This window comes from Rhizobacter sp. P5_A1, from assembly GCF_056400745.1.
The window spans coordinates 112,312-166,986 of sequence record NZ_JBFUKR010000002.1 but is presented as its reverse complement, the minus strand read 5'-3'; the positions used below and the strand labels follow the sequence as shown (position 1 = coordinate 166,986).

The window sequence follows — 54,675 nt, the reverse complement described above, 5'->3', positions numbered from 1 at the left end:
CACCGTCTGCACCGAGCCCTTGCCGAAGGTCTGCGCGCCCATGATGACCGCGCGCTTCTGGTCCTGCAGCGCGCCGGCGACGATCTCGCTGGCCGAGGCCGAGCCTTCGTTGACGAGCACGATCAGCGGCACCTTCTTCAGCGCCTCGGGCAGGCGGCGCAGCGGGTCGCTGCCGCCGCGGCGCAGGTAGTCGCTCGGCGAGGCCTTGAAGGTCTGCTTGGAGTCGGAAATCTGGCCGTTCGTCGAGACGACGACCGCGTCGGCCGGCAGGAACGCCGCCGAGATCGCGACTGCGCCTTCGAGCAGGCCGCCCGGGTCGTTGCGCAGGTCGAGCACCAGACCCTTCAGGTTCGGCTCCTGCTTGTAGATTTCTTCGAGCTTCTTCACGAAGTCTTCGACCGTGCGGTCCTGGAACTGGCTCACACGCAGCCAGGCATAACCGGGTTCGACGATCTTCGAGCGCACGCTCTGGGTGCGGATCTCCTCGCGCACGATCGTCACCGGGAAGCTGCGGCTCTCGAGCTTGCGGAACACGGTCAGCACGACCTTGGTGTTCGGATCGCCCCGCATCTTCTTGACGGCCTGGTCGACCGTCAGGCCCTTGACCATCGTGTCGTCGATCTTCGTGATCAGGTCGCCGCTCTTGAGGCCGGCACGGAAGGCCGGCGAGCCTTCGATCGGGCTCACGACCTTCACGAGGCCGTCCTCCATGCCCATCTCGATGCCGATGCCGACGAAGCGGCCGGTGGTCGCCTCGCGGAATTCCTTGAAGGACTTCTTGTCGAAATACTGAGAGTGCGGGTCGAGGCCGGAAACCATGCCGCCGATCGCATCGCCGATCAGCTTCTTCTCGTCGACCGGCTCGACGTAGTCGGTCTTGATCATGCCGAAGACCGCCGCCATCTGTTGCAGCTCTTCGAGGGGCAATTGCGCGACGCCGTTGCGCGCCGTGGCCTGCAATTGCATCGTCGTCAATGCACCGGCGACTGCGCCGACGGCCAACCAGCCCGCGACCTTGAGTTTGGCGCCCATCAGCGACCCCTTGTAATGCCCGCTAGCAGCGTGAATTTGGTCCAAAACAAACCTCGATCAGTATATTCCTGCGACCCGGCCTTCGAGCCGCGGCTGCCGGGAAAGTTGCACGCGCCGGTCGGGCATGCGCCTGCCTGCAGGTGCTGCCTCAGGCCCGACGCGCAAGCGGGCTGGATGTAAAGAATTGCTCGGACGGGGGGCGACACGCCCGCGGCGAGTCAGTTCGTCGCGGGCGGCTTGGCCGGCGGGAAAAGTTCGTCGAACAGGTCGCCCGGCACGGTCTGTGGATCCTCGCTGACATCGGCGCCGTGCAGCAGTTCGAACGACGAGACGATCCAGCCACCGGACGACGAGGCCTCCGGCAGGTCGGCGCGCGGCGCGGGCGATGCCCGCGGATCGACGAACTCGCCCAGCGGCGCGGCTTCGGTGATGCGCCAGACCAGCTTCTTTGCGGCGGGCGGCGGCGTGCGCTGGCTCATGGCATCTCTCCCGTACGATTCGACCAGAAGGCGCTCGAGTGCGAGTCTCAGGCGGTCGATGCTAGGCGCGGCGTGGCGCCTTGCAAAGGCCACACTTAGGGGGAGCACGCAGCGAGTCGGGTTTGGTCCCGCCGACAGGACTTGGAGACCCTGAAGGCGCTCCTAACTCGTTGATTCACAAGGCCGTGGGGAACGCGATGCTTGCGAAGGCTGTTGCAGCAGCGCATGGCAGGCACCGACATCTTGGTCACCAGGAATGGGGGTCGGCTCGCTAAAGATCCACCTGCGCATCGCGATAAAGTTCCTTACCGCCGAGGCATCAACGCCGACCGCTTCGATCGCATTCAGCAACTCCTGTGACGAGCATGCGAAATGGCATGTCCAGAAGCGCAGTTCGTAGTCCTCTGTCAGTTCTATGCGAGACCGATCAACGGGCTCTGGAATGAGTGAAGCGAATGTCATGAGTGGGTCTTCTTTGATGACTTGGGTGACGTGACGGCGGAGGTTAGGGCTCCGTAGGATCCCGGATGAGCGGACGAGCCCGCGAGGATGTGTCGGATGACAAGCCGTTCGCCAGCACCTGTAACAGACGAGTCATCCCTCCTGCAAAAGCCCCCTCGCCTTCGTCGAACCGGGACGGCGCGCGATAGAGCCGCGGGCGATTGCGCGGCGCTACCGGCTCAGTTCAGCCGACCGAGTTGGTCCGCCAGAAGGAGACCAGCGGCAAGCTCGGGCGGCAGCCGTTGGCAGCGCGGCAAGTCCCACAGAGTCCCAGCGAGGTCGAGGACGTCGTCGGCGGAAAGAAGCGGGTCGCGTTCGCAGATGCTCGCGCGACACCGTTCAATCCACTCGACCTGTCCGCCGCAGGAACGAAGTGACACAGACGGTCGGACTGCGGACTCGATGCCGGTCGAAGTCATATGTTCTCTCGCCCGTGGTTCAATTCTGAAACGTCGCCGAAGGCAACGCCTCAACCTCCCGACTTGGCTCGCTTGCCAGGGTTCTTCTTGTGTGTTGTCTTCCCGCGTTCCTTGCGGGGTCACGTCCGGGGGCAAGCGAGATCCGACGGCGATTGCCGCACCGTGCTGTACCCAGCAGCACTGCCGATGGCGTCCATTTTCTTGAGCGCACCGACGACGACACCGGCCGAACGCTTGCTCGTCGTGCTCGCGGCGGGTCAGGCCCGGACGACGATTTCGTTCCGCACCGATTTCACGCCGTTGACCTTTCGTGCGATGGTTTCGGCGGCGCTCTTCTCGAGCGCGTTCTTGGCGAAGCCGGACAACATCACCGTGCCGTTGAGCGTCTCGACCCGGATGCTGGACGCGTCGACGTCCTTGTTCTCGACGAAGCGGCTCTTGATCTGCGTCGTGATGGTGGCGTCGTCGACATAGGCGCCGACGGTTTCCTGTCCGCGGGTCACCGCACAGCCGGACGTCCCGATCAGAAGGACGGCGGCAAGGGCGGCAGCGAAGGTAGTGGTGCGAATGTTCATGGTGAATCTCCAGTCGAAAGTTGAATGCCTGGTTGGCTTGCTCGGGTGGTGATGAACCCCATCACCGAGGGAAGACTCGGGTTCAGCGCGACGGCGCGGACGCCGCAGGCTCGGGGGTTACGAGCTCCTTGACCACACCGCCCGCGGCGGCCGAGCCAGACACCGTGCCTTCGCCGAGCGCCATGCGCCGACAGGAATCCTGGTCCTCCGGACGAACCGCATCGCAGCGCTGCGTGGCGTTGCGGCGCAGGGCGCGTGCATTCTCTGCGTTGCCGAGGCGCGAGCGGCGGGCTTCGGCCAGCGCCGCGCCGGCTTCCTTCAGGCAGGCGCTGCGCTCCTGTTGCGACGTGCCGGCCAGGCAGGCGCTGCGTTCCTTCGCGTAGGTGGCCTGGGCATTGGCCAGCTCGGTCGTCGATGCCAGGGGCGTCTCGGCGGCCAGGGCGGGCGCCAGCAGCAACGCCGCGGCCATGCCGGTCATCCACTCGCGCATCGACGTGGGGATCTTGACTTTCAGTAGTCCGCAAAAGCTCGGCATCGCGTCTCTCCTTCGTTATGCCTGCATGTTGCGTGCGTCCCAATCGCTCGTCTGTTCGCTGTCGCACTCAGCGAGTGCGATCTTCGCGATTTCGTTTCCACCGCCGAGCAGTTCGCCGATGGGCTTCAGGTCCTCGACCCGGTCGCACACCGCCTTGATCGCCATCAGCATCGGCGCGCCGAGCAACAGCCCCCAGATGCCCCACAGCCAGCCCCACGCGAGCACGCCGATGAACACCACCACGGCACTCAGCCGGCTGGTGCGGCCGGTGAGCCAGGGCGCGACGAGATAGCCGGACACGATGTGCAGCCCGATCGAGACGCTCGCCACCAGCAGCGCTTTCTCGATCGTGCCGAACTGGGTCAGCGCGACGACGGCCGACACGCTGCACAGCGCGATCGACCCGATGTACGGGACCAGGTTGAGCACCGCCGCAGCCACACCCCAAACCGCGAAGTGCTTCATTCCGATCATCCAGAACGCGCCTGCCGTGGCCGCCCCCACGGCGGCGCTGGTCAGGAGCTGCATGACAAGGTAGCGCTGGATCTGCTGACTGATCTCGTTGAGCGCCTGCACAGTGATCTTGCGTCGGCCGAAGGTCGGCCCGGCAATGCGCACGAGCTTCCGGCGGAAAGCGTCGCCCGAGGCCAGCAGGAAGTACGTGATGACGCAGACGACGATGCACTGCGCCAGCATCTCCGCCAGACGCAGGCCGCCGACGAACACGTAGTCCTTGATGTTGAAGGGTGCCTTCTCGATCTGCACCCGTGCGACGCCCTTGCCGACCGCGCTTCGAGTGGCGTCGGCGGCCGCCGCCTGCTCCAGTTGTGTGGCTGCCTCCTGCATCCTGTCGAAGTTGTTGTCGGGCCGGTTGCGCGGACTGTGCAGCGACTGCTTCAGCTTGCGCGCCACATCGGGCAGCGACTCGATCAGGCTGTCGGCGTCGTCGCGCAGCGCGTAGGCGCCCCAGCCGACTGCCGACAGGATGGCGATCAACAGCAGTGCGGCTGCCGCGGGGCGCGGCAGCCGCCATCGGCTCATCAGGTCGACCACCGGTGTCAGCGCGTAGCTGAACATCGCGCCCATCATCAGCGGGATGAACACGGCGCTGGCCCAGTGCAGGGCGAACAGACACAGCAGCGCCGCGATCACGGCCAGCGATGCGCTGCGAACGTTCACCGGCATGTGCAGCAGCACGCGGCCCTCGGCCGGCTCGTCGGCATGCGGCATGGCGATGTTCCTTGGGTTGTGACTCGTGCCGCCGGTGCGGCTGCGCATCTCTGTCTCGCTCAGGATGCAGCGCATGCCCGCCGGCGTCTGTGCGCCCACGCACGGAGTCTTTCGCGCGCCGTGTTGGCGATCGCACAGACGACCTGGCCGCGGCGGCGCAAAGTGGCGTCACACCCGCAGCCCCTCGCCGGGGTTCCGTACGAATACCGGCGGCGTCGTGACGACGCGCCGCTACGGGGCAGCGGCCTGCAACGCGGGCGACAGCAGCCGGTCGAGCTCGGTGCGGACCACCGCATAGCACTCGCAGGCGCATGCCTGCAAGCCGCGCGGGTCGAGGACCGAAATGTGCCCACGCCGGTAGCGGATGTAGCCCAGGTCCTGCAGCTTGCCCGCCGCCTGGGTGATGCTTTCGCGCCGCACACCGAGCAGGCCGGCGAGCAGCTCCTGGGTCATCACGAGCTCGCCCGTCGGAACGCGATCGGCAGCCGCGAGCAGCCACCGGCTCAGCTGCTGATCGACGGAATGGTGGCGATAGCACGCCGCCGCCTGGGCCAATTGCGTGATCTGCGCCTGCGTGTAGCGCAGCAGCGCGCGGTGCAGCGGGCCGCCGCGGTCGAACTCGCGCATCAGCGATCGGCGCTCGAGCCGATAGCCGTGACCGCCCGAAGTGACCACCGCCGAGCCGGGCGTGCCGCCGCCGCCCATGAACATCGGCACGCCGATCATCCCTTCGTGGCCGACCGCCGAGGTCTCGGCCGACGCGCCGGACTCCGTCACGTAGTGCAACGACACGACCGAGGTCGTTGGAAAGTAGGCGTGCCGCAACGGCTCGCCGGCTTCGTAGAGCATCTCGCCCAGCAGCATCGGAACCAGCTCCAGGTCCATCGAGAGCGTGTCGAAGGCCGCCGCAGGCAGCGCAGCGAGGAGTTGGTTCTTCATCGGTCGGCGGTCATCTCCACCCCGACGCCGCGATAGCCCAGGAATCGGCACGCCTGATCGAACAGCGGCTGGCCGCTGACGCGAAACTGCCGCTGCAGGCCATCGTCGTCGCGACGGTGCAGAACAAAGTCGATGAACGGCTTGCGTGACGCGATCGTGGCCTGGAGCGCCGCCCGCTCGGCTTCGTCCCAGCCGCTCGAAGGCGCGCCCGCACGGTCGGCGCCCGACGACGCAACATGGAGGCCGAGTATCTCCAGCACAGGGCCTGACACCTTCGTGAACTCGCCGCGTTCGTCCTGTTCCCAGTGCCAGTCGGAGGCCAGCTCGGTGAGGCTTCGATAGCGTGCCTCGCTTTCGCGCAGCTCGGCAGTGCGCTCGGCCACCGCCTGTTCCAGGTCCTTGCTGTAGGCCTCGAGCCTGCGGTAGAGCAGGCGCACTTCCAGCATGTTGTGAATGCGCGTCTTGACCTCGATGAGGTCGAACGGCTTGCTGATGAAGTCCTTGGCACCGGCCTGCAGAGCGCGCAGCTTGTGGGCCGGTTGGGCCGTCAGCACGATGACCGGCAGATAGCTCTCGGTCTGGTTCGTCTTCAGGCCTTCCATCACGCCGAAGCCGTCCAGCAAGGGCATCTGCAGGTCGAGCAGGATCAGGTCGTAACCATTGCGCAGATGCAGCGCACACACCTGTGTCGGGTCCATCGTCGAGCTGACGTTGCCGTAGCCCGCCTCGGCGAGCAAGCGGCTCAGCAGGCGCACGTTGGCCGGCTGATCGTCGACGATCAGGATCCGGGCCGCCAGGATGTCGCATTCGAGTGTCATTGGCTCGTCTTTCCGAACGCCAGAGCGAGGTCAAGCGTCTGCATGAACTCGCCGACCTTGATCGGCTTCGTCAGGTAGCGGAAGAATCCGGCTTCCAGACCCTTCTCGATGTCCCTGGGCATCGCGTTCGCGCTGAGCGCAATCACCGGGATGTGCGCGGTGGCTGGGTCGCTGGCGAGAATCTCGAGCGCCGCGAGGCCGCTGATGCCGGGCAGGTTGATGTCCATCAGGATGACGTCCGGCATCGCGGCGCGTGCCAGCTCGACGCCACGCCGGCCGTCCTTCGCGCTCAGCAGGTGGATGTCGGGCCGGCGCGCCAGCAGCCGCGCCACCAGCGTCAGATTTGCCGGGTTGTCTTCGACGCACAGCACCGTGCGCCGCTGCGTGCCGGCAGCAAGGACGGTCGCTGCCGCCGCGGTGTCCGGAGCGGCCGCGGGAGCGGCATCCGTGTTGGCGGCTGCGTGCAGATCAATCCAGAACACGCTGCCCACGCCGACGCTGCTTTCGGCCCCGATCTCGCCGCCCATCAGCCCGACCAGGCGCTTGCTCACGACCAGGCCGATGCCGGTGCCTTCCTGCACGCCGGCTTCCTGGCCGAGGCGATTGAAGGGTTGGAACAGTTGAGCCAGCTTGTCGGCCGACAGCCCTTCGCCGGTATCCTGAAAACTGATGCGGATGCGCTTGTCCGGCCGCGTGCTGCAGTGGACCTCGACGGTGCCGCCGACCCGGTTGTACTTGATCGCGTTCGACAGCAGATTCACGAAGATCTGCTTGACCCGCGTGCGATCGGCCTGCACGTACAAAGGCGCATCCGAATCGGCGAAGTTGACCCGAATGCCGCTCTTGCGCGCCTGCGGTTCGATCATTGCCTGGCAATCGTCCAGCACTTCGGCCAGCGCCATCGGTTCGCACGAGATCGACAGCCTGCCCGACTCGATCAACGCGAGATCGAGAACTTCGTTGATCAACTCGAGCAGGTACCAGCCGGCCTGAAGAATCTGGTCGATGCTGTCCTTCTGCTCCGCCGTGGGCGGCGGCGAGCCGGAATCCATCAACTGCGCGAACCCGAGGATCGCGTTGAGTGGCGAGCGCAGCTCGTGGCTCATGCTGGACAGGAAATCCGATTTGGCCAGGTTCGCGCTCTCGGCCGCGACCTTCGCGCTTTGCAGCTCGAGGTTGGTTTCGTGCAGCGCGCGGTCGAGGCGTTGCTGCTCGGCCTCGACTTGCTTGCGCGCGGTGTTGTCGGTACCGATCAGCAGGTAGCCGATGATCGCGTTCCGCGCGTCACGCAGCGCCGTCACCGACACGACCGCGGGCAAGCGGCTGCCGTCGCGGCGCAGATAGGTCAGCTCGTAGATATCTTCGATCCCGCGCGACGCCTTGAAGACCAGGGCTTCGAAACCCGGCGCGATGGCGGTCGCGAACTCGGCACTGAGGGCCTGGGCGCGCAGGATGAGTTCCTGCGGATCGGAAAGATCGGCCGGCGTGATCGTGTTCAACACGTCCGCGGCGGCATAGCCGAGCATGCGTTCGGCGCCGATGTTGAAGAGCTGGATGACGCCCTTGTCGTCGGTGGCGATGCTCGAGAAGTTGGCGCTGTTGAGAATCGCCGTCTGCAGCGCGCCGGTCTTCAGCAGCGCGGCCTGGCGCGGCAGTTCCACGGTGCGTTCGGGCTCGTCGGTGACCGGAGGAGTGAAGGCTGGAGCGATGGCACGTCTACCGGTTGGGGCACGGCGGGGGCGGTGCGGTGACGGACAGTGCGCGCTCGCGGCCGCCGCGTCTGTGCGCTGCCCCACACAAGCCCGTCGGGGGCGTCAGGACGTGTGCCAGCTCGCTTCGGTGTCGACGAATTCCTGCTTGGCGGGTGACGCCTTCCGGTGCGCACGGGACGTGGCAGGACCCCCGGCTCGGCGTTGCAGAACGCCGAGGAGCCAGACCGTCAGGCCCGCAAGGCTCACAGGCGCCCGAGCAACAGCAGCACGACGAGGATCACGACGATCAACCCCAACGCACCGCTGGGGGCGTAGCCCCAGCTCCGGCTGTGCGGCCAGGTCGGAATCGCCCCCAACAGCATCAGGATCAACAGGATTAGCAGGATGGTGCCCAGACTCATGACGATCTCCTTGTAGACGAGCTGCGCAGACTAGATGGGCCGTGAGAACGAGTCGGTGCGTTGGCGAACACATCGATCGAGTTCGTGCGTCAGCGTGGCGTGCAGCTGGTCCAGTGCCGCCACGCACTCCAGCACGCTGGCCTGGACGCGGCCCGCTTCATCGTCCCGCCGGGCCCGAGATGCCGCGACGGGGCACTCGCCGACCGTCTGCCGCAGCCTGGCCTTGACGGCGCCCAGCAGGATGTCCCAGTCCTCGATTGCGACGTCCGACGACGGGTCCGGCCGCGACGCGCGTGCCAACGGTACGACGTCTGCTTCGACACAGGGCTCGCGGTCCCGGGACCGACCCTGCGGCGCGAGGGCTGCGGAGGTCTGCTCCGACGGTGCGGTGGGCATCGGCGTCGGGGTCGGCAGGGGGCAGAGCAGCATCATGTCGGAACCCTCGCTAGACAGGTGGATGGACCGCGCCGACGATCGGCGTGCGCGTCGCAGCGGCATGTGACGGGCGCGGATCACACGCCAGCGTGGACTGTTTATAGCAATGCTTGAGTGCCCGGTCTGTGCGTCGGCGAACGGAGCAGGTGGTCACTGCGATGGTGACGCCGCCGCGGTCCTTCGCATCGAGTCTGTACGGCGGCGCACATAATGTGGCATTGGGCCTGGTGCGCCCCCATAACGCGACACTCGGGCCACACTGTCGATGCGTGTGGTCCTTGATGTTGGGCCCTCCGGAGATCACCGACAACCATGGTCGCCGACGCGAGAATGAACCATTTGCTCGCGGCGCTGCCGGACGCTGAATGGCAGCGCTGGTCACCGCAGCTGGAGCCGATCGAGATGCCGCTGGGCCAGGTGCTGTATGAATCCGGCAGTACGCTCAGCCACGTGTACTTTCCGACCACCGCGATCGTCTCGCTGCTGTACGTGATGGAAGACGGTGCCTCGGCCGAGATCGCGGTCGTCGGCAACGAGGGCCTGGTCGGTATCTCCTTGTTCATGGGCGGCGAATCGACCCCCAGTCGCGCGGTCGTGCAAAGCGCCGGCCGGGGCTTTCGCCTGAAGTCGCGGGTGATCAAGGAAGAATTCAACCGCGCGCCGGTGCTGCACCTGCTGCTGCGCTACACGCAGGCGCTGATCACGCAGATGGCACAGACGGCGGTGTGCAACCGCCACCATTCGCTCGACCAGCAGCTGTGCCGCTGGCTGCTGCTCAGCCTGGACCGGCTGCAGGGCCTCGAGCTGGTGATGACGCAGGAGCTGATCGCCAACATGCTCGGCGTGCGCCGCGAGGGCGTGACCGAAGGTGCGCTGAGGCTGCAGGGGGCCGGGCTGATTCGCTATGCGCGCGGCCGCATCACGGTGCTGGACCGCGCGGGCCTGGAGCAGCGGACATGCGAGTGCTACGCGGTCGTGAAGAAGGAGTACGACCGGCTGCTGCCGCCACTCGACCTCACCCGCTGACCAAGATCGCCTGCGTCGGGCGCGATGCGTCGTGAAGATGATCTTCGTCCGCCACCCCGCGGCTATCGCCGTGCAGCGAGCGGAGTGGGGCCGCTCAACCGGGGGGTATGTGTGCCAACGTACAGAGCTGACGCCACGTTGTCGCGATAGTGAAGCGGCGATTGCATTCGAGGGGTTCCGACTTCCGGCCCGCCGAACATCGCAACCTGTCCGGAGTGATGCATGCAGAATTTTCTTTTCACCGTCGACTACACCCGCACTGACTGGATCAAGCGGTTTGCCTACCGCTTGATGCTGTGCCGAAACGAGTTCGACACCCCCTCGGCTCTGCTGGTCGCCGACACCCAGTTCGATGGCCTGCGCGGCAGCGAGCCCGAGATCGCCGCCGAACGCTTTGTCGATCGATCGAATCAGTCACCCGCGCTCTCGCGCCTCCACTATCGAGACGAACCCAGTGTCGCGCGACGCTCCGGCGGAGTCCCGGCTCCGCAGCTCAGCAGGACTCGTGTGAACGCTACAGCAGTCGAGTGACGGCGATCGGGATCAGCCGCCGGCGCAGATGTGCCTTCGGACAAGTACCCGGTTCGCGGACACGATGGCCCGCCATAGGGAGACCCAATGCTCGCCCAGGACACCTGCGATGCGACTGCACCCGGCGACACGGCCACGATCAGATTCGACGGGTCGACTGACGATCTGGAAGCATGGGAAGACTTCGCAGTGCAGGTCCGTGTGATCGACCACATGGTGCGACAGGGGCTTCTCACTATCGGCTTCCGGCACGTCGAGACTCAGACCGGCAGACGATACGTGGACATGGTGACGTTCACGCGGCTTCCCTCAGCTTCATCTTCTCCGGCGGCAGCGCCATAGCGCCCCCTCAAGGTCGATGTCCTCCCAGTGCGCCACCTTTTGGGAGAAGGTCGTTGGTCCCGCCGACAGGAATCGAACCTGTATTTGCCGCTTAGGAGGCGGCCGTTCTGTCCATTGAACTACGGCGAGCGGGCCGCGCGAATTCTCGCATCAGTGCGCCGCGTGGCTCGGGGCGCCCGGCGGGCCGGGCATGCCGCCTATTTCCAGCGCCAGGTCCAGATCAGGTCGAGTGAATTGTCTTCGCCCGACTGCGCGCGCAGCGTGAAGCGGCGGGCGATGCGGTAGATCAGCTGGAAGCTGCCGGTGGTCGCGTTCAGGCCGCGCTCGTAACCGACGTACCAGCGCTTGGACAGCTGCTTGCCGAGCGCGATCACGGTTTCGCGCACCTCGCCGTCGGTCTGGCGCACCGAGATCTCGTCGAGCCCCAGCGCCTTCGTGATCTGGTCGGTCGGGCCACCGCCTTCGCCGGCCAGCAGCGCGAGCGCAGCGCGCTGCAGCAGCGCGGTCTCGGCGCGGCCCAGGCCGTCGCTGGCGCGGCCCATCACGAGCCAGCTGAGCTTGTCGATCTCCGACATTTCGGGTTCCGAGAACAGCCGCACCCGCGGGTTCGCCGGCGTGCCGCTGATGATCACGCCGACGCGGGTGTCGATGTTCGGGCGCGTCGCCTCGATGTCCAGGCGCGGGTTCTCGACCGCGCCGTTGAACGTGACCTGGCCGCGGTCGATGCTGAGCTTCTGGCCGTAGGCCGCGTAGGTGCCGTCGGTGGCGCGCACGCTGCCGTTGACTGCGAGCCGGCCGCCCGGCGAGGTGATGTGCAGTTCCCCGCGCAGCCCGGCGTCGAGGCCGCGGCCGCGCACGCGCAGCTTCTCGCCGAGGTCGACCCGCAGGTCGAGCGCCACGTCGCGCGGCGGTGCAACCGGCGACAAGGTCGGCGCGCCGCTCGTCGAGGCGGCCGCCGAAGCCGCGGCGGCGGGCGAGGGCACGTCTTTCGCGCGCACGACGACGACATCGCTCGACAGCGTCGGCGCATCGCTGCGCGTGAAATCGATCAGGCCTTCGTCGACCGCGAACTTGCCGTCGAACGCCAGCGACCGCTTGTCGAGCCGAAGCTGCCCGCTGCCGCTGGCGACGATGCGCCGGTCGACGCGGCCGAGCAGCTGGAACTTGTCGGCCGTCAGCTGCAGCACGGCCTTCGGCGCCTCGCCGAGGCTCGCATCGCCGGCGAGCTTGAGGGTGCCGGCGCCGGCCTTCGCGGTGAAGCGCTCGATGCGTGCGCTGCTGCCCTGCAGATGGATCGCGACATCGCCGTCGCTGACGTTGACGCCCTGCAGGAAGTTGCGCACCGACAACCTGGTGCCCTCGATCTCGCCGGTGTATTCGGGCGCGCCGAAGCGCCCGCCGAAGCTCGCGCTGGTGTGCAGCGCGCCGCCCAGGCGCCAGCCCGGCGGCACCCAGTTGCCCCAGGTGCCGAGCTCGTCGACGCGCAGTTCGAGCACGCCCTGCAGCGCGGCGTCGGCGCTCGGCCAGGTCGCCTGCGGCGCGGTGCGCACGACTTCGGCGCCGGCGACGACGCCGAGCGTCTTGCCGGCCAGGCCCTGCGTGAAGCTCCAGGTGCCGTTGTCGGCGACGAGGCCGAAGCGCAGGTCGGTCAGGCCGAGCGCGCGGGTGCCGAGCTCGTCGGTCACGCTCAGGTCGCCGCTGCTGCGCTCGATCACGATGTCGGCGCCGAAGGCCGGCGCGGGACGGGTGGTCGTGTGCAGCTTCAGGTGGCCGGCGATCGTCAGGTCGCCGCCCCAGCCGAAATCGGGTTGCGCGCGCGCCAGCAGCGGCGCGATGCGCAGCGGCTCGAGCTCGGCCTCGGCATCGACCTGCGCGTAGCCGCCGGGCAGCGCGGCGGCCTGCCACGCGATGCGGCTCCAGCGGATGGCGCCGCCGAGCAGCTCGACACGGCCCGGCTGCACCTCGGCGCGCGGCGCGTCGCCGGCCCAGAGCGCTTCGAGCGCGATGTTCTGCGCGTGCAGCAGCGGCGCGCTGCCGGCGGCGTTGCCGCGCACGTCGATCTGCTGCAGCGTGCCGCGCCAGCCGCCGAGCGCCGCGCCGGCCGCGTCGACAAGGCCGCCCTGCGTCTGCAGCACGGCGACGGTGCGCGATGCGGCCGGCGCCGTCGATGCCGCGCCGCTGCGCAGCGATTCGGCCCAGGCCGGCGGACGCGCCTTCGACTCGGCACGCATCGAGAGCGTGTGCGCGCGGCCGGTGCCGTTCAGCTGCAGCTGCAACGTTTCGAGCGACGGGCCGGGCGCGCCGCCTTGCATCAGGCTGGCCTGCGCCAGCGTCGCGGTCGCCTCGACCTTCGCGTCGGCCGAGCTGCCGAGCGTCCAGCTCGCCTGCGCGCTCTGCAGCGCGAACGGGCCGGCGCGCAGCGCGTTCGCGTCGAGCCGGCCTTGCGTCGCGAGCGCGGGCCAGCGGCCGCTGACGTGGGCCTTCGCGTTCAGCGTGCCGGCCAGTGTCGCGTCGCTGCCGGGCGGCAGCGCGAGACGCAGCAGGGGCGCGAGGCGGTTCAGCGCGGGGCCGTCGAGGCTGAGGTCCCAGGCGTCGGCGCTGCCGTCGCCGCTGGTCGCGAGCCGGCCGTCGGCGCGCAGTGCATTGCCGTCGGCTTCGAGCCGCAGGCTGGCCGCGGCCGGCGCGCCGGCGCTGCCGCGCCAGTGGGCTTCGCCGACCAGCGGCACGCCCGCGAGCAGGCTCTTGTCGAAGTTCACGCGCGCCTGGCCGCGCAGCGCCGCGAGCTCGGCCAGCAGCGGGCGCGGCGGCGTCGCCGGCGCGGGCAGGTTCAGTTCGACACCGGCCTTCGCGTTGAGCCGCGTGTTCGCCTTGCGCCACGGTGAATCGTCGCGGCCGGGCCACCACACGGCGGGATCGAAGTCGACCAGCGTGGCCTGCGCCTTCACGGCCCACGGCGCCTCGGCCGCGGCGCGTGTGACGAGGCCGGCAACGGTCGCGCGCGCGCCGCCGGCCGCCGCCTCCAACGAGCGCAGCTCGACGCGCAACGGGTGCACGCCGGCATCGAGTTGCAGCCGCGCCTCGCGCGCCGGGCCGCGCTCGGTCAGCGCGCCGACGAGCGCCGCCTTGATCTGCACGGTCGGGTCGGAGGGCGCGCCGCCGCTCAGGGTCAGCGGCCCGCTCAGCCGCATCGCCGGCGCGCGCGCGTCGAGCTGCGCGGGTTGCAGCGCGGTCAGGGTCGCCGCGAGATTCCAGCGTTCGGGCGACCAGCGGCCCGCGCCGGTGATGCGGCCGGCGCCGGCCTGCGCGGTGCCGAGTTCGGCGTTCAAGGTGCGCAGTTCCAGTTCGCTCGGCCGATCGGGGCGCGCGCCGAGTTCGAACGTCAGGCGCTGAACCGGCAGGCGGCCCTCGTTCCAGCGGCCCGCGAGGGCGTTCGTCAGTTCGAGTGCGACCTTCGCCGGCTGATCGGCCGCGGTGCTGGTCGCGATGGCCTGCGCGCTGAGCGCGGTCGCGGGCGCTGCGCTGGCGAACGCCGACAGGTCGAGCGCCGTCGTGCTCGCATGCAGGTCGCCGAGGGGCCAGCGCGCGAACGGCCGCAGCGTGGCCCGCGCGTCGAGCGCCTGCGCTGGCCGCTGTGGCGACGGCGCGGCGCGCAGCGTCGCCTGCAGCTGCGGTGCGGCGAGCGGGCCGGACAAGGTTGCGCTGGCGTTCCACGCCGGCAACGCCTCGGCGGCCTGCTGCGCGAGCGCGATCGACGCGTCGAGCGCCATCGGGCCGGCGCTGGCGATGCGCAGGTTGCCGCTCGCGCGCAGCCGATCCCAGGTCAGCGCGAGACCGTCGACGCGGTGTTCGGCGCCCTGGTTCGCGCCGAGCTGCACGCGCGCCGCGAGCTCGCGGATCGGCTGGGCGCCGAGCGCGCTCGCGTGCAGCTCGCCGACGCGCAGCGCGCGCAGGTCGAGCTCGATCGGCAGTTGCAGATCGGTCGGCGCTTGGGTCGGTTCGGTGCTTCGGCTCGGCACGAGCGCGATGTCGATGCGCTCGGCGCCGAGCGCATCGAGCCTGACCCGCAGCCAGCGCGGCGCCGAGGCGCGCTCGATGCGCAGGCCGCGCCACGCGAGCTGGTGCAGCGTGACGGCGCCACCGCCCGGAATCTGAACCACGACGCGCCGCGCCGCGAAATCGCCGAGCAGCCGGCCCTGCGGCGCCTCGACCTGCACGCCGGGCAGCATCGACAGCAGCCACGCGCTGCCCGACTCGCTGCGCACGGCCCACCAGCCGCCGCCGACGAGGCCGGCCAGCAGCACGAGCACGAGCAGCAACAGCGCGCCGGCGACGCGCCATCCGAGCCGCCGCCGGCGCGGTGCCGGCACCGCGGCCATCGGAGCGTTCGCCGCGTCCATCAGAATGCGATCCCGACGCTCAGGTGCAGCCGCACCTGCCTGACCTGCTGCCCGTAGGCCACGTCGACCCGCAGCGGCCCGACGGGGCTGCGCCAGCGCAGGCCGACGCCATAGCCCACCGCGGGCTTCAGGTCCGTCCATCGGTCCGCCGCGTTGCCGGCATCGATGAACGCGGCCCACCAGTAGGCCGGATATTTCGGCGCGATCGGCCGCGCGATCTCGACGCTGCCGGTCAGCAGCGTGCGACCGCTGATCGTGACGCCGTCGATCGTCGGCCCGAGCGTGCGGTAGCCGTAGCCGCGCACCGAATCCTCGCCGCCGGCGCGGAACAGCAGCGTGTCGGGCACGCCGACCGGATGACGCGTGAAGACCTGCCCGCCTTCGACGCGCGCGCTGCCGTACCAGCTCGAGCCGAGTGGCTTGTACCAGGTCAGGCGCGCGTACAGGCGCGCGAACGGGCCGCGGTCGTTCACGACCGGCTCGCCGAGCACCGCCTGGCTGCCGCGCGCATAGCCGAGCGCGACCTGCGCCGAAGTCGTCAGACCCTGGGTCGGCAGCAGCACGTTGTCGATGTTGCGGAAGATCCAGTGGTAGTTGGCCGAGACGGCTTCGGCCTGGCTGGTCAGGACTTCGTTGCTGTCGACCCGCGCATGCGTCAGCTCGGCGAAGTAGAGGCGCTCGATGCGCGGCGTGTCCTGGGCACGCCCGACGCGGGCTTTCCAGCTCAGCTGTTGCTGGTCGTCGGTGCGCAGTTTCGTCGCGGCACCCGAGACGAGGTTGCGGTACAGGTCCTCGAGCGGATAGGAGCTCAGCTCGCCCTCCCAGGCCTGGTTGTCCGGGCCGAGCTGGAACTTGTTCTTCGCGATCAGGCGCCGACCGAACAGGCGCCGGTTCGTGTGCTCGAACGACAGCCGCGCCCCGGTGTTGGCGCTGTAGCCGATGCCGGTCGTCGCCTGGTGCTGCTGCAGCTCCTTCACGCGCACGAGCACCGGCGCGGCGGCGGCGGTCTGCGGGTCGGCATCGAGCTCGACCGAGGCACCCTCGAACAGGCCGACCTTCTGCAGCCGCTCCTGGAAGTCGAGCAGCCTCTTCTCGCTGTAGGGTTCGCCGGGGCCGAAGGTCGAGAGCTTGCGGATCGCATCCTCGTCGTAGCGCTGCACGCCTTCGATGCGGATCGTGCCGAGCCGGAACAGCGGGCCGCTGTCGAGCACCGCCGCGAGGTCGGCGCGGTTGCGGACCGCGTCGACGCGCGCGTTGGTGCTGCTCCAGCTCGCGGCCGCATAGCCGTCGGCGCGCAGCCGCGCCAGCGTCGTGTTCTTCGCGTCGGACCATGCGCTCTGGCGAAACGCCGCGCCGGTGCGCAATGGCCATTGGTCGCGCAGCGCCGCGAGTTCGCGCTGCGCGGCGGCGTCGCCGCCCGCGGCGGCCTGCTGCAACGGGCCGCTGGCATCGACGCTGAATTCATGCACGGTGGTGCGCGGGCCGGGCTCGACGCTGACGCGCAACAGCGGCAGCCCGCCCTCGGTACCGGCGCGTGCCGCGCTGACCTCGGCGTTGAAATAGCCCTCGGTCTCGAGCAGCTCGCGCGCCTGGGCCGGCGCCGCGCGCAGCAGGCGTTCGAGCTCGGTCGCGTCGACGCCTTCGGTCGCCGGCGCGCTCTGGAAGCGCGCGAGGTCGAGGTAGTTCAGCAACAGCGCGCGCAGCGGGTCGGGGGCCCGCACGTCGAGCCGGTAGTCGGCGCGCTGCACCGGGGCCGAGGCGGGAGCGCCCGGCGCTGCGGCGGCATCGGGCTTGTCCGAACCGAAGGGCAGCATCGCGCAGCCCGCCGTCAGCGCCACCACCACCGCGGTCAGCGCGGCGCGCAGTGCGCGACGCAGGGTCATTTGCTCAACAAGCGCATGGCCCCTTCCAGCCCGGCCAGGGTGAGCGGAAACATGCGCTGGTTCATCAGTTGCTGGACGACCGCGATGCTTTGCCGGTAACCCCAGACGCCTTGCGGCTCGGGGTTGATCCAGGCGAACTTCGGGAACGCCTGCGTGAGCCGCGCGAGCCACTCGGCGCCCGGCTCCTCGTTGTTGTATTCGACGCTGCCGCCGGGCTGCAGGATCTCATACGGGCTCATCGTCGCATCGCCGACGAAGATCAGCTTGTAATCCTTGTTGTACTTGCGGATCACGTCCCAGGTGCTGAATTTTTCGCTGTAGCGGCGCCGGTTGTTCTTCCACATGAAGTCGTAGACACAGTTGTGGAAGTAGTAGAACTCCAGGTGCTTGAACTCGGCCTTGGCGGCGCTGAAAATCTCTTCGACGCGGTGGATGTGCTCGTCCATCGTGCCGCCGACATCCATCAGCAGCAGCACCTTCACCTTGTTGTGGCGCTCGGGCACCATCTTGATGTCGAGCCAGCCGGCGTTCGCCGCGGTGCTGCGGATCGTGTCGTCGAGGTCGAGCTCTTCTTCCGAGCCTTCGCGCGCGAAGCGGCGCAGGCGGCGCAGCGCGACCTTGATGTTGCGCGTGCCGAGTTCGAGCGTGTCGTCGTAGTCCTTGAACTGGCGCTGGTCCCAGACCTTGACCGCGCTCTTGTTGCGGCTCTTGTCCTGGCCGATGCGGATGCCCTGCGGGTTGTAACCGTAGGCGCCGAACGGGCTGGTGCCGCCGGTCCCGATCATCTTGCTGCCGCCTTCGTGGCGCTCCTTCTGCTCCTCGAAGCGCTTCTTGAGCGTTTCCATCAGCTCGTCCCAGCCCATCTTCTCGATCGCGGCCTTCTCCTCGGCGCTGAGTTCGAGTTCGAGCTTCTTCTGCAGCCAGTCGAGCGGCACTTCCTGCGTGAAGTCGGTCAACATCTCGACGCCTTTGAAGTAGGCAGCGAAAGCGCGGTCGAACTTGTCGAAGTTGGCCTCGTCCTTCACCAGCGAGGTGCGGGCGAGGTAGTAGAACTCCTCCACGGTGTTGTCGATCACGCCGGCCTGGATCGCCTCGAGCAGCGTCAGGTATTCCTTGACCGAGACCTTGAGCTTGGCGGCGCGCAGCGTGAAGAAGAAATTGATCAACATGGCGGTCGACTCGGGCGGCGATTTCCCTATTGTGACGGCAGGGGTCGTTCGTGCACTCTTCGGCTTTCGAGCCAGGGGCATACTGCGCGACGCCGGGATGCACCGTGGGCCGACGACGGGATCCAGCGACTGGAGTGGGCTTGAAAGATACCGCTACCGTGCTGTTGCTGATCGCCCTGCAGCAGGGCCTGTGTGCGCTCGGCTGGTGGGTGGCCGGGCGCTGGCTCGGGCTGGGCCGTGCGGTGGCGCGGCAATGGGCCGCCTCGGCGCTCGCGTCGGCGAGCGGGCTGGCGCTGATCCTGCAGCGCGGCGCCTGGCCGCCGCTGCTGACCTGGTACGCGGCCAACCTGCTGATCCTGCTCGCGTTCGTGCTGGTCCGCCGCGGCCTGCAGGTCTTTCTGCGCGTCCGCGTCTCCGACGCCGAGCATGCCGCGCTGCTCGCGCTCGACGCGGCGCTGCTGCTGTATTTCGGGCTGATCGCGCACGAACTGAAGTGGGCGGTGATCTCGGTCTCGGTGCCGATCGCCTGGACCCTGCTGCGCGCCGCGTTCGAGAGCCACCGCCGCCTCGCCGCCGAGGATGCGATCGGCGCCGCGCGCGCGGTCGCCGTGCCGCTCGGGCTGCTCGGGCTGATCTTTGTCGCCCGCGTCGTGGTCGGGGTGCTCGCGCCCGAGGTCGCGGCGCGGCCGCTCGACGAGGCGAATGCCTTCAACACCGCCGCGGCGATGACCTTCATGGTGGTCGGGCTGGTGCTCAACATGGCGCTGGCGCTGCTGGTCGTCGGGCGCATGGTGCGCAGGCTGCGCCAGCGCAGCCTGCGCGACGCGCTGACGGGGCTGCTGAACCGCCGCGCGCTCGGGCCCCTGCTGCGTCGCCAGGTCGGGCGGCTGCGCAGCTACGGCGAGACCTATGCGGTGCTGATGGTCGATGTCGATCACTTCAAGCTGATCAACGATTCGTTCGGCCATGCCGCCGGCGACGCCGCGCTGATCGAGCTCGCCCGGCTGATGCGCCAGGCCGCGCGCGAGGTCGATCACATCGTGCGCATGGGCGGCGAGGAGTTCTGCGTGCTGCTGCCGCACACCGACCTCGACGGCGCACTGCGGCTCGGCGACCGCCTGCGCGAGGTCGTGCGCGGCGCCGATCCGCGCGCCTGCGTGCCGATGACGGTGAGCGTCGGCGTCGCGGTCGCGCACTCGGCCGACGAGCCGGCCGACGCGGTGATCGCGCGCGCCGATGCGGCGCTGTACCGTGCGAAGGCTGCGGGGCGCGACCAGGTCGTGCTCGCCGACCCGCCCGCGCCGCCGGGGCTTCAGCCGGCTTAGGTCTTCCGACGCGCCGGCGCCGGCTTGGCCTTGACCGCCGGGTCGTGCCGCTTCAGCCAGTCGAAGAATTCGCGGTACCAGAGCTGCGAGTTGCGCGGCTTCAGCACCCAATGGTTCTCGTCGGGGAACCACAGCAGCCGCGCGTCCACGCCTTTGGCCTTCAGTGTGTTGTAGTAGGCCAGGCCCTGCTGGTCGGGCACGCGGTAGTCGAGCGCGCCGTGGATCACGAGCGTCGGCGTGCGCATCGCGGCGACGAAGCTGCTCGGGCTCTGCGCCTGTATCCGGGGCTGATCCTCCCAGTACCAGGCGCCGAGCTCCTGCGCGTGCCAGGTGTAGGCGTCGTCGCTGAACATCGCGGTCCAGTCGAAGCAGCCAGCGTGGCAGATGTAGGCCTGGTAGCGGCCCGGCTTCACGTGGCCGTTCATCCACGCGACCATGAAGCCGCCGTAGCTGCCGCCGCTGGCGAACACGCGCCGGCGGTCAGCCCAGGGCTGCTTCAGCAGCCAGTCGGTGCCGGCCTCCACATCCTGCAGCTCGAGCTCGCCCCAGCGGTGCGTGATGCTGTCGAGGAACGCGTGGCCGAAGCCGCTCGAGCCGTGGTAGTTGACGCACGCGACCACGTAGCCCTGGGCCGCGAACGCATGCGAGTTCCAGCGGTAGTGGAAGGTGTCGCCGGCCGCGGCGTGCGGCCCGCCGTGCACGTTGTGCAGCACGGCGTGCTTCTTCTTGCGGTCGAAGCGCGGCGGGTAGGTCAGCCACACCTGCACCGGCTCACCGCCCGCGCCCTTGACCGTGACCTCCTCGACCTCGCCGAGGCGGAACCCCGCCAGCAGCGCATCGTTGAAGGCCTCGAGGCGCAGCGGCGCGGCGCCGTGGCGTGCGGCATGCACGCGCGCCGGGTGCAGCGCCGAATCGGCGACGCTCGCGACCACGCCCCCGGCCACGTCGAAGCCCTGCACCCAGCCGCCTTGCACCGCGACGCTCGCACTGCGGCTCGCGATCGCGTAGCGATACAGGTTGCGGCGGCCGCGATCCTGCGCGCCGAAGTACAGCGCGGCCGCGTCGTCGGACCAGCGCAGCGGGCCGTCGACCGAGTGGTCCCAGGCGTCGCTGAGCAGCTGCCAGTGCCCGCCGCGCTTGAGCAGCGCGGCGTGGTTCGGCATCGTGTGCTTCTTGCCGGTGTGCGCCGCGGTCATCGCGATGTGGCCGCCGTCGGGGCTGTAGCGAGGCGCGTCGAAATCCCAGTCGGGATCGGCGGTCAGCGCCGCGAACTTGCCCGTGGGCAGGTGCAGTTCGACGAGCCGCTTGCGATTTTCGATGCGCTTTTCGGGCTGCGGGTCGAACGCGAAGACGAGGTGGCGGCCGTCGGGTGCGATGTCGAAGAAATCGGCGTTCGGGCTGGCGCGCGGGATCTCGTAGCCGGTGCCCTCGAACAGGTCGGTGACGCGGCCGCTGGCAATGTCGAGCACATGCAGATGCGGCACCCGGCCCATCGGCAGGTTCTCGTCCCAGAAGCGGTACTGCGCTTCGCTGGTCGCGTAGCCGGTGGCCTTGCGATCCTTGAACTCCTTGTGCTTCTTCGCCTGCGCCTTCGTGCCCTTCACATCCGGCCAGACCCAGGCGATGAACGCGATGCGCTTGCCGTCGGGGAACCATTTGAACGCTTCGATGCCGGGCGCGAAGGCGCTTATGCGCCGCGCCTCGCCGCCGTCCGGCGCGATCAGGTAGAGCTGCGGCGAGTCGTCCTTCTTGCCCTGCTGCTCACGCTTGGCGACGAACGCGATCTGATCGCCGAGCGGCGACCACGCCGCCTGCCCGTCCTTCTCGCCGCAGCTCGTCAGGCGGCGCGCAGCGCCGCCGAAGGTCGACAGCAGCCACAGGCTCGCCTGCGACTTGTTCTCTTCCATCGAGTAGCTGCTGACCGAGCAGACGGCCTGCGCACCGTCCGGCGCGAGCGAGAGGCCGCCAATGCGCTCGAATTTCCAGAGATCGTCGACAGTCAGGGTCTTCTTCTTGTTGTCGGTCATGGGGTTCGCTCGTCCCTAATCAACAAAGCGCGGCTTGTCGAGCTGCCAGCGCAGGTGCGCGGCGACCGTCGGCCATTCGGCCTGCGTGATGCTGTAGACGCAGGTGTCGCGCAGCGTGCCGTTGCTCGCGCGCTGGTGGTTGCGCAGGATGCCGTCGAGCTTCGCGCCGAGGCGCTCGATCGCGCGGCGGCTCTGCTGGTTGAAGAAGTGGGTGCGGAACTCGACCGCGATGCAGCCCAGGCTCTCGAACGCATGGCCGAGCAGCAGCAGCTTGCACTCGGTGTTGAACGGGCCCCGCTGTGCGCTGCGCGCGGTCCAGGTCGAGCCGATCTCGACGCGCTTGTGCACCGCGTCGGCGTTCATGTAGGTCGTCATGCCGACCACGCGGCCGCTCGCATCGCGGGTCGTGAACGGCAGCATCGAACCTTTGGCCTGCAGATCGAGCCGGCGCGCGATCTCGGCGCCCATCGTCGCGGCGCTCGGGATCGACGTGTACCAGAGCCGCCAGAGCTCACCGTCGCTCGCGGCCGCGATGAGCTCGTCATGGTGCTCGGGCGCGAGCGGTTCGAGCGCGCAGTGCGTGCCGTTCAATCGGGTCGGCGAGAGCAAGCTGGTCGTCATGTCAGTACCGCCCGGCCGCCCGAAGGTACTGACACGCCCCCTCGGGGGGCAGTGAACGAAGTGAACGTGGGGGTTTCATCCTAGCGGTTGTTCCGCTGCATGAACACCAGCTTCTCGAACAGCGAGACGTCCTGCTCGTTCTTCAGCAGCGCACCGACCAGCGGCGGCACGGCGACCTTGTCGTCCTTGCTCTGCAGCACCTCGAGCGGGATGTCTTCGGCGAGCAGCAGCTTGAGCCAGTCGAGCAGCTCGGATGTGCTCGGCTTCTTCTTCAGGCCGGGCAGGTTGCGCACGTCGTAGAAGTTCTTCAGCGCGGCGCCGAGCAATTCCTTCTTGAGGTTCGGGAAGTGCACGCCGACGATGCTCTTCATCGTGTCGGCGTCCGGGAACTTGATGTAGTGGAAGAAGCAGCGGCGCAGGAACGCGTCGGGCAGCTCCTTCTCGTTGTTCGACGTGATGAACACCAGCGGCCGGTGCACCGCCTTGACGAGCTCGCGTGTCTCGTAGACGTAGAACTCCATCCGGTCGAGCTCGCGCAGCAGGTCGTTCGGGAACTCGATGTCGGCCTTGTCGATCTCGTCGATCAGCAGCACCACCGGCTGCTCGGCCGTGAAGGCCTGCCACAGCACGCCCTTGACGATGTAGTTGTGGATGTCCCTGACCTTCGACGAACTCTCGACATCGGCGAGCTGGCTGTCGCGCAGGCGGCTCACCGCGTCGTATTCGTACAGCCCCTGCTGCGCCTTCGTCGTGCTCTTGATGTGCCACTGCAGCAGCGGCATGCCCAGCGCAAGCGCCACCTCCTCGGCCAGCATCGTCTTGCCGGTGCCCGGTTCGCCCTTCACCAGCAGCGGCCGTTTCAGGGTGGCCGCGGCGTTCACCGCAAGCATCAGGTCGGGCGTGGCGACGTAGTTTTCGGAGCCTTGGAACTTCATCGGGGAGGGGCCGCGAGGGTGTGGTTTGGGTGTGTCGGGGCAGTATAAGGGGCCCCCTATAATCGCCGGCTGACCCACAAACGCGCCGCCACTCCGCCTGCTGGAACCATGAAAAACCTCGTCCGTTCGATGATCGCGCTGGTGACCTTGCTGGGCACGATGAGCCTGTCGCCGAGTGCGTTGGCGCAGAGCGCGCAGGCCGGCGAGAAGAAGGCGGCGATGTGCATCGGCTGCCACGGCATCCCCGACTACAAGGCGAGCTTCCCCGAGGTCTACCGCGTGCCGATGATCGCCGGCCAGAACGCGAAGTACATCGCGTCCGCGCTGACGCAGTACAAGAAGGGCGACCGCAAGCACCCGACGATGCACGCGGTCGCCGCGTCGCTGAGCGACCAGGACATCGCCGACCTCGCGGCGTTCTACTCGACCGAAGCGAAGTCCGAGCCGGTGCCCGCCGCGCTGTCCGGCACGGTGCCGGCCGACGTCGCCGCGCTGCTCGCGAAGGGCAATTGCGCGTCGTGCCACGGCGCGAATTTCTCGGCGCCGATCGACCCGAGCTACCCGAAGCTCGCCGGTCAGCACCCCGACTACCTCTATGTCGCGCTGCGCGAATACCAGACCGACAAGAACCCGCTCGTCGGCCGCAACAATGCGATCATGATGGGCATGGCGCGGCCGTTCACGCACGACGAGGCGAAGATCCTCGCGAAGTATTTCGCGTCGCTGCCGACCGAGCTGAAGACGGTGCCGCAATCGCGCTTTCGCTGACCGACACCACCCCGCCCGAGGCCGCTGCGATCCAGCGGCCTTTCTTCTGGCCGTCAGTGTTCCCCCGCCAGGTCATCCAGGATCGGGCAGTCCGGCCGTTCGTCGCCGGCGCAGCAGTGGGCCAGGTGTTCGAGCGTGCGCTGCATCGCCTGCATCGCGGCGATACGCTGTTGCAGGTCGGCGGCGTGTGCGAGCGCGATGCGCTTGACCTGGCCGCTGGCGCGCTTGCGGTTGCGCCACAGCGCGAGCAGGTTCGCGATCTCGCCGGTGCCGAAACCCAGGTCGCGGGCGCGGCGGATGAAGCGCAGCGTGTGCACCGCCGGCGCGTCGTACTGGCGGTAGCCGGCCTCGGTGCGCGCGACCTTCGGCAGCAGGCCCAGGCTCTCGTAGTGGCGGATCATCTTCGCCGACACCGCCGACTGCTTCGACGCTTCGCCGATGTTCATCGCGCCTCCTTGCGGATCGAGCGCGCGAGCCACAGCGCGTTGCCGACCACGCTGACGCTCGACAGCGCCATCGCCGCGCCCGCGACCACCGGGCTGAGCAGGCCGAGCATCGCGAGCGGGATGCCGACGACGTTGTAGGCCATCGCCCAGAAGAGGTTCTGGCGGATCTTCGCGTGCGTCGCGCGCGAGATCGCGATCGCTCGCGCCACCAGCGCGAGATCGCCGCGCAGCAGCGTGATCCCGGCCGCCTGCATCGCGACATCGCTGCCGCCGGGCCGCCCGCCGACGTCGGCGAGCCCGCCCGCCATCGCGATGCCGACATCGGCCGCGGCCAGCGCCGGTGCGTCGTTGATGCCGTCGCCGACCATCGCGACCCGGCCGTCGGCCTTCAGCGATTCGATCAGCGCGGCCTTGTCGCCTGGCAGCACCTCGGCGCGCACGTCGTCGATGCCGAGCGCGCGGCCGACGGCCGCGGCCGCGCCGTGCGAGTCGCCGCTGACCAGCAGCGTGCGCAGGCCCAGGCGCTTCAGCTCGGCGAGTGCGGCCGCCGCGCCAGGCTTGATCGCGTCGCCGAACGCGAGCAGCCCGAGCAATCGCGCGCCGCCGCCGGGGTCGACCTGCGCGAGCCACGACACGCTGCGGCCGTCGGCGCGGAATGCCGCGGCCTGGGCGTCGAGCACGGCGCCGGGCAGCCCGAGCTCGCGCATCAGGCGCGCGCTGCCGAGTTGCAGGCTGCGCGTGCCGAGCTCGCCGGCGAGGCCGCGGCCGGGCAGCGCCCGCAGCGCCCGCACCGGCTCGATCGGTCCGGTCGTCGCGTCCAGCACCGCGCGCGCCAGCGGGTGTTCGCTGCCGGCCTGCAGGCCCGCGGCGAGCGCGATCAGCGCGTCGCGGGTCAAGCCCGAGTCGTCGGCGGGCTGTGCGGCGACCAGCGTCGGGCGTCCCTCGGTCAGCGTGCCGGTCTTGTCGAACGCCACGCTGCGAACGGCCTGCGCGAGTTCGAGCGCCTGCGCGTCCTTGATCAGGATGCCCAGGCGTGCGGCCGCGCCGGTGCCGACCATGATCGCCGCCGGCGTCGCCAGGCCGAGCGCGCACGGGCAGGCGATCACCAGCACCGAGACCGCGTCGATCAGGCCGGCCGGCCAGTCACCGCGCGCCAGGCCCCAGCCGAGCAGCGTGACCAGCGCCAGCCCGAGCACGACCGGCACGAACACCGCGCTGACCCGGTCGACAAGCCGCTGGATCGGCGCCTTGCCCGCCTGCGCGCTCTCGACCAGCCGCACGATGCGCGCGAGCGCCGACTCGGCGCCGACCGCCGTCGCGCGCACCAGCAGCAGACCCTCGCCGTTGATCGAGCCGCCGGTCACCGCATCGCCGACGTGCCTTGCGAGCGGCAGGCTCTCGCCGGTGAGCAGCGATTCGTCGACGTGGCTCGCGCCCTCGAGCACGCGGCCGTCGGCCGGCACGCGCTCGCCGGGGCGCACGACGACGGCGTCGCCGACGACGAGCGCGGCCGTCGGCACCTCGTGCTCGACGCCGTCGCGCCGCACGCGCGCGGTGGCCGGGCGCAGCGCGTTCAGCGCGCGGATCGCGGCCGTCGTCGCGCGCTTCGCGCGGGCCTCGAGCCACTTGCCGAACAGCACCAGCGTGATCACGACCGCGGCCGATTCGAAGTAGAGAGGCGCCATCGCGTCGCCGCGCAGCAGTTCGAACACGCTCAGGCCGTAGGCGGCCGAGGTGCCGAGTGCGACCAGCACGTCCATGTTCGCGCTGCCGTTGCGCAGCGCGCCCCAGCCGGCGCGGTAGAAGCGCGCGCCGAGCCAGAACTGCACCGGCGTCGCGAGCAGCAGCTGCAGCCAGCCGTCGAGCATCCAGGCGTGCGGGTTCGCGACGAACGGGGCGACCCCCATCGGCAGCAGCAGCGGCACCGAGAGCAGCGCGGCCAGGCCGACCGGCCACGCGCTGGCGGGCGGCGAGGGTGCCTCGGGCCGCGCGGCGGGCACGTCATGCGCGTCGTAGCCGGCACGCTGCACCGCGTTCAGCAGCGCGTCGATGCCGGCCGCACCGACGACCTCGGCGTGTTCGGTCGCGAGGTTGACCGACGCGCGCTGCACGCCCGGCACCTTCAGCAGCGCGCGCTCGACCCGCGCGACGCACGAGGCGCAGGTCATGCCGTCGATGCGCAGCGAGGTGGTGGGGAGGGCGGTCGTCGTGTTCATGAGAGCAAGCCTAGACCTTCACATCATGGCAAGGTCAAATCGGTGCTGCGATTGTCCATGCGACTTGACCTTGACATCGTGGCAAGGTCGACACTATCGAATCCGAACCACGAACGGGCCACCCGATGATCGAACTCACGCTCCCGACCATGACCTGCGGTCACTGCGTCAAGACCGTCACGCGCACCGTGAAGGAAGTCGACCCGGCCGCCACGGTCGAGATCGACCTGGCTTCGCAGCGACTGCGCATCGACGGCTCCAGCCACGACGCGCAGGCGTTCCGCGCGGCACTGGCCGAAGAAGGCTACGCGCCGCAGGCCGGCCCCGCGGCCTGAAACTTGCTCGCTCGCGGCGAGCGCGGCGGGCAGGTTTTCCCTGCCCCCGCCGCGCGTGACGCCGGCCCTAAACTGCCGGTTTTCCAATTTGCCGGAGCCAAAGAGATGAAACGTGCTTCCTCAGCGGTGATCGCCGCCGCCGCGCTGGCCTTGGGCCTCGGCGCGGCGAGCGCGCAGGCCCAGACGCTGCGCTGGGCCTCGCAGGGCGACCTGCAGACGCTCGACCCCGATTCGCGCAACGAGTCGCTGACCAACTCGCTGAACGGCCAGGTCTACGAGACGCTGACCGGGCGCGACAAGCAGCTCGGCATCGTGCCGATGCTGGCGACCGAATGGAAGCAGACCGGCCCGCTGCAATGGACGGTCAAGCTGCGGCCGAACGTCAAGTTCCACGACGGCACGCCGTTCACCGCCGACGACGTGGTGTTCTCCGTCAAGCGTGCTACCGCAGAAGGCTCGGACATCAAGGCCTACGCCACCGCGATGGGCGAGCCGAAGAAGATCGACGCCTTGACCGTCGAGTTCAACCTGAAGGACGTCAACCCGATCTTCCTGCAGCACGCCAACGCCGTCTTCATCATGAGCAAGGCCTGGTGCGAGAAGAACAACGTCACCAAGCCGCAGAACTTCAACGCCGGCGAGCAGAGCTACGCGGCGCTGAACGCGAACGGCACCGGCCCGTTCATGGTCGTCTCGCGTCAGCCCGACGTGAAGACCGTCTACAAGCGCAACCCGGCCTGGTGGGGCAAGCCCGAAGGCAATGTGCAGGACGTGATCTACACGCCGATCAAGAGCAACTCGACCCGTGTTGCCGCGCTGATCTCGGGCGAACTCGACTTCGTGCTCGACCCGCCTCCCACCGACACGCCGCGCCTGCGCAACACGCCCGGCGTGAAGGTGATCGACGGCCCCGAGAACCGCATCATCTTCATCGGCATGGACCAGGGCCGCGACGAGCTGCTCTACAGCAGCGTCAAGGGCAAGAACCCGTTCAAGGATCAGCGCGTGCGCCAGGCGCTGTACCAGTCCGTCGACGAGGAGAGCATCAAGACCAAGTTGATGCGCGGCCTGGCGGCACCGACCGGGGCGGTAATGGTCTCGTCGATCGGCACCTACAACGACCCGGCGCTCGAGAAGCGCCTGCCGTTCGACCTCGACGCCGCGAAGAAGCTGCTCGCGTCGGCCGGCTACGCCGAGGGTTTCGAGTTCACGCTCGATTGCCCGAACGATCGCTACGTCAACGACGAGGAGATCTGCAAGACGCTGGCCTCGATGTGGGCGCGGCTGAACTTGAAAGTGCGCGTCAACACGATGCCGCGCTCGGTCTACTTCGCCAAGCTCGGTAACCTCGACACCTCGATGTACATGCTCGGCTGGGGCGGTTCCACGACGGACGCCGAGACCACCCTCACGCCGATCTACCGCACCCGTGCGGGCGCCATCGGCCAGTTCAACTACGGCCAGGTCAACAACCCGAAGATGGATCAGCTCGCCGCGCAGTCGAGCAAGGAGGCCGATCCGGTCAAGCGCGAGGCGCTGATCAAGGCGGCGATCAAGGAGCACAACGACCAGGTGCACCACATCCCGCTGCACCGCCAGTTCATCCCGTGGTCGATGCGCGCGAACGTCGAGGTCGTGCACCGCGCCGACAACTGGCTCGAATGGGCCTGGGTCAAGATCAAGTGACGCGGTATTGAGCGTTCAAGCCAACGGCAGCCTCGGCTGCCGTTTTTTTGGTCAGCGGCCGACGAGCAGCGAGCCGGCGATGCCCCACATCACGAGCGCGACCAGCGCGTCGAGGACCTTCCACGCGAGCGGCCGCGCGAACACGCCATGCAGCGCGCGCGCGCCGAAGCCGAGCGTGAAGAACCAGGCGAAGCTCGCGGCGCCCGCGCCGACGCCGAACGCGGCGCGCGCCGCCGGCGGCTGCTGGCTCGCGATGCCGCCGAGCAGCACGACGGTGTCGAGCCAGCAGTGCGGGTTCAGGTAGGTGAACGCGAGGCACGCGGCCAGCGCGGCCGGCAAGGTCAGCGGTTCGTCGGCGGCCGCGACCATCGCCTCGCGACCCCGCACGCGGCGCGCCGCGAGCGCGCCGTAGCCGATCAGGAAGGCCGCGCCGCCATAGCGCGCGATCGCCAGCAGCGCGGGGCTGCGCTGCGCCAGCGCGCCGAGCCCGGCGACGCCGAGCGTGATCAGCAGCGCGTCCGACAGCGCGCACACCAGCACGACCGCCAGCACGTGCTCGCGCCTGAGCCCGCAGCGCAGCACGAACGCGTTCTGCGCGCCGATCGCGACGATCAGCGCCGCCGAGGTCGCGAAGCCCTTCGTCAGGATGCCAAGGTCCATGCGGCCAGCGTAGCGCCGGAGATTGGATCGATCCAGCTAAAGAAATTGATCCATGATTAGAATTTCTTCATGCAGATCGATTCCCGACAGCTCGCCGCGTTCGCCGCGGTGCTGCGCGAAGGCAGCTTCGAAGCCGCTGCCCGCAGCCTGCACGTCACGCCGTCGGCGGTGAGCCAGCGCATCAAGCTGCTCGAAGAGCGGCTCGGCCGCGTGCTGATCCGGCGCGGCGCGCCCTGCACGCCGACCGAGGCCGGGCAGGCGCTGCAGCGCCACGCGCAGCAGCTGCAGCTGCTCGAGGCGCAGGCGCTGGCGCCGTTCGGCCTCGTCGCCGCACCCGAGCGCGGTGGCCGTGGCGCGCTCGGCCCGCAGCCTCCCGGCGCGCGGCTGCCGCTGGCGATCGCGGTGAATGCCGACTCGCTCGCGACCTGGTTCGCGCCGGCGCTGGCCGCGGTGCACGATGCGCACGCCGTCAGCTTCGACCTGCTCGTCGAGGACCAGGACCACTCGAGCGAGCTGCTGCGCCAGGGCCGCGTGATGGCGGCAGTGACCGCCGACCCGCGCGCGGTGCAGGGCTGCAGCGTCCTGCGCCTCGGTGCGATGCGCTACCTCGCCGTGGCCAGCCCGGCGTTCATGCGGCGGCACTTCGCCGGCGGGGTCGACGCCGCGGCGCTGGCGCGCGCGCCGTGCAACGTGTTCGACCGCAAGGATGCGCTGCAGGCGCGCTTCCTGCGCGGTCTGACGCGGCGCACGCTGCAGCCGCCGCAGCACCATGTGCCGAGCACGCACGGCTTCATCCATGCGGCCGTGCAAGGCATCGGCTGGGGCATGAACCCGGACCTGCTCGTCGCGCCGCTGCTGGCGCGCGGCGAACTGGTCGAGCTGGTGCCGGGCAAGGCGCTCGAGGTGCCGCTGTTCTGGCAACACTGGCGGCTCGACTCGCAGGTGATGCGGCTGCTCACCGACAGCGTCGCTGCCGCCGCCGCGAAGATGCGGCCACGCTGAACGCGAAAGAGAGCGGCCCGGCGCACGCGTGCGTGCGCGATTGGCAGGCACTCGTGGCGGTATTCGATCGATCGGGTTCGCGACCCGGCCGGGAAAATCGGGGTTCAGGAAATTGAGCCCTCTCGCCGATGCCGCTGCCTCCTCGTCATGTTTTCCTGTCGATCGCGGCGCATCTGCGGCGACTCGCGCGGGTGCTCGCGCTGGCCGTCGTCGCGGGCGCGGGGGCCGCCGGCGTCGTGCGCGCGAACCCGTCCCCCGAGGAAGGCGTCGCGGCGGCGGGCCTGGTCGACCTCGAGGGCGTGCTGGCGCAACCCGTGTACGGCGACGGCCGCTCCGCCGGCGCCTCGAAGCACACGCAGGACCTGGAGCGTGCGCCGGCGGCGGTCGTCGTGCGCACCGGCGGCGAGATTCGCGCGCACGGCTACCGCACGCTGGCCGAGGTGCTCGAGAGCATGCCGGGCATCCACCTGCAGAACGACCGCGCCTACGTGTATGCCGGCGTGCGCGGCATCAACCGCCCGGGCGACTTCAATTCGCGCCTGCTGGTGATGATCGACGGCGCGCGCATCAACGACGCACTCTACGAAGGCGGCCCGCTCGGCCGCGAGTTCCCGCTCGATGTCGGGCTGATCGACCGGGTCGAATATGTGCCGGGCCCGGGCTCGGCGCTGTACGGCTCGAGCGCGGTGCTCGGTGTCGTCAACGTGATCACGCGCACGCCGTCGCAGCTGCCGGGCCTGCGCACGACGCTGGAGCTCGGCACCGACCTGAACCGCAAGCTCGCCGCGACCTGGGGTGGCGAGCTCGCCGGCAGCCGCGTGCTGCTGGGCTACGCGGCCGAACGGCGGCCCGGGCACGACCTCTACTTCGCCGAGTACGACAGCCCCGAGACGAACCACGGCATCGCGCATCGCAACGACGGCGAACGCGCGAGCAAGCTGTTCGTCAAGGCGCGCTGGACCGAGCTGACCGTCACCGGCGGCGTCTCGGAGCGCATCAAGGACATCCCGACCGCCTCGTACGAGACGCAGTTCAACGCGCCGAATCCGTGGATCGATCGCTTCGCGTTCGTCAACGTCGACATGACCCGGCGCTGGGGCTTCGATCAGGAGCTGCATGCCCGGCTCGGCGCCGAGCGCTATCAGTTCCGCAACCGCAGCATCACGCCGACAACGGACGGCCCGAGCGTCGGAACCGAAGCCGACGATGCCGACGCCGTTTCGGGCGAGATCCGCTATTCATGGCTGCGCTGGGTCGGCCACCGGCTGAGCGCGGGCTTCGAGTTCCAGCGCAACCTGCGGCAGTCGATCCGTTTGCAGACGATCTCGCCGCAGCCGCAACTGCAGACCGACTTCGACATCAGCTCGTCGCGCCACGCGTCCTTCGCGAGCGACGAGTGGCAAGTCACGCCGTCGGTGCTGCTGAACATCGGCGCGCGCGCGGACTGGCGCATCGACGGCCACGTCAGCACCTCGCCGCGCCTCGCGGCGATCTGGACCCCGTCGCCGGCGTGGACCCTCAAGTGGACCCAGGGCAGCGCATTCCGCGAGCCGAACGCGTTCGAGCGCTTCTATGTCGACGACACGCAGAAGGTGAATCCGTCGCTGAAGGCCGAATCGCTCGATTCGCACGAGCTCGCGGCGATCTGGCGGCCGACGCCGGCCCTGACCTTCGAGGCCTCGGCCTATGCGTTCCGCATCCGCGACCTCGTCGAGCTGACGACCGATGCCGATGGTCTCAACGTCTTCGCCAATCGCGGCGAGCTGCGCTCGCGCGGGGTCGACCTGACCGGCACGCTGGTGCTGGCCGGCGGCGCGCAGCTGCGCGCGAGCTGGTCGCATCAGCGCGCGATCGACCAGGACAGCGGCGTACGCCTCAGTGGTGCGCCGCAGACCCTGCTGAAGCTGAGCTGGACGACCCCCGGCCCGATCGCCGGCGCGACCGTCGGCCTCAACGGCCAATACGTCAGCCGTCGCACGACGCGCTCCGGCGCCGAGCTCAGCGGCTACCTGCGCGTCAACGCGCATCTGAGCTATGCGCCGGCCGGGCGCCCCTGGTCGGTGGCGCTCGGGGTCTACAACCTCGGCGACGAACACCACGCGGACCCGGTCGGCCCCGAACTCGCGCAGGACTCGCTCCGTCAGGATGGGCGCGAGTTCAGGCTCCAGCTGGGCTGGGCCTTTTGACCATGTCGCTGGCCCGCGACCGGCGCCGGTGCGGCGTTCGACGCGCACTGCTCGGGTGCGCGCTGGCGGCCGTTCTCGGCGGCGCGCATGCGCAGTCGCTGGGTGGCGATGCCGGGGCGAAGGCGAAGCTCGTCGCGACGCTGGCCCGCTTCGTACAATGGCCGGCGGCAATGTTCGAGAGCGAGACCGCGCCGCTGCGCCTGTGCGTGTTCTCGAACAGCCCGACGGTCGAGCGCGCGTTCCAGAGCCAGGCCGAGACCTCGATCGGTGCCCGCCCGGTGCAGACCCTGATGAATCCGCGCTCGATCGCGAAGCAGTGCCACGTCGTGTTCATCGACGACAGCGGCGCCTTGCGCGCCGACCAGCTGCTCAGACGGCTCGGCACCGAGCCGACCTTCACGGTGGGCACGCAGGACGGCTTCGTCGACGATGGCGGCATGGTCGAGATCGTCCACGTCGACAACACCTTGCGCTTCGATTTCAACCTGCTCGCGCTGCGCGAGGCGGGGCTCGGCGTGAACCCCGGCGTGCTGAAGCTGGCGCGTCAGGTGAGGCAGTAGCCGATGGCTTGGCCGCGGCGCAGCCGCCTCCCGCTTCGCGTGCGGCTCGCGTTGCTGCTCGCGCTGTGTGCCGGCACGACGGCGGTGTTCGGCGTCGCGGCGGTGGTGGCCGCCGGTGTCTGGTTCGAGCCGGCGCGCGTGCGCGCCGAGGCGACCGAGCTCGCCGGCACCCTTGCGTACGCGCTCGAGGTGCCGCTCGCGTTCGACGACCCGAAAGCGGCGCACGACACACTGGGCATGCTGCGCGCCCGCTCCGACGTGCGCTCGGCGACCGTGTACGACAGGAACGGCCGTCAGGTCGCGCGCTACGCCGGGCCGGCGGGCGCTTCGCCGGCGCCTGCGTCCGGGCGCATCCTCGGCGACGATCTCGTCGTCGAGCAGTCGATCGGCGCCGACGGCGAAGCGCTCGGCCGGGTCGAGCTGCGGCAGAGCCTGGACAGCGTGTACCGCAGCCTGGCGCGGCAGCTCGGCGCGATCCTGGGCGGAACGACGCTCGGCCTCGCGCTCGCGCTCGCGGTCTCGCGCCGGACCGCGCGGCACATCACCGACCCGGTCGCGGCACTCGCCGACGCCTCGAGCGCGATCGCGCAGCAGAAGGACTATTCGCGACGCCTCGCCGGCGACGGCGACGACGACGAGGTCGGCCACGCGGTCGGCGCATTCAACCGCATGCTCGACGAGCTCCAGGCGCGCGATCAATCGCTCGAGGCCGCGGTGCTGACGCTCGAGTCGCGCGTCGCCGAACGCACGCGCGACCTGCGGCGCGAGAAGGAGCGCGCCGAGAGCGCGTCGCGTGCCAAGACCAGCTTCCTCGCGAACATGAGCCATGAACTGCGCACGCCGCTGAACGCGGTGATCGGTGCGGCGCAGCTGCTGCAGCAGTCCGGTGCCGAGCACGAGCAGGCGCACCTCGTCGAGATCGTGCGCAGCAGCGGCATCAACCTGCTCGGCCTGATCGAGAACGTGCTCGACGTGTCGCGCATCGAAGCCGGCGAACTGCCGGTGTCGTGCGAGGACTTCAACCTCGCCGACTGCCTCGAGGCGGCGCTCGCAACGGCGTCCGTCGCCGCGCGCGCGAAGGGCCTGGCGGTCTGCGGCGTCATCGACCCCGAGCTGCCGGTGTGGTGCAACGGCGATGCGATGCGGCTGCGCCAGGTCGTGCTGAACATCCTCGGCAACGCGGTGAAGTTCACCGCGCACGGCGAGGTCGTGATGCGCGCCTCGGTCGGCACCGGGCCGGGCCGCGTCCGGATCTCCGTGCGCGACAGCGGCATCGGCATCGAGGCCGGCAAGCAGGACGAGATCTTCGAGCCGTTCCGGCAGGCCGACGAGGCCACCACGCGCCGTTTCGGCGGCACCGGCCTCGGCCTGGCGATCTCGCGCCGCCTCGTGCGCGCGATGGGCGGCGACATCGCGGTGCGCAGCGCGCCGGGCGAAGGATCGACCTTCAGCTTCGAGATCGCACTGCTCGCGCCGGCCACGCACATCGTCGGCGCGGCGCCGCTCGGTCACCAGGTGCTGTACTTCGAGCCGCATGGCGCCAGCGCCGACGCGCTCGCGGCACTGCTGACGCGCTGCGGCTGCCACGGCGAGCGCATCCGCGCACCGGCCGACCTGCACGCGTGGCGCGCGAGGGCGCCGCGCGGCGAAGCGCTGCCGTGGTTGCTCGTCGCGACCGATGCCGACGCGTGCGGCGCGCTGCTCGAGTGCGCCGGCGACTGGATCGATGCCGGCCGGCTGGTCGAGATGAATCGCTCCGATGCGGCCGACGGCGGTGCGCGGCTTCGCTTCGGGCTGCCGCGCGGGCTGCTGAAGCCGGTGCTGCGCGGTGCGCTGGTGAGCCGCCTGGGTGTCGGCTTCGGCGCGGGTGCCGGCAGCGGTGCGGACGCCGCGCACGAACCCGACGCGGCCGGGCTCGTGCTGGTCGTCGAGGACGACCCGACGAACCAGTTGATCGTCGGCTCGATGCTGCGCGGCGCGGGCTACCAGGTGCTGACCGCCGACGATGGCGGCCACGCATTGGCGCTGCTGCGCGAACATGCGTTCGACCTGGTGCTGATGGACTGGCAGATGCCCGACATGGACGGCCTCGCGGTGACCCGGCTGATCCGTGCCGGCGCGGTCGGTGCCTACGGCGAGCACGTGCCGATCGTCGCGCTGACGGCGAACGCGTTCGCCGAAGATCGCACCGCCTGCCTCGCGGCCGGCATGAACGACTTCCTGACCAAGCCGGTGCTCGTGCGCCAGCTGCTCGAGGTGGTCGAGCGCTGGATGCTGCATCCCGACGAGGCGCGCTTCGTGCCGTCGACGCGGCCGGCGCTGCTGTAGGCCGACTCGCGCTTGAAGCCCTGGCGCAGCACGAAGGCGTTCTGCGCGTCGATCGCGATGATCAGCGCGGCCGAGCTTGCGAGTCCGGTGAAGAAGGCGAGTTCCACGCCGCGAGGGTAGTGCGCCCCGCGAGCCACTCTTCGAGCGCGCCGGGCGGCATCGGCCGGCCGGTGTGGTAGCCCTGGATCGCGTCGCACCACGCCTCGGCGAGTGCCGCGTGCAGCGCCGCGGTCTCGACGCCTTCGGCGACCACCGTCATCTTCAGCCGGTGCGCGAGCGCGATGATCGCCTCGGTGATCGCCCGGTCCTTGGGCTCGGTCAGCATGTCCTTGACGAGCGAGCGATCGATCTTCAGCTTGCCCATCGGCAGGCGGCTCAGGTAGCTCAGGCTGGAGTAGCCGGTGCCGAAGTCGTCGATCGAGAGCTGCACGCCGACCTCCTTGAGCGCATGCAGCTGCTGCAGCCGCGCGTCGGTGCTCTCCATCAGCGTCGATTCGGTCAGTTCGAGTTCGAGCAGCGCGGCGGGCACGCCGTGCCGCGCCAGCGAGGCGCGCAGGGCCGCGACCAGGCCCGGGTCGAGCAGTTGCACGGCGGACAGGTTGACCGACAGCGCGCCGATCTCGATGCCGCGCGCGCGCCAGTCGGCGAGCTGGCGACAGGCCTCGTCGATGACCCATTCGCCGATCGTCACGATCAGGCGCGATTCCTCGGCCAGCGGGATGAAGACCGCCGGGGCGATCTCGCCGAGTTCGGGCGTGCGCCAGCGCAGCAGGGCCTCGACGGCCATCAGGGCGCCGTCGACCGCGTTCACCTGCGGCTGGAATACGAGCCGCAGTTCGTCGCGCGCGACCGCGTTGCGCAGCAGCAGCTCGATCTGCAGCTTCTGCTGCGCGCGGTCGTTGAGGTCGCGGGTGAAGAAGTAGACGTTGTCGCGCCCGCTCGCCTTGGCTTCGTACATCGCGGCATCGGCGTGGCGCATCAGCTCGTCCATGTCGGCGGCGTCGTCGGGGAACATCGCGATGCCGATGCTGCACGACACGTTGAGCTCCAGCGTTTCGATCAGGTAGGGCGCGCGCAACGAGACCAGCAGCCGCTGCGCGATCTGCAGCGCCTCGCCGCTGCCGGTCACGCCGTTCAGCAGCACGACGAACTCGTCGCCGCCGAAGCGGCTCACCACATCGGCATCGCGGATCGAGTCGCGCAGCCGCTGCGCGACCCGCTTGAGCAAGGCGTCGCCGATCTGGTGGCCGAGCGAATCGTTGATGGTCTTGAAGCGATCAAGGTCGATGAACAGCACCGCCACCGGCTGACCGGTGCGGGTCGATTGCTGCATCGCCTCGCGCAGGCGCCGCTCGGCGACGCGGCGGTTCGGCAGGCCCGTCAGCAGGTCGTGGTGGGCCAGGTACTTGACCTGTTCTTCCGAAGCCTTGCGGTCGGTGATGTCCAGGCAGCTGAAGATGTAGTGGGCCAGCGCGCCGCTCGCGTCGCGCACGGCCGTCAGCACCGCCCAGGCCGGGAAGGCGCCGCCATCGTGCTTGCGCACCAGCACCTCGCCGCGCCACCAGCCGCGGCTCTCGGCGGTGGCCCAGGCGTCGCGCGCGCGCGGCATCGGCAGCTCGCCGACCTGCACGAAGCCGAGCTCCTCGTGCAGCAGCTCGCCGGGGTCGAACGCACCGGCCTTGCAGATCGCGCGATTCGCCGAGAGCACGCGGCCGCGCACGTCGAGCAGCACGATGCCTTCGGAGGAGGCCTCGAACACCTTGGCCCAGAGTTCGAGCCGCTGCTCCAGCGCCTTCAGGTTGCCGATCGGCGTGAACGCGGTGACGACCGCGTCCTGGCCCTGGTAGTCGAGCCGGCGTGCCGACAGCACGACCCAGGCTGCGTGCTGGCCCTGCTGCCAGCGCACCTCGAATTCGTGCACCACGCCCTGGTCGGCGAGCTGCTGGAAGAAGCGCCGCCGCAGCGGGGCCGTGATGCCGGTGGCCCAGGGATCGGTCTCGGCGTCGCCCAGCCATTCGCGCGCCTGCGGGTTCGCATGCAGCACGCGGTGGTCGGGCACCGAGGTCACCATCAGCGGCACCGGCATCAGCTCGAGCAGGCGCTGCTGCGCCTCGGCGGCGCGTGCGCTGGCGGCCATCTCCTGCTGCAGCTCGCGCTGGCGGTCGAGCTGCGCGAGCATCTCGTTGAAGCCGAGCACCAGGCGGCCGATTTCGTCGCCGCTGTCCCAGTGCGAGCGCAGGCTGTGGTCGCCGGTGCGGCGCACCGTGTCGACCACCTTCGACAAGCCGCGCAGCGGCCGCGAGATGCGCTGCGCGACAGAGTAGACCGCGACCAGGATGATGCCCAGCAACAGCGCCGCCGTGCCCAGGTGCAGCCACATGCGGACGAAGAAGTCGTGCACGCGCACGTCGATCAGCCGCGTCAGCTCGCTGTTGCCGCGGCCCCATGCGGCGTCGAGCGCATCGAGCACGCCGCGTTCTGCCGCATCGATCTGGGGGCGCTCCATGCGCTCGCCGGCGGCGATCTGCCGCACCACCGCGCGGAGGCGGTCGATCGCCGCCGCGAGTGCGGCCTGCGGCGGCGACAGGCGCTCGCCGAGCAGCGGCTGCGAGGCCGCCACCGCCTCGGCGTAGTCGGACTGGATCGCGCGGCCGGCCGAGCGCAGCTCGCCTTCGAGCACGAACAGCCGGGTGCGCTCGGTCGGGTCGATCGCGACGCCGTCGACCACGTCGTGCAGGCGCGGCGTGATCTGCGCGACCACGTCGAGCAGCGTCGGGTAGCGCAGCAGGATCAGCGACATCGTGTAGTAGCTGTCCAGGTCCGGATCGAGGATCAGGTTCGACTGGTTGCCCACGCGCGTCACCAGCTCGCGGCCCTGCTCGAGCGCCGCCTGGCGGCGCGAGGTCGCGTCGCGTTCCGATGCCGTCGGCGCGTCCAGCCTCTGCAGCGCGAGCAGGAAGCGCTGGTTCAGTTCGGCGCTGGCCATCGCCGTGCCGAGCCGGCGCTCGGCATCGGCCAGGCGCTCGGTGACGGCGGGGCCGGCGTCGGGTCTCGGCGCGCTGCGAGCGAGCGCGATCAACGTCGGGCGCAGCGCCTCGATGTAGGCGGTACCGGCGAGCTCCTTGCGCGAGAAGTCGATCGCGATGTACTTCTCGTGGATCAGGATGCTGCTGATGAAGAGCACCGTGCTCAGGTCGAGCAGGTAGATCAGCAGCAGCTTCTTGCCGACGCCGAGGTTCGACAGCCGGCGCACGAGCGGTGCACTGACTCGTGCCAGCAAGCCGCGCGGAGCGGCCGAAGCGTCATCACCAGAGACCATCGGTACTGCTCCGAAGCGTTGCGGCGCGATGCCGTGCTGACCGGGTGCTGCGCCGCTTTGGTGCGCTGCAGCATCGGGCCGAGTGCCTGACTTCGGCAGGGCCGGCCGTTACTTGAGCGTCGCGTCGCGGGAGTCGCTTGCACCGCACTTCAGTTAACGTTATAGTTAAATGAAGAACCCTTCTGAGCGACCCCACCGAGCAACGCATGACAGACGCATCCGATCCGCTCTCGGCCACCTTCGCCGCACTGGCCGACCCCACGCGGCGCGCGATCCTCGCCCGGCTCGCCCGCGGCGACGCGCCGGTGAGCGAACTGGCGCGGCCGTTCGCGATGTCGGCGCCGGCGATCTCGCGCCACCTGCGCGTGCTCAGCCGCGCCGGGTTGATCGAACGCCAGGTGCAGGCGCGCTGGCGCATCTGCCGCCTGCGCGGGCAGGAGTTGCGGCTCGCGCACGACTGGCTCGATCAATATCGCCGCTACTGGGAGCAAAGCCTCGATCGCCTGGTCGACTACCTCGAACGCGAGCTCGCGGCACCGGCATCGCCGGCAGCACCGCGCCGCCGCCGCAACGCGCCTCCCACCACCGCGATCACGAAGAGGAAGACACGATGAACCGCGAAACCTTCGAACTGCAGATGTCCCGCTTCATCCGTGCGCCGCGCGAGAAGGTGTTCGACGCCTTCGTCGATCCGAGCGCGCTGGCCGCCTGGCATTGCCCGCGTGGCATGAGCGTGCCCGAGGTGAGCGCGGACCCGCGCGTCGGCGGCAGCTACCGCATCGTGATGCAGCGCCGCGACGGAGCGCGCCACGTCGTCGTCGGCAGCTACCGCGAGCTCAGGCGCGCCGAGTTCCTGGCCTACACCTGGTGCTGGGAAGAGGGCGCGATGCCCACCGACGTGCAGACGCTGGTCGAGGTGCGGCTGATCGACAAGGACGGCGGCACCGAGCTGCAGATGCGGCACAGCGGCTTCCCCGCCGCGGCGCGCCGCGACGGGCACGAGGGCGGCTGGAACTCGGTCTTCAACCGGCTCAGCGACTACCTCGACCCGCAGGGCAGCGCCGGCACGCTGACGCTGCTCGGCGACGAACGCAGCACCTACACGCGCACCGCGCGCATGGCGCTGGCCGAGAAGGGCGTCGCGTACACGCACCTGCCGGTCGCGCCGCGCACGCCCGAGGTGCTGGCGGTGAACCCGTTCGGCCGCATCCCGGTGTTGCGCGACGGGCCGATCGGCCTGTACGAGACCAGCGCGATCCTGCGCTATCTCGACGAAGCGTTCGAGGGCCCGCCGCTGCTGCCGGCCGGGCCAACCGATGTCGCGCGCTGCGAGCAATGGGTCAGCCTCGTCAACGGGCATCTGTACGACACGATGAGCAAGCGCTACGTGCTGCAGTACATCTTCCCGAAGGGCGCGGGCGGCACGCCCGACCGTGCGGTCATCGACCCGGCGGTCGTCGAGATGCGCCAGCAGCTCGCGGTGCTCGAGCAGGCCTACGGCCAGCGCGACTATCTGGTCGGCACCACACTGACGATGGCCGACCTGTTCGTCGCGCCCTTGCTGGCGTACCTGCCGCTGTTCGCCGAGGGCAGGCAGCTGCTCGGCGACTGCCCGAACATCCGCCGCGCCCAGGCGGTGCTGGCCGAACGGCCGAGCTTCAAGGCCACCGCGCCAGCGCTCGGCTGACCGCGGGCTTGCCTCCACCACCCCAACGGAACATGAAACACTTCCTGATCAAGTACCAATTCAAGAGCGGCTCGCGCGAGGAATGGCACCGGCAGATCGAGGCCTTCATCGCCGCGCTCGACAGCGACCCCGAGCTGAAGGGGCGCATCGCCTACCGCTGCATGAAGGAGCGCGACAGCGACGCCTACTTCCACATCGCCAGCCCGGTCGACGACGCGGCTGTCAAGGCCCTGCAGAGCCGCGAGTTCTTCACGCGCTACACCGCGGCGACGAAGCTCGCGGCCGGCGGCGAGGTGCAGGTCGTGCCGCTCGAGATCATCGCGCAGACCTCGGCCTGACGCCGCGCGGTTTGCCGGTCGCCGGGATCGGCTAGCGGAAGTTCTCGAGCATTCGCTCGAGCGCCATCGTGAACGGCATCTGCATCATCGGCAATGTCAGCAGCATGCCGATCAGGCCGACCGAGACGGTGATCGGGAAGCCGATCGCGAAGATGTTCATCTGCTGCGCGACGCGCGAGATGATGCCCAGCACGAGGTTCACGAACAGCAGCATCGCGATCATCGGCAGCGCGATCCACAGCCCGAGGCGAAACACCTCGGCGCCCCAGACCTGCGGCTGCACCGCGCGCAGAAAGGCGAACGGCTCGGGGCCGGCCGGGAAGGCCTGAAAGCTCTGCACCACCGCATCGATCAGCATCAGGTGGCCGCCGATCACGATGAACAGCCAGCTGACCGAGACACCGAAGAAGCGGCTCGTCGCGGTCGCCTCGCCGCCGGTCATCGGGTTGAAGAAGCCGGCGAAGTTCAGGCCCATCTGCAGCCCGACGATCTCGCCGGCGAACTCGACCGCACTGAACACGATGCGCACCGCGAAGCCGAGCGACGCGCCGATCAGGATCTGCTGGACGACGGCGAGCGCCGCGGGCGCCGAATCGAGCGCGATCGGCGGCATCGCCGGCAGGCTGGCCTGCGCGCAGAACGCGATCATGAACGCGAGCGCGACCCGCACGCGCGCCGGCACGCCGCGCTGCGCGAACACCGGCAGCGCGCCGAACAGCGCGAGCACGCGCAGGAACGGCCAGAGCAGCGGCGTGATCCATTCGAGGACCTGGGTGTCGGTGAAGGTCAACATGAAAGACTCGAGCCAGCGCCAGGCGGCCGGCGATGGTCGTCGTCAGCCGACGGCCGAAGGGATCGCCTGCAGCGTGCGCTGCAAATACTCGACCAGCGTCGTCAGCATCCACGGCCCGGCGATCGCGAGCACCGCGACGGCGCCGACCACCTTCGGGACGAACGACAGCGTCGCTTCGTGGATCTGCGTCGCGGCCTGGAAGATGCTGACGACCAGGCCGATCACGAGCACGCTGATCAGCACCGGCGCGGCGACCAGCAGCAGGATGTACAGGCCTTGCTGGCCGGCGTTGAAGACTTGGGTGGCGTCCATCGGCGTTCCGGAGAATCAGGGTCGTGGGTCAGGTCGCGAAGCTCGCCGCAAGCGAGCCCAGCAGCAGGTTCCAGCCGTCGGCGAGCACGAACAGCATCAGCTTGAACGGCAGCGCGATCAGCACCGGCGACAGCATCATCATGCCGAGCGACATCAGCACGCTCGCGACGATCATGTCGATGATCAGGAACGGGATGAAGATCAGGAAGCCGATCTGGAACGCGCTCTTCAGCTCGCTGGTCACGAAGGCCGGCACCAGCACCTTGAACGGCACGTCGGCGGTCTTCACGGCCGGGTCGATCTTCGCGAGCTTCGAGAACAGCATCACGTCGGCCTGGCGCGTCTGCTTCAGCATGAACGCGCGCATCGGCACCTCGCCGCGCTTGAGCGCCTCGTCGAAGGCGATCTTGTTCTCGGCGTAGGGCTGGTAGGCGTCGGCATAGACCTTGTCGATCGTCGGTCCCATCACGAAGAAGGTCAGGAACAGGCTCAGCCCGACGACGACCTGGTTCGGCGGCGCCGCCTGCGTGCCCAGTGCCTGGCGCAGCAGGCTGAGCACGATCACGATGCGCGTGAAGCCGGTCATCAGCAGCAGCACCGCCGGCAGGAACGACAGCGCGGTGAAGAACAGCAGCGTCTGGATCGGCACCGAGTAGCTGGTGCCGCCCGCGGTCTGCGCGACCATCAACGGCAGCTCAGCGGCCATCGGGGCCCCCGCGGTCCTGGCGCAGCCGGCCGAGCAGCTGCGCGAAAGGCGGGGTCGTCGCCGCCGTGGGGGTCGCCGTCGACTCGGCCTGCGGTTCCATCGTGTGCAGCGTCGTGATGCTTTGCGCGGTCACGCCGAGCACCAGCCAGCGGCGCGCTTCGCCCTGGCCGACCTCGACCGTGACGATGCGCTGGTTCGCCGACAGCGGCAGCGCCGCGACGCTGCGCAGCCCACCGCCGCTTCCCGCGCCGCCCATCGGGGTGCGCTTCAGCAGCCACAGCGCGACCGGGATCAGCGCGATGATCGCGATGAACCAGAGCAGCGAGCTCAGTCCGTTCGAAGCAGACATCGACGTGAGCGGCTCAGGCGCGGCTCAGCCGGCGCATGCGCTCGCTCGGCGTCACGATGTCGGTCAGGCGAATGCCGAACTTGTCGTTGACGACGACGACCTCGCCCTGCGCGATCAGGTAGCCGTTCACCAGCACGTCCATCGGCTCGCCGGCCATCGCTTCGAGCTCGACGACCGAGCCCTGCGCCAGCTGCAGGATGTGCTTGATCGGGATGCGCGTGCGGCCCAGCTCCACGGTGAGCTGCACCGGGATGTCCAGGATCATGTTGATGTCGTTGCCGGCCGTGCTCGCGCCGGTCGGCGTGAAGTTCTGGAACGACGCGGGCGAGACCTGGTCGGCCGCGGCGTGCAGCTCGGAGGCGGTCTCGGGCTTCGACTCGGCGAGCGCCGCCGCCCACTCGGCGGCCATGGCGTCCGCGTCGTCGGCGGGCTTTGCGTTTTCTTCAGCTGACATGCGATTCCCCCAGCCAACCCTGTTCGGAGTTGGTCAACAGTTGATTGACCTTGAGCGCGTACTTGCCGTTCGAGGTGCCGTAGTGGCAATCGAACACCGGCACGCCGACCACCTTGGCCTGGATGGCCTGGTGCAGGTCGAGTTCGATGAAGTCGCCGACCTTGAACGACAGCAGCTGCTCGACCGTCGCCGGCGCCTGCGCCAGCTCGGCGACCAGCTCGACATGGGCCGACTGGATCTGCTGCTTCATCAGGTTGACCCAGCGCCGGTCGGGCTCGGACGCATCGCCCTGGATCGTCGAATACAGCACGTCGCGGATCGGCTCGAGCGTCGAGTACGGGATGCAGAAGTGGATCGTGCCGCTGGTGTCGCCGACCTCGAGCGTGAAGCTGGTCGCGACGACGATCTCGCTCGGCGTCGCGATGTTCGCGAACTGCGGCTGCATCTCCGAGCGCTGGTATTCGAGCTCGAGCGGGTAGATGCCGTGCCAGGCCTTCTTGTACTCGTTGGTGATCACGTCGACCAGGCGCCCGATGATGCGCTGCTCGGTCGGCGAGAAGTCGCGGCCCTCGATGCGCGTGTGGTACTTGCCGGCACCGCCGAAGAGGGCGTCGATCACCGCGAAGACCAGCGTCGGATCGCAGACGATCAGACCCGAACCGCGCAGCGGTCGCACGCTGACGATGTTGAAGTTCGTCGGCACGACGATCTCGCGCAGGAAGGCGCTGTACTTCTGCACCTTGATGCTGCCGATCGAGATCTCTGGGCTCTTGCGGATGAAGTTGAACAGGCCGATGCGGATGTTGCGGGCGAAGCGCTCGTTGATGATCTCCATCGTGGGCATGCGCCCGCGAACGATCCGCTCCTGGCTCGCCAGGTCGTAGTTGCGGATCGCGCCCTCGTCGACCTGCTCCTGCTCGAGCTTCTGGCTCTCGCCGGTGATGCCCTGCAAGAGCGCGTCGACTTCGTCCTGCGAAAGAATCTGCTGATTCATTGGTTCACTGCACGATGAAGTTCGAGAAATGCACGTGCTTGATCGGGTTCGCCTCGGCCGGCGCCTTCTTGCGGGCCTTCTTCTTCGGCTTCGGTTCGTCGTCGTCGGCCGCGACCTTGGTGTCGCCCTCGGCTTTCGCTTCGGTCACCGGCTCGGGTTCCTCGACCTCGATTCCCATCGTGCGCGCCGACTCGCGCTGGATCTCGGCCGCGAGCTGTTCCTTGCCGCTGCGGTCGAGCAGGTCCTTCGAGGCCTTGTGCGACAGGATCATCAGGATGCCGTTGCGGATCGCCGGCATGAACGCCTTCATCTGCTCGGCGAACTTCGGGTCTTCGACTTCGAAGGTGATGCCGACCTGCGCGTAGCGGTCGGCGTCCTTGTCGGAGAGGTTCACGACGAACGGGTCGATCGGCAGAAAGGTCGGCGGATGCTTCAGGTCGGGCTTGTCGCCGTGGTGACCGGCAGCACTTGCGCTCGCGGGGGTCTCGTCGCCATCGGCGTCCTGCGCGGCTTTCTTCTTCAGCAGCAGCATGGCCGCGCCGGCGGCGATCACGAGCAGCAGCAGCACGGCGACCGCGATGATGATCAGCTTCTTCTTGCCCTTCTTCGCGGGCACGGCGGCACCCGCGTTGACGGTGGGGGCAGCGGCAGCAGACATCGTCACTCCTTCGATTCTTGGGGCCAGCGGTGTGCCGCGAAGGCTTCGCGGCGCGTGCTGGCATGAAGGAAATTATCGAAACGATGCCCGCAACTTAAGCGGGGATAAGCAGGGCCTTTCGCGGCCAGTACGACGCCCCCGGGTGCTACGCGAAGAGGTCGATTCCGCCTTGTGTGACGATGCGGCGTGCGGCGGCCGTGACGCGCTTCACGTCGCCGTCGGCGACGCTGCGCGACCCGCGGGCGCGGCCGGACGTGTCGGCGTCGCCGCCATCGCCGCGGCCGCTCGCGTGCTGCGAGACGCCACCGCCGGCGAGCGTGAAGCCGGCGTCGCGCAGCGCGCTGGCGAGTTCCGGCAGGCCGGCTTCGATCGCCTGGCGCGTCGCGGCCATGTCGGCGCCGAAGTCGACGCGCGCCTGCGTGCCGTCCATCACGATCTGCACCGACACCGGCCCCATCTCGGCCGGGTTCAGGTGCAGTTCGGCGTGCTGCACGCCGTCGCGCGCGAGCACGCTCAGGCGCAGACCGAGTTCCTGCGCAAAGTCGGGCGCCGTCACCGGCGCGGCGATCGGCACCGCCACTGGGGCGGCGGCTTCGGTGCCGGCGCTCGGGGCGGGCGCCAGCGCGCCGGCGGCGGCCGCCGCAGCATCCTTGATGTTTCCGACGGCAGGGACCAGCGGCCGCACCGGCGCTTCGGCCGTTCGCTGCTCGGCGAGCACGCCGGCGAAGCGGCTCGTGCTCGCGGCGTCGGTGAGCGCGGCGCGGTCCCGTGCCGACGCCTTGTCCTTCAGGTCGGCATCGGCCTTCAGGTCGGCCGCGCGGGTGCCTTTGGCCGCGCCAGGCGCGGTGGCGCCGGCGTCGGTCTCGGTGCCGGCCGCATCGCCCGCGTCGCCGCTGCGCTCCGCCGCTGCACGCTGCAGGCCGGCGAGCCAGTGCATCACGTTCGGGTCGATCGCGGGATCGACGCCGGCGGGCTTCGCTTCTGGCACGTCTTTCGTGTCGGTGGCTTCGCTCGAATCGGTCTGCGCGGTCTGCGCGGCTTTCGTCGCTTCCGCTGCGCCGGGCTGCGCGGCCGGCCGCGCCGGCGCAGAACCATCGGCAGTGCGCGGTTTGCCCTTCGGCAAGGCGCGTGTGCGGCGGGTCGCGTCGGACTCGGACGGCGCCTCGGTTTCGTGCTCGGGTGCGGCGGCATCGTCGGAGGCGGCCGCCTCGCTCGTTGCCGGCTTCGTGTCTGCCGACACCGCGGGAATCGGTGCGGGCGCCGGCGCGGGGGCCGCCTGGGTCTGCCGCAGCAGCGAGGCAAAGCCCGCGGGGTCGGCAGTCGCGCCCGACGCGTTGCCGCTGCTCGCGCCGGCGGCGTCGGCCAGCGACGCGCGCAGCGATGAAGGATGGATCGTCAGCATGTCGGTCTTTCGATGGGGATCACACGGGCGTCACATCAGCGGCGCCGGGCGCGTGGCCCCGAGCCGGGCCCACGCGGCACGGGTCGCGGCCTCGTCGGTCTGTTTCTGGTCACGGCGATCGGCGTCGAGGCGCTGTTCGGCCAGACGGCGCTCGATCAGCTTGCGCACCGAGGCGCAGCGCAGCTCGGCATCGCGCAGCAGGCTGAGCGCGCGCTCGACCTGCTGGGCGGTGTGCTCGGCGATGCGCGCCTGCTGCTCGACGGCCTGCGTCAGGCGCTCCATGAAGCTCTGGTAGCAGTGCACCAGCTCGATCTTGCCCTCGCGGCAGAACTGCGCGCTCCAGCGCTGCTCGTACTCGCGGCGGTAGTTGCGCAGCTGCTCGGCCTGGCCCGCGGCCGCGGCGCTCGCGGCCTGCGCCCGCTGGTGCTCGGCGATCGCCGCGTCGCGCTGGCGCTCGTTCTGGCCGAGCAGGATCGTCAGTGTCTGGATGTCTGTCATTTCGGTGCTTCAGGAAACTCAGTTGCCGATCACGGCGCGCAGCTGGCGCAGGCTGGTGTCGAGTGCGGCGCTCTCGTGCATGCTTTGCTGCAGCAGTGCGACCATCGGGTCGTGCAGGCGCACCGCGGTGTCGAGCTCGGTGTCGTGGCCCGGCGAGTAGGCGCCGAGCTGGATCAGGTCGCGCGCCTTGTTGTGGCGTGCATGCAGCTGGCGGAAACGCCGCGCCGCATCGACGTGCTCGCTGCTGGCCACGCTGGTCATCACGCGCGAGACCGATTTCTCGATGTCGATCGCCGGGTAGTGGCCGGCCTCGGCGAGCTCGCGCGACAGCACGATGTGGCCGTCGAGAATGCCGCGCGCGGCATCGGCGATCGGGTCCTGCTGGTCGTCGCCTTCGCTGAGCACGGTGTAGAACGCGGTGATCGAGCCGCCGCCCTTGATGCCGTTGCCGCTGCGCTCGACGAGCTGCGGCAGCTTCGCGAAGCAGCTCGGCGGATAGCCCTTGGTGGCCGGCGGTTCGCCGATCGCGAGTGCGATCTCGCGCTGCGCCATCGCATAGCGCGTCAGCGAATCCATCAACAGCAGCACGTTCAGGCCGCGATCGCGAAAGTGCTCGGCGATCACGGTCGCGTAGTTCGCGCCCTGCATCCGAACCAGCGGTGGCGCGTCTGCCGGCGCGGCGACGACGACCGAGCGGCGCATGCCTTCGGCGCCGAGGATGTCCTCGATGAATTCCTTGACCTCGCGGCCGCGTTCGCCGATCAGGCCGACGACGATCACGTCGGCCGCGGTGTAGCGCGCCATCATCCCGAGCAGCACCGACTTGCCGACGCCGGTGCCGGCGAACAGGCCGATGCGCTGGCCGCGGCCGACGGTGAGCATCGCGTTGATCGCGCGCACGCCGGTGTCCAGCGGCGTGCGCACCGGGTCGCGGTCCATCGCGTTGATCGGGCGGCGCGTCAGCGGCTCCTTGTGCACATGATCGATCGGGCCCTTGCGGTCCATCGGGTGGCCGTGCGAATCGACGACGCGGCCGAGCAGGCCATCGCCGACCGGCAGGTGCAGCGTGCGGTCTTCGTTGCGCCGCCATGGGTGCTTCGCGGCACCGAGCTTCATCGGCACGATCGGCGAGGGCCGCGGCACGACGCGCGCACCGCTGGCCAGGCCGGCGACATCGCCGGTGGGCATCAGGTAGGCGCGGTCGCCCGAGAAGCCGACGACCTCGGCGATCACCGGGGTCTGGCCTTCCATGCGCACTTCGCAGACCGAGCCGACCGGCACGCGGATGCCGGCCGCCTCGAGCACGAGGCCGGTCACGCGCACCAGCAGGCCCTGGGTCTCGAGCGGCCGCCTGTCGGCCGAGAAGCTGCGCATGTCGGCGAGGTAGCGGCGCCATTTCTCCGCACCGGTCAGTGCGAGGATCTCCGTCTGCGCGGCGATCATGCGTTCGCGTCCGTGTCGGGTTCGGGCGCGAGCGCGTCCCAGCCTTCGTCGCAGCCGAGCGACGCGGCGGCGCGGCGCCAGCGCGCCTCGAGGCTCGCGTCGATCACGCCGATGTCGGATTCGACCAGCACGCCGCCGCGCGACATCGACGCATCGGCGAGCAGCCGCGCGCCGCGCGCCGCGAGCACGTCGGCGGCGCCCTGCGCGACCAGCGGGTGGTCGTCGGGATGCACGCGCAGCGTGATGTGCTTCGCGCTCAGCAGCAGCGTGTCGACCGCTTCCTGCGCGACGTTCGCGACCAGCGCCGGCCGGGTCGCGAGCTCGGCCCGCACGATCTGGCGCGCCAGGTGCGTCGCCGAGATCGCCAGCGTGCGCGCCATGTCCTGCTGCAGGCCGCCGAGCTCGTCGCCGAGCGACTGCAGCAGTGCGCCGATCTGCGCGGTGGTCTGCGCGGCGAAGCCCTGCTTGAAGCCGTCGAGCGCGACGAGGCCGTCGCGGTAGCCGTCCTGGTAGCCGGACTGGCGCGCGGCGCGCAGCTCGGCCGCGTGCTGCGCGGCCAGGTCGGCCTTCGGCGGCTCGTCGGCGGCGCGCTGCACGTTCGCCTGCGGCGCGGGGCCCCCGCTCAGGTCGCCGGGTTGCCAGGCGGCGAAGCCGTTCAGCTCCTCGCGCGGGATGAAGCGGGCATAGGCGCGCGCCGCATCGTTCGGCGACGGAATGTTCTTGGGACCCTTGCGCGCGTCGCGCGGATCAGAGGAAGTCATCGTCGCCCCCGCCGCCGAGCACGATCTGGCCTTCGTCGGCCAGGCGGCGAACCACCTTCAGCATTTCCTTCTGCTCGGCCTCGACCTCGGAGACGCGCACCGGGCCGCGCGATTCGAGGTCTTCGCGCAGCGTCTCGGCGGCGCGGGTCGACATGTTCTTGAACACCTTCTCGCGCATCTCCGGCGTCGCACCCTTCAGCGCGATCACCAGCGACTCGGACTGCACTTCCTTCAGCAGCGCCTGGATGCCCTTGTCGTCGATCTTCTCGAGATCGTCGAACGTGAACATATTGTCCATGATCTTCTGCGCCAGATCGTTGTCGGCTTCGCGGATGTAGTCGAGCACCGCGGTCTCGACGCTGGTACCCATCAGGTTGATCATCTCGGCCGCCGCCTTGACGCCGCCGAGCGTGCTCTTGCGCGTGCGCTCGCCACCGGCAAGCACGCGGCCCATCACCTCGTTCAGGTCTTTCAGCGCCGAGGGCTGGATGCCGTCGAGCGTGGCCACGCGCACCAGCACCTCGTTGCGCTGGCGCTCCGAGAAGGTCTTCAGCACGTCGGCGGCATGGTCGAAATCGAGGTGGACGAGGATCGCCGCGACGATCTGCGGGTGCTCGATGCGCAGCAGCTCGCCGACCGAGGTCGGGTCCATCCATTTCAGGCTCTCGATGCCGGCGGTGTCGCCGCCTTGCATGATGCGGTCGATCAGCAGGTTCGCCTTGTCGTCGCCGAGCGCCTTGCGCAGCACCGACTTGACGTACTCGTCGGTGTCGGTCACGAGCATGCTCTGCTCGGCGGCCGTGTTCGTGAACAGCTCCAGCACGTTGTCCACGCGATCGCGCGGGATCGATTTCATCTTCTGGATCGTCTCGCCCAGGCCCTGCACCTCCTTCGGGGTCAGGTGCTTGAAGACGGCCGCGGCCTCTTCCTCGCCGAGCGACATCAGCAGAATCGCTGCGTTCTCCAGGCCTGTGTCATCCACGGTGTGGCTCCCTGTGTTCTTGTGAGGGCATGCGCATCAGCTCTTGGCCGGCACGGCTTCGCCGCTGACCCAGCCGCGCACGATGCCGGCGACCGCGGCGGGGTTGTCCTTCGCGAGCGCCTTCGCGCCGGCGAGCTGCGCGACGCTGCGGGGCGCCGGCAGCGCCGGCAGGTCCTGCGGGTCGTCGACGACCGCCGTCAGCGTCGCGCCGGGCGCGCTCGGCGCCGGCTTCACGAGCGCCGCCTTCAGGGCAGGGCGCACGAGGCCGAAGAACACGAGCATCCCGATCAGCGCGAGGCCGGCCGGCACCGCGAGGCTGCGCAGCAGGTCGATCGTCTCGGGCTGCTTCCACAGCGGCACGTCGACGCGGTTGACTTGTTCGACCTTGAACGGCGCGTTGATCACCTTGACCGAGTCGCCGCGCTCCTGCTTGAAGCCGATGCTCTCGCGCACCAGCGCGGTCAGCTTCTCGATCTCTTCGGTCGACAGCGCGACCTGCGTGGTCTTGCCCTTCGCGTCGGTCACCGCGCGGTTGTTGACGACGACCGCGGCGTTCAGCCTGCGCACGTTGCCGCTGGCGTTGCGCGTGACCCGCACGGTCTTGTCGACCTCGTAGTTGGTGGTCGCGTCGCGCCGGCCGCTGGCGCCGGCCGCAGCGCCCGACTGCGCGGTCTGCAGCGGCTGCGAGGCGCCGGTCAGCGGTGCGGTCGCGGCGATCGGCGGCTGGTTCGAGGCCGCGCCCGGCGCGCCGCTGGGCTGGGCGCCGGCGCTGCCGTTCTGCTCCGAGACCTGCTGGCTGCGGATCGAGACCTGCGCCTGTGCGCCCTGGTTCGGCTTGAACTCCTCCGAGGTCGCCTCGGTCTGCGAGAAGTCGATGTCGGCGGCGACGGTCGCGCGCAGGTTGTCGCGGCCGACGATCGGCTCGAGGAGCTCGAGGATGCGCTTCGAGTAGCCGGTCTCGATCTGGTTGATGTATTGCAGCTGCTGCGCATCGAGGCCGGCCGCGGGCTGGCCGTCGCCGGCGCTGGTCAGCAGCGCGCCGCTCTGGTCGAGCACGCTGACCGCCTTCGGATCGAGTTCGGGCACGCTGCTCGAGACCAGGTGCACGATGCCGGCGACCTGCGCGCGGTCGAGCGTGCGGCCCGGGTGCAGCGTCAGCAGCACCGAGGCGCTGGGCTTCTGCTGTTCGCGGAAGAAGCCGTTCTGGTTCGGCAGCGCGAGGTGCACGCGGGCGTTCGCGACCGCAGCCATCGAGGTGATCGAGCGCGTCAGCTCGCCCTCGAGCCCGCGCTGCGCGGTCAGGCGCTCCTGGAACTGGGTCTGGCCGAAGCGTGCGCTGTCCATCAGCTCGTAGCCCGAGACCGAGCCCTTCGGCAGCCCCGCGGTCGCGAGCTTCAGGCGCAGGTCGTGCACCTGCGCCGCCGGCACCAGGATCGCCGCGCCGCCTTCGCTCATGCGGTAGGGCACGTTCATCTGCGAGAGCTGCGCGATGACGGCGCCGCCATCCTTGTCGGAGAGGTTCGCGTACAGCACCTTGAAGTCGCCCTTGCTGCTCCACAGGGTCATCGCGAGCACCACGCCGGCCAGCGCGGCGACGCCCAGCCCCATGCTGAGCTTGCTGCGCATCGGCAGCGCGGCCATGCGGCCGGCGAAGCTCGCCGGTTCGACCAGCGGCAGGTGGGGATTGATCGCGACGGCGTCGTTCATGGGGTGTCGGTCCGGTCCGGGGCAGCTGCGCCCCCAATTGAAAGCGATTGTTTGGGAACTTGACATCGACGAAAGCGGCGAACAGCCGGTCAAACCGGCGTCAGTTCGCCCCTTGGCGGCGCGGCGGAGTGCCTACGATCACGCCATCCCCTTCCTGGGAGCTCGCCCGATGAACGTCACCCTCAAACCTTTCGATTTCGCCCAGGCCGTCGCTCGCGCCGGCCTCGCGACGAACGGCCAGCCGCTGCAGAAGAGCCGGGCCACCGAAGGCGCGGGCTTTCAGCAGGCGTTGACGCAGGCGCTCGGCGCGGTCAGCCAGTCGCAGACCGACGCCAACGCGATGCAGCGTGAGGTGCAGCTCGACAACCCGACCGTCAGCATCGAGCAGACCATGGTCGCGATGCAGAAGGCGCAGATCGGGTTTCAGGCGACGCTGCAGGTGCGCAACAAGATGGTCCAGGCCTACTCGGACATCATGTCGATGCAGGTGTAGGGCCGGCGTCAGTCGCGCTCGGGCCACCCGATGGCCTGGGCCGCTGGGGCCTTGGCGTGTGCGATCAGTTGCGGAGGCCGGGTCGATCAGAGGCCTCAAGCCATCGCCTGCCACTCGCGCGCGCGGATGCGATCGTCGCGAATCGCGCGGACGCCGGCGATCGCCGCCGCGATGGCGTGGGCCGCTCGTCTCTCATGCGCGCGCGAGAACAGGCCCTGATAGATCACCACCCCGTCGGCGACGAAGACGTTCGACACGGCCGCCCGCCACCACGGCTGCTGGGCCAGCGTGGCGAGCAGGGTGCTTCGGATTTGCGCATCCGTCTGCGCACCTGGTGCGTCGTGGTGTGTCTGCATGGTTCGCTCCGTCGGGTGGCCTACGCCGGCCGGACCGTTGCGACCGCCGCCGCGCGCCGGCTTCGCCCGGTGCGCTGCGCTGCCGCGCGAATCGCGGTCACGAGAATGACGATCGGCAGCGCAGCCACCAGGCTGCGGAGTTCCTTCGTTCGAAGACCTTGCGTTCCCATTGCTTGCTGCTCCTGTTGACTCGCCGCGCGGTGCGCGAATTCGGTGAGCAAATCTTCGGCGGGGTCTAAAACTAAGTAAAGCGAGTTTCAATGGCAATTGAGAGCAAGAATATTGCATTGAAACGATCGACGACGCCGCGAACCCCATGGACATCACACTCGCCAGAACCTTCCTCGACATCGTCGCGGCCGGCAGCTTCCTGCGCGCGGCCGATCGCCTTCATGTCACGCAGACCGCGGTCAGCGCGCGCGTGCGGGCGCTCGAGCAGCAGGTCGGCGCGCGCCTGTTCGTGCGCAACAAGGCCGGCGCCTCACTGACGCCGGCGGGCGAGCAGTTCGTCCGCTACGCCTCGATGCTCGTGCAGGTGTGGGAGCGCGCGCGCCACCAGGTGGCCGTGCCGCCCGGGCGACGCTCGGTGCTGACGATGGGCTGCGAAATGAGCCTGTGGGATCCGCTGCTGCTCGACTGGTTGATGTGGATGCGCACCGAGGCGCCGCAGCTCGCGCTGCGCACCGAGGTCGGCTTCCCGTCGGAGCTGATCGATCGGGTGGCGTCCGGCATGCTCGACATCGCGGTCGTCTATGCGCCGCAGCAACGACCGGGTCTGCGCATCGAACTGCTGATCGAGGAGAAGCTGGTGCTGGTCACGACGCACCAGCGCCGCAACGCGCCCGACCCGAAGGACTACGTGTATGTCGATTGGGGCCCCGAGTTCGCGGCGCAGCACAGCCTCGCGTTTCCGGAGCTCGGCAACGCCGGCGTGATCGCCGGCCTCGGGCCCCTGGGCCGCGAGTACGTGCTCGCGGCCGGCGGCTCCGGGTACTTCCGCCTTGCGGTGGTGCGCCACCATCTCGAGAGCGGCAAGCTGCGGCGCGTGCCCGGGGCGCCGGAGTTCCTGTACCCGGCGTACGCGGTGTTCGCGAGCGGCGCCGATCCGACGGTCATCGAACCGGCGCTCGAAGGGTTGAGACATGCCGCACGCTCCATGCCGTCCCTGGCCCCGACCAGCCGGCGCCGAAGTGCCTCGGGCCGTTCGCCGACGCCGATCGTGCCGCGCGGCCGATCGCCGGCAAAATGAGCGCGCCGCCAATCAGCGCTGCCACCGTCGACAACCCATGAAGCCCTTCCGCATCGCCGCACTGCGCGTCGTCGCCCTCGCTCTCGCGCTCGGCGCCGCGGCTTCGCTGCACGCGGCCGACGCGCGCCCCGAGAGCCCCGGCTGGTACAGCACGAAGATCGGCCGCTTCACCGTGACCGCGCTTTGGGACGGCACGCTCGAGATGCCGGTCGACGAGGTGTTCGCGCGGCCCGGCCCGGCGCAACTGAAGACGCTGCGCGCACGGTCCTATCTGCCGGCGACGATGCCGATGTCGGTCAACGCCTTCGTCGTCGACACCGGGCAGCGCATCGTGATGATCGATACCGGCACCGGTGCGTCGCGCATGTTCGGCGACGGGCTGGGCAAGGCGCAGGCCAACCTGCGCGCCGCGGGCTACACGCCCGAGCAGATCGACGAGATCTACCTCACCCACCTGCACACCGACCACGTCGGCGGGCTGACCGTCGACGGCCGCGCGGTGTTTCCGAAGGCGGTGGTGCGCGCCGATGTGCACGAGGCGGACCACTACCTGAGCCGCGCGAAGCTGGCCGCCGCCGGAGCCGCGAAGGAAGACTTCGAGAGCGCGATCGCGATGCTCGAGCCCTACGTCAGCAGCGGCCGCTTCCGGCCCTTC

Annotated in this window: 53 protein-coding genes and 1 tRNA gene (2 of these 54 cut by a window edge); 17 read left to right on the top strand and 37 right to left on the bottom strand. The window is 69.5% G+C overall.

Translation table 11 applies throughout. From position 1 onward, the window contains the following. From AC1DTW_RS02590 to AC1DTW_RS02540, 11 genes are all read right to left on the bottom strand, one after another. Positions 1-1,032: the 5' portion of a S41 family peptidase gene (locus tag AC1DTW_RS02590; RefSeq protein WP_477978821.1), read on the bottom strand. Its footprint begins 414 nt before the window's first position; the window shows 1,032 of its 1,446 coding nt (coding positions 1-1,032); the start codon lies at positions 1,030-1,032; the stop codon falls past the left edge of the window. 218 nt (positions 1,033-1,250) lie between these two features. Next, a complete protein-coding gene (locus AC1DTW_RS02585; RefSeq protein ID WP_477978819.1) occupies positions 1,251-1,511 on the bottom strand; it encodes a hypothetical protein in 261 nt (86 codons plus the stop codon). 162 nt (positions 1,512-1,673) lie between these two features. Continuing rightward, positions 1,674-1,973, bottom strand: a complete 300-nt coding sequence (locus AC1DTW_RS02580) for a DUF3606 domain-containing protein (protein WP_477978817.1) — start codon at positions 1,971-1,973, stop codon at positions 1,674-1,676. A 715-nt stretch (positions 1,974-2,688) separates the two neighbouring features. Then, entirely contained in the window at positions 2,689-3,006 is a 318-nt protein-coding gene (locus tag AC1DTW_RS02575) for a BON domain-containing protein (protein WP_477978815.1), read from the bottom strand. Between the two features lie 82 nt (positions 3,007-3,088). Beyond that, positions 3,089-3,541 carry a hypothetical protein gene (locus AC1DTW_RS02570; RefSeq protein WP_477978813.1) on the bottom strand — a complete coding sequence of 151 codons (453 nt, stop codon included), beginning with the start codon at positions 3,539-3,541 and terminating at the stop codon, positions 3,089-3,091. Positions 3,542-3,556: 15 nt separating this feature from the next. Then, positions 3,557-4,771 carry an AI-2E family transporter gene (locus tag AC1DTW_RS02565; protein WP_477978811.1) on the bottom strand — a complete coding sequence of 405 codons (1,215 nt, stop codon included), beginning with the start codon at positions 4,769-4,771 and terminating at the stop codon, positions 3,557-3,559. Positions 4,772-5,002: 231 nt separating this feature from the next. Then, complete coding sequence (locus AC1DTW_RS02560; protein ID WP_477978809.1) at positions 5,003-5,710, bottom strand: Crp/Fnr family transcriptional regulator; 708 nt, start codon at positions 5,708-5,710, stop codon at positions 5,003-5,005. Next, the gene (locus tag AC1DTW_RS02555) at positions 5,707-6,528 is read right to left on the bottom strand and encodes a response regulator (RefSeq protein ID WP_477978807.1); all 822 of its coding nucleotides are present in this window, start codon (positions 6,526-6,528) and stop codon (positions 5,707-5,709) included. The genes AC1DTW_RS02560 and AC1DTW_RS02555 overlap by 4 nt, the downstream gene beginning before the upstream one ends. Next, positions 6,525-8,189 carry a hybrid sensor histidine kinase/response regulator gene (locus tag AC1DTW_RS02550; RefSeq protein ID WP_477978805.1) on the bottom strand — a complete coding sequence of 555 codons (1,665 nt, stop codon included), beginning with the start codon at positions 8,187-8,189 and terminating at the stop codon, positions 6,525-6,527. Before AC1DTW_RS02550 ends, AC1DTW_RS02555 begins: the two co-directional genes overlap by 4 nt. Positions 8,190-8,482: 293 nt before the next feature. After that, positions 8,483-8,641 (bottom strand): DUF3309 family protein, encoded by a 159-nt coding sequence (locus AC1DTW_RS02545; protein ID WP_477978803.1) that lies wholly within the window; start codon positions 8,639-8,641, stop codon positions 8,483-8,485. A gap of 30 nt (positions 8,642-8,671) precedes the next feature. Next, positions 8,672-9,073 (bottom strand): hypothetical protein, encoded by a 402-nt coding sequence (locus AC1DTW_RS02540; protein ID WP_477978801.1) that lies wholly within the window; start codon positions 9,071-9,073, stop codon positions 8,672-8,674. A 333-nt stretch (positions 9,074-9,406) separates the two neighbouring features. Here AC1DTW_RS02540 and AC1DTW_RS02535 point away from each other — a divergent pair, with 333 nt between their 5' ends. From AC1DTW_RS02535 to AC1DTW_RS02525, 3 genes are all read left to right on the top strand, one after another. Continuing rightward, positions 9,407-10,102, top strand: coding sequence for a Crp/Fnr family transcriptional regulator (locus AC1DTW_RS02535; RefSeq protein ID WP_477978799.1), 696 nt, complete (start codon positions 9,407-9,409; stop codon positions 10,100-10,102). 222 nt (positions 10,103-10,324) lie between these two features. Further along, entirely contained in the window at positions 10,325-10,633 is a 309-nt protein-coding gene (locus AC1DTW_RS02530) for a hypothetical protein (RefSeq protein ID WP_477978797.1), read from the top strand. Between the two features lie 87 nt (positions 10,634-10,720). Next, positions 10,721-10,975: a hypothetical protein gene (locus tag AC1DTW_RS02525; RefSeq protein ID WP_477978795.1), complete on the top strand. Its 255-nt coding sequence runs from the start codon at positions 10,721-10,723 to the stop codon at positions 10,973-10,975. Between the two features lie 54 nt (positions 10,976-11,029). Here AC1DTW_RS02525 and AC1DTW_RS02520 read toward each other — a convergent pair. The 4 genes from AC1DTW_RS02520 to AC1DTW_RS02505 form a co-directional block, all read right to left on the bottom strand. Continuing rightward, a tRNA-Arg gene (locus AC1DTW_RS02520) sits at positions 11,030-11,104 on the bottom strand. A gap of 68 nt (positions 11,105-11,172) precedes the next feature. After that, the gene (locus tag AC1DTW_RS02515) at positions 11,173-15,372 is read right to left on the bottom strand and encodes a translocation/assembly module TamB domain-containing protein (RefSeq protein ID WP_477978793.1); all 4,200 of its coding nucleotides are present in this window, start codon (positions 15,370-15,372) and stop codon (positions 11,173-11,175) included. After that, positions 15,372-17,255: an autotransporter assembly complex protein TamA gene (locus AC1DTW_RS02510; RefSeq protein WP_477978791.1), complete on the bottom strand. Its 1,884-nt coding sequence runs from the start codon at positions 17,253-17,255 to the stop codon at positions 15,372-15,374. Before AC1DTW_RS02510 ends, AC1DTW_RS02515 begins: the two co-directional genes overlap by 1 nt. Continuing rightward, the gene (locus AC1DTW_RS02505) at positions 17,252-18,424 is read right to left on the bottom strand and encodes a vWA domain-containing protein (protein ID WP_477978789.1); all 1,173 of its coding nucleotides are present in this window, start codon (positions 18,422-18,424) and stop codon (positions 17,252-17,254) included. The genes AC1DTW_RS02510 and AC1DTW_RS02505 overlap by 4 nt, the downstream gene beginning before the upstream one ends. A gap of 140 nt (positions 18,425-18,564) precedes the next feature. Between AC1DTW_RS02505 and AC1DTW_RS02500 the strand changes: the two genes are divergently transcribed. Beyond that, entirely contained in the window at positions 18,565-19,749 is a 1,185-nt protein-coding gene (locus AC1DTW_RS02500) for a GGDEF domain-containing protein (protein ID WP_477978787.1), read from the top strand. Here AC1DTW_RS02500 and AC1DTW_RS02495 read toward each other — a convergent pair. The 3 genes from AC1DTW_RS02495 to AC1DTW_RS02485 all read right to left on the bottom strand — a co-directional run bounded on the left by AC1DTW_RS02495 (position 19,746) and on the right by AC1DTW_RS02485 (position 23,332). Next, the gene (locus tag AC1DTW_RS02495) at positions 19,746-21,776 is read right to left on the bottom strand and encodes a dipeptidyl-peptidase 5 (RefSeq protein WP_477978785.1); all 2,031 of its coding nucleotides are present in this window, start codon (positions 21,774-21,776) and stop codon (positions 19,746-19,748) included. The genes AC1DTW_RS02500 and AC1DTW_RS02495 overlap by 4 nt on opposite strands. A 15-nt stretch (positions 21,777-21,791) precedes the next feature. Continuing rightward, the gene (locus AC1DTW_RS02490) at positions 21,792-22,397 is read right to left on the bottom strand and encodes a GNAT family N-acetyltransferase (protein ID WP_477978783.1); all 606 of its coding nucleotides are present in this window, start codon (positions 22,395-22,397) and stop codon (positions 21,792-21,794) included. Between the two features lie 80 nt (positions 22,398-22,477). Then, positions 22,478-23,332 carry an AAA family ATPase gene (locus AC1DTW_RS02485; protein ID WP_477978781.1) on the bottom strand — a complete coding sequence of 285 codons (855 nt, stop codon included), beginning with the start codon at positions 23,330-23,332 and terminating at the stop codon, positions 22,478-22,480. A 108-nt stretch (positions 23,333-23,440) separates the two neighbouring features. On the opposite strand from AC1DTW_RS02485, the gene AC1DTW_RS02480 reads away from it, so the two are divergent. Further along, the gene (locus AC1DTW_RS02480; protein ID WP_477978779.1) at positions 23,441-24,100 is read left to right on the top strand and encodes a c-type cytochrome; all 660 of its coding nucleotides are present in this window, start codon (positions 23,441-23,443) and stop codon (positions 24,098-24,100) included. 53 nt (positions 24,101-24,153) lie between these two features. On the opposite strand, the gene cueR is transcribed toward AC1DTW_RS02480, so the two are convergent. Beyond that, positions 24,154-24,546, bottom strand: coding sequence for a Cu(I)-responsive transcriptional regulator (gene cueR, locus AC1DTW_RS02475; RefSeq protein WP_477978777.1), 393 nt, complete (start codon positions 24,544-24,546; stop codon positions 24,154-24,156). Beyond that, positions 24,543-26,762, bottom strand: a complete 2,220-nt coding sequence (locus AC1DTW_RS02470) for a heavy metal translocating P-type ATPase (protein WP_477978775.1) — start codon at positions 26,760-26,762, stop codon at positions 24,543-24,545. Before AC1DTW_RS02470 ends, cueR begins: the two co-directional genes overlap by 4 nt. 125 nt (positions 26,763-26,887) lie before the next feature. Between AC1DTW_RS02470 and AC1DTW_RS02465 the strand changes: the two genes are divergently transcribed. After that, a complete protein-coding gene (locus AC1DTW_RS02465; RefSeq protein ID WP_477978773.1) occupies positions 26,888-27,097 on the top strand; it encodes a heavy-metal-associated domain-containing protein in 210 nt (69 codons plus the stop codon). Positions 27,098-27,202: 105 nt separating this feature from the next. Further along, on the top strand, positions 27,203-28,783 hold the full coding sequence (locus AC1DTW_RS02460) for an ABC transporter substrate-binding protein (RefSeq protein ID WP_477978771.1): 1,581 nt from the start codon (positions 27,203-27,205) through the stop codon (positions 28,781-28,783). A 51-nt stretch (positions 28,784-28,834) separates the two neighbouring features. Here the strand turns inward: AC1DTW_RS02460 and AC1DTW_RS02455 are convergent, their stop codons facing one another. Next, entirely contained in the window at positions 28,835-29,443 is a 609-nt protein-coding gene (locus AC1DTW_RS02455; protein ID WP_477978769.1) for a LysE/ArgO family amino acid transporter, read from the bottom strand. Between the two features lie 69 nt (positions 29,444-29,512). On the opposite strand from AC1DTW_RS02455, the gene AC1DTW_RS02450 reads away from it, so the two are divergent. From AC1DTW_RS02450 to AC1DTW_RS02435, 4 genes are all read left to right on the top strand, one after another. Next, entirely contained in the window at positions 29,513-30,445 is a 933-nt protein-coding gene (locus AC1DTW_RS02450; protein ID WP_477978767.1) for a LysR family transcriptional regulator ArgP, read from the top strand. A 128-nt stretch (positions 30,446-30,573) separates the two neighbouring features. After that, a complete protein-coding gene (locus AC1DTW_RS02445) occupies positions 30,574-32,631 on the top strand; it encodes a TonB-dependent receptor plug domain-containing protein (protein WP_477978765.1) in 2,058 nt (685 codons plus the stop codon). Between the two features lie 2 nt (positions 32,632-32,633). Beyond that, complete coding sequence (locus tag AC1DTW_RS02440; RefSeq protein ID WP_477978763.1) at positions 32,634-33,191, top strand: YfiR family protein; 558 nt, start codon at positions 32,634-32,636, stop codon at positions 33,189-33,191. A 3-nt stretch (positions 33,192-33,194) separates the two neighbouring features. After that, positions 33,195-35,519 carry an ATP-binding protein gene (locus tag AC1DTW_RS02435; RefSeq protein ID WP_477978761.1) on the top strand — a complete coding sequence of 775 codons (2,325 nt, stop codon included), beginning with the start codon at positions 33,195-33,197 and terminating at the stop codon, positions 35,517-35,519. A 61-nt stretch (positions 35,520-35,580) separates the two neighbouring features. On the opposite strand, the gene AC1DTW_RS02430 is transcribed toward AC1DTW_RS02435, so the two are convergent. Next, positions 35,581-38,838: an EAL domain-containing protein gene (locus tag AC1DTW_RS02430; protein ID WP_477978759.1), complete on the bottom strand. Its 3,258-nt coding sequence runs from the start codon at positions 38,836-38,838 to the stop codon at positions 35,581-35,583. A 206-nt stretch (positions 38,839-39,044) separates the two neighbouring features. Here AC1DTW_RS02430 and AC1DTW_RS02425 point away from each other — a divergent pair, with 206 nt between their 5' ends. From AC1DTW_RS02425 to AC1DTW_RS02415, 3 genes are read left to right on the top strand one after another with little or no spacing between them, the layout of a single operon-like run. Then, entirely contained in the window at positions 39,045-39,452 is a 408-nt protein-coding gene (locus AC1DTW_RS02425; protein WP_477978757.1) for an ArsR/SmtB family transcription factor, read from the top strand. Continuing rightward, positions 39,449-40,525, top strand: a complete 1,077-nt coding sequence (locus AC1DTW_RS02420) for an SRPBCC domain-containing protein (protein ID WP_477978755.1) — start codon at positions 39,449-39,451, stop codon at positions 40,523-40,525. The genes AC1DTW_RS02425 and AC1DTW_RS02420 overlap by 4 nt, the downstream gene beginning before the upstream one ends. Positions 40,526-40,557: 32 nt before the next feature. Continuing rightward, the gene (locus AC1DTW_RS02415) at positions 40,558-40,863 is read left to right on the top strand and encodes a hypothetical protein (RefSeq protein WP_477978753.1); all 306 of its coding nucleotides are present in this window, start codon (positions 40,558-40,560) and stop codon (positions 40,861-40,863) included. A gap of 31 nt (positions 40,864-40,894) precedes the next feature. Here AC1DTW_RS02415 and fliR read toward each other — a convergent pair whose 3' ends face one another. The 13 genes from fliR to fliF form a co-directional block, all read right to left on the bottom strand. Next, positions 40,895-41,656, bottom strand: a complete 762-nt coding sequence (fliR, locus tag AC1DTW_RS02410; protein WP_477978751.1) for a flagellar biosynthetic protein FliR — start codon at positions 41,654-41,656, stop codon at positions 40,895-40,897. Positions 41,657-41,698: 42 nt separating this feature from the next. Beyond that, positions 41,699-41,968, bottom strand: coding sequence for a flagellar biosynthesis protein FliQ (gene fliQ / locus AC1DTW_RS02405; RefSeq protein WP_477978749.1), 270 nt, complete (start codon positions 41,966-41,968; stop codon positions 41,699-41,701). 28 nt (positions 41,969-41,996) lie between these two features. Further along, positions 41,997-42,674 carry a flagellar type III secretion system pore protein FliP gene (fliP, locus tag AC1DTW_RS02400; protein ID WP_477978747.1) on the bottom strand — a complete coding sequence of 226 codons (678 nt, stop codon included), beginning with the start codon at positions 42,672-42,674 and terminating at the stop codon, positions 41,997-41,999. Then, the gene (locus tag AC1DTW_RS02395; protein WP_477978745.1) at positions 42,664-43,023 is read right to left on the bottom strand and encodes a FliO/MopB family protein; all 360 of its coding nucleotides are present in this window, start codon (positions 43,021-43,023) and stop codon (positions 42,664-42,666) included. The genes fliP and AC1DTW_RS02395 overlap by 11 nt, the downstream gene beginning before the upstream one ends. A gap of 13 nt (positions 43,024-43,036) precedes the next feature. Next, positions 43,037-43,477 (bottom strand): flagellar motor switch protein FliN, encoded by a 441-nt coding sequence (gene fliN, locus AC1DTW_RS02390; RefSeq protein ID WP_477978743.1) that lies wholly within the window; start codon positions 43,475-43,477, stop codon positions 43,037-43,039. Continuing rightward, on the bottom strand, positions 43,467-44,471 hold the full coding sequence (fliM, locus tag AC1DTW_RS02385) for a flagellar motor switch protein FliM (protein WP_477978741.1): 1,005 nt from the start codon (positions 44,469-44,471) through the stop codon (positions 43,467-43,469). The genes fliN and fliM overlap by 11 nt, the downstream gene beginning before the upstream one ends. A 4-nt stretch (positions 44,472-44,475) precedes the next feature. Further along, positions 44,476-45,129, bottom strand: a complete 654-nt coding sequence (locus AC1DTW_RS02380) for a flagellar basal body-associated FliL family protein (protein WP_477978739.1) — start codon at positions 45,127-45,129, stop codon at positions 44,476-44,478. A 145-nt stretch (positions 45,130-45,274) separates the two neighbouring features. Beyond that, positions 45,275-46,531 carry a flagellar hook-length control protein FliK gene (locus AC1DTW_RS02375; RefSeq protein ID WP_477978737.1) on the bottom strand — a complete coding sequence of 419 codons (1,257 nt, stop codon included), beginning with the start codon at positions 46,529-46,531 and terminating at the stop codon, positions 45,275-45,277. A 30-nt stretch (positions 46,532-46,561) separates the two neighbouring features. Continuing rightward, positions 46,562-47,029 (bottom strand): flagellar export protein FliJ, encoded by a 468-nt coding sequence (fliJ, locus tag AC1DTW_RS02370; RefSeq protein ID WP_477978735.1) that lies wholly within the window; start codon positions 47,027-47,029, stop codon positions 46,562-46,564. Between the two features lie 18 nt (positions 47,030-47,047). Then, positions 47,048-48,472, bottom strand: coding sequence for a flagellar protein export ATPase FliI (gene fliI / locus AC1DTW_RS02365; RefSeq protein ID WP_477978733.1), 1,425 nt, complete (start codon positions 48,470-48,472; stop codon positions 47,048-47,050). Then, the gene (locus tag AC1DTW_RS02360) at positions 48,469-49,233 is read right to left on the bottom strand and encodes a FliH/SctL family protein (RefSeq protein ID WP_477978731.1); all 765 of its coding nucleotides are present in this window, start codon (positions 49,231-49,233) and stop codon (positions 48,469-48,471) included. Before AC1DTW_RS02360 ends, fliI begins: the two co-directional genes overlap by 4 nt. Then, positions 49,220-50,215: a flagellar motor switch protein FliG gene (gene fliG / locus AC1DTW_RS02355; protein WP_477978729.1), complete on the bottom strand. Its 996-nt coding sequence runs from the start codon at positions 50,213-50,215 to the stop codon at positions 49,220-49,222. Before fliG ends, AC1DTW_RS02360 begins: the two co-directional genes overlap by 14 nt. Positions 50,216-50,251: 36 nt before the next feature. Then, positions 50,252-51,922, bottom strand: a complete 1,671-nt coding sequence (gene fliF, locus AC1DTW_RS02350; RefSeq protein ID WP_477978728.1) for a flagellar basal-body MS-ring/collar protein FliF — start codon at positions 51,920-51,922, stop codon at positions 50,252-50,254. A 169-nt stretch (positions 51,923-52,091) separates the two neighbouring features. On the opposite strand from fliF, the gene fliE reads away from it, so the two are divergent. Continuing rightward, the gene (gene fliE, locus AC1DTW_RS02345) at positions 52,092-52,415 is read left to right on the top strand and encodes a flagellar hook-basal body complex protein FliE (protein ID WP_477978727.1); all 324 of its coding nucleotides are present in this window, start codon (positions 52,092-52,094) and stop codon (positions 52,413-52,415) included. A 95-nt stretch (positions 52,416-52,510) separates the two neighbouring features. Here the strand turns inward: fliE and AC1DTW_RS02340 are convergent, their stop codons facing one another. Together AC1DTW_RS02340 and AC1DTW_RS02335 are read right to left on the bottom strand one after the other, a co-directional pair. Then, complete coding sequence (locus tag AC1DTW_RS02340) at positions 52,511-52,771, bottom strand: BON domain-containing protein (RefSeq protein WP_477978725.1); 261 nt, start codon at positions 52,769-52,771, stop codon at positions 52,511-52,513. 20 nt (positions 52,772-52,791) lie between these two features. Then, positions 52,792-52,992 carry a hypothetical protein gene (locus AC1DTW_RS02335; RefSeq protein WP_477978723.1) on the bottom strand — a complete coding sequence of 67 codons (201 nt, stop codon included), beginning with the start codon at positions 52,990-52,992 and terminating at the stop codon, positions 52,792-52,794. A gap of 95 nt (positions 52,993-53,087) precedes the next feature. Here AC1DTW_RS02335 and AC1DTW_RS02330 point away from each other — a divergent pair, with 95 nt between their 5' ends. Together AC1DTW_RS02330 and AC1DTW_RS02325 are read left to right on the top strand one after the other, a co-directional pair. Next, complete coding sequence (locus AC1DTW_RS02330) at positions 53,088-54,020, top strand: LysR family transcriptional regulator (protein ID WP_477978721.1); 933 nt, start codon at positions 53,088-53,090, stop codon at positions 54,018-54,020. A gap of 37 nt (positions 54,021-54,057) precedes the next feature. Then, positions 54,058-54,675, top strand: partial view of an MBL fold metallo-hydrolase gene (locus tag AC1DTW_RS02325; RefSeq protein WP_477978719.1) — the 5' portion only. It continues 345 nt past the right edge of the window; the window shows 618 of its 963 coding nt (coding positions 1-618); its start codon is at positions 54,058-54,060; its stop codon lies beyond the right edge, outside the window.

Excerpts from the sequence above, each read along its gene's own strand:
- fliJ (WP_477978735.1), bottom strand. The coding sequence starts at position 47,029 with ATGACAGACATCCAGACACTGACGATCCTGCTCGGCCAGAACGAGCGC.
- AC1DTW_RS02490 (WP_477978783.1), bottom strand. The coding sequence starts at position 22,397 with ATGACGACCAGCTTGCTCTCGCCGACCCGATTGAACGGCACGCACTGC.
- AC1DTW_RS02330 (WP_477978721.1), top strand. The coding sequence starts at position 53,088 with ATGGACATCACACTCGCCAGAACCTTCCTCGACATCGTCGCGGCCGGC.
- fliE (WP_477978727.1), top strand. The coding sequence starts at position 52,092 with ATGAACGTCACCCTCAAACCTTTCGATTTCGCCCAGGCCGTCGCTCGC.
- AC1DTW_RS02545 (WP_477978803.1), bottom strand. The coding sequence starts at position 8,641 with ATGAGTCTGGGCACCATCCTGCTAATCCTGTTGATCCTGATGCTGTTG.
- AC1DTW_RS02560 (WP_477978809.1), bottom strand. The coding sequence starts at position 5,710 with ATGAAGAACCAACTCCTCGCTGCGCTGCCTGCGGCGGCCTTCGACACG.
- AC1DTW_RS02510 (WP_477978791.1), bottom strand. The coding sequence starts at position 17,255 with ATGACCCTGCGTCGCGCACTGCGCGCCGCGCTGACCGCGGTGGTGGTG.
- fliP (WP_477978747.1), bottom strand. The coding sequence starts at position 42,674 with ATGGCCGCTGAGCTGCCGTTGATGGTCGCGCAGACCGCGGGCGGCACC.
- AC1DTW_RS02495 (WP_477978785.1), bottom strand. The coding sequence starts at position 21,776 with ATGACCGACAACAAGAAGAAGACCCTGACTGTCGACGATCTCTGGAAA.
- fliR (WP_477978751.1), bottom strand. The coding sequence starts at position 41,656 with ATGTTGACCTTCACCGACACCCAGGTCCTCGAATGGATCACGCCGCTG.
- cueR (WP_477978777.1), bottom strand. The coding sequence starts at position 24,546 with ATGAACATCGGCGAAGCGTCGAAGCAGTCGGCGGTGTCGGCGAAGATG.
- AC1DTW_RS02395 (WP_477978745.1), bottom strand. The coding sequence starts at position 43,023 with ATGTCTGCTTCGAACGGACTGAGCTCGCTGCTCTGGTTCATCGCGATC.
- fliI (WP_477978733.1), bottom strand. The coding sequence starts at position 48,472 with ATGATCGCCGCGCAGACGGAGATCCTCGCACTGACCGGTGCGGAGAAA.
- AC1DTW_RS02460 (WP_477978771.1), top strand. The coding sequence starts at position 27,203 with ATGAAACGTGCTTCCTCAGCGGTGATCGCCGCCGCCGCGCTGGCCTTG.
- AC1DTW_RS02505 (WP_477978789.1), bottom strand. The coding sequence starts at position 18,424 with ATGTTGATCAATTTCTTCTTCACGCTGCGCGCCGCCAAGCTCAAGGTC.
- fliQ (WP_477978749.1), bottom strand. The coding sequence starts at position 41,968 with ATGGACGCCACCCAAGTCTTCAACGCCGGCCAGCAAGGCCTGTACATC.
- AC1DTW_RS02380 (WP_477978739.1), bottom strand. The coding sequence starts at position 45,129 with ATGTCTGCTGCCGCTGCCCCCACCGTCAACGCGGGTGCCGCCGTGCCC.
- AC1DTW_RS02535 (WP_477978799.1), top strand. The coding sequence starts at position 9,407 with ATGAACCATTTGCTCGCGGCGCTGCCGGACGCTGAATGGCAGCGCTGG.
- AC1DTW_RS02430 (WP_477978759.1), bottom strand. The coding sequence starts at position 38,838 with ATGGTCTCTGGTGATGACGCTTCGGCCGCTCCGCGCGGCTTGCTGGCA.
- AC1DTW_RS02465 (WP_477978773.1), top strand. The coding sequence starts at position 26,888 with ATGATCGAACTCACGCTCCCGACCATGACCTGCGGTCACTGCGTCAAG.
- AC1DTW_RS02575 (WP_477978815.1), bottom strand. The coding sequence starts at position 3,006 with ATGAACATTCGCACCACTACCTTCGCTGCCGCCCTTGCCGCCGTCCTT.
- AC1DTW_RS02420 (WP_477978755.1), top strand. The coding sequence starts at position 39,449 with ATGAACCGCGAAACCTTCGAACTGCAGATGTCCCGCTTCATCCGTGCG.
- AC1DTW_RS02565 (WP_477978811.1), bottom strand. The coding sequence starts at position 4,771 with ATGCCGCATGCCGACGAGCCGGCCGAGGGCCGCGTGCTGCTGCACATG.
- AC1DTW_RS02485 (WP_477978781.1), bottom strand. The coding sequence starts at position 23,332 with ATGAAGTTCCAAGGCTCCGAAAACTACGTCGCCACGCCCGACCTGATG.
- fliF (WP_477978728.1), bottom strand. The coding sequence starts at position 51,922 with ATGAACGACGCCGTCGCGATCAATCCCCACCTGCCGCTGGTCGAACCG.
- AC1DTW_RS02470 (WP_477978775.1), bottom strand. The coding sequence starts at position 26,762 with ATGAACACGACGACCGCCCTCCCCACCACCTCGCTGCGCATCGACGGC.
- AC1DTW_RS02425 (WP_477978757.1), top strand. The coding sequence starts at position 39,045 with ATGACAGACGCATCCGATCCGCTCTCGGCCACCTTCGCCGCACTGGCC.
- AC1DTW_RS02570 (WP_477978813.1), bottom strand. The coding sequence starts at position 3,541 with ATGCCGAGCTTTTGCGGACTACTGAAAGTCAAGATCCCCACGTCGATG.
- AC1DTW_RS02435 (WP_477978761.1), top strand. The coding sequence starts at position 33,195 with ATGGCTTGGCCGCGGCGCAGCCGCCTCCCGCTTCGCGTGCGGCTCGCG.
- AC1DTW_RS02480 (WP_477978779.1), top strand. The coding sequence starts at position 23,441 with ATGAAAAACCTCGTCCGTTCGATGATCGCGCTGGTGACCTTGCTGGGC.
- AC1DTW_RS02515 (WP_477978793.1), bottom strand. The coding sequence starts at position 15,372 with ATGGACGCGGCGAACGCTCCGATGGCCGCGGTGCCGGCACCGCGCCGG.
- AC1DTW_RS02455 (WP_477978769.1), bottom strand. The coding sequence starts at position 29,443 with ATGGACCTTGGCATCCTGACGAAGGGCTTCGCGACCTCGGCGGCGCTG.
- AC1DTW_RS02415 (WP_477978753.1), top strand. The coding sequence starts at position 40,558 with ATGAAACACTTCCTGATCAAGTACCAATTCAAGAGCGGCTCGCGCGAG.
- AC1DTW_RS02340 (WP_477978725.1), bottom strand. The coding sequence starts at position 52,771 with ATGCAGACACACCACGACGCACCAGGTGCGCAGACGGATGCGCAAATC.
- AC1DTW_RS02525 (WP_477978795.1), top strand. The coding sequence starts at position 10,721 with ATGCTCGCCCAGGACACCTGCGATGCGACTGCACCCGGCGACACGGCC.
- AC1DTW_RS02530 (WP_477978797.1), top strand. The coding sequence starts at position 10,325 with ATGCAGAATTTTCTTTTCACCGTCGACTACACCCGCACTGACTGGATC.
- AC1DTW_RS02360 (WP_477978731.1), bottom strand. The coding sequence starts at position 49,233 with ATGACTTCCTCTGATCCGCGCGACGCGCGCAAGGGTCCCAAGAACATT.
- AC1DTW_RS02375 (WP_477978737.1), bottom strand. The coding sequence starts at position 46,531 with ATGCTGACGATCCATCCTTCATCGCTGCGCGCGTCGCTGGCCGACGCC.
- AC1DTW_RS02580 (WP_477978817.1), bottom strand. The coding sequence starts at position 1,973 with ATGACATTCGCTTCACTCATTCCAGAGCCCGTTGATCGGTCTCGCATA.
- AC1DTW_RS02555 (WP_477978807.1), bottom strand. The coding sequence starts at position 6,528 with ATGACACTCGAATGCGACATCCTGGCGGCCCGGATCCTGATCGTCGAC.
- fliM (WP_477978741.1), bottom strand. The coding sequence starts at position 44,471 with ATGAATCAGCAGATTCTTTCGCAGGACGAAGTCGACGCGCTCTTGCAG.
- AC1DTW_RS02440 (WP_477978763.1), top strand. The coding sequence starts at position 32,634 with ATGTCGCTGGCCCGCGACCGGCGCCGGTGCGGCGTTCGACGCGCACTG.
- AC1DTW_RS02585 (WP_477978819.1), bottom strand. The coding sequence starts at position 1,511 with ATGAGCCAGCGCACGCCGCCGCCCGCCGCAAAGAAGCTGGTCTGGCGC.
- fliN (WP_477978743.1), bottom strand. The coding sequence starts at position 43,477 with ATGTCAGCTGAAGAAAACGCAAAGCCCGCCGACGACGCGGACGCCATG.
- AC1DTW_RS02445 (WP_477978765.1), top strand. The coding sequence starts at position 30,574 with ATGCCGCTGCCTCCTCGTCATGTTTTCCTGTCGATCGCGGCGCATCTG.
- AC1DTW_RS02540 (WP_477978801.1), bottom strand. The coding sequence starts at position 9,073 with ATGATGCTGCTCTGCCCCCTGCCGACCCCGACGCCGATGCCCACCGCA.
- AC1DTW_RS02450 (WP_477978767.1), top strand. The coding sequence starts at position 29,513 with ATGCAGATCGATTCCCGACAGCTCGCCGCGTTCGCCGCGGTGCTGCGC.